This is a genomic window from Pseudorhizobium halotolerans (assembly GCF_902153235.2).
Lineage (GTDB): Bacteria > Pseudomonadota > Alphaproteobacteria > Rhizobiales > Rhizobiaceae > Neorhizobium > Neorhizobium flavum.
In genome coordinates this window covers 367,362-424,244 of the sequence record NZ_CABFWE030000011.1, presented here as the reverse complement: position 1 = coordinate 424,244, position 56,883 = coordinate 367,362, and the positions used below count along the sequence as shown (strand labels likewise).

54 protein-coding genes and 2 pseudogenes (1 of these 56 cut by a window edge) are annotated in these 56,883 nt (G+C 60.4%); 27 read left to right on the top strand and 29 right to left on the bottom strand.

Annotation, left to right across the window (positions count from 1 at the left end; genetic code table 11):
• Positions 1-74: 74 nt before the first annotated feature.
• A pseudogene (locus FN060_RS17405) lies at positions 75-353 on the top strand (helix-turn-helix domain-containing protein); the annotation flags it as partial.
• A gap of 46 nt (positions 354-399) precedes the next feature.
• Here FN060_RS17405 and FN060_RS17400 read toward each other — a convergent pair.
• From FN060_RS17400 to wrbA, 5 genes are all read right to left on the bottom strand, one after another.
• Positions 400-984 carry a DUF4336 domain-containing protein gene (locus FN060_RS17400; RefSeq protein WP_342345188.1) on the bottom strand — a complete coding sequence of 195 codons (585 nt, stop codon included), beginning with the start codon at positions 982-984 and terminating at the stop codon, positions 400-402.
• Between the two features lie 141 nt (positions 985-1,125).
• Positions 1,126-1,380, bottom strand: a complete 255-nt coding sequence (locus FN060_RS17395) for a hypothetical protein (protein WP_210310702.1) — start codon at positions 1,378-1,380, stop codon at positions 1,126-1,128.
• Positions 1,349-1,984 carry a sigma-70 family RNA polymerase sigma factor gene (locus FN060_RS17390; RefSeq protein ID WP_210310701.1) on the bottom strand — a complete coding sequence of 212 codons (636 nt, stop codon included), beginning with the start codon at positions 1,982-1,984 and terminating at the stop codon, positions 1,349-1,351. The genes FN060_RS17395 and FN060_RS17390 overlap by 32 nt, the downstream gene beginning before the upstream one ends.
• Before the next feature lie 173 nt (positions 1,985-2,157).
• Complete coding sequence (locus FN060_RS17385) at positions 2,158-3,321, bottom strand: MFS transporter (RefSeq protein ID WP_142589570.1); 1,164 nt, start codon at positions 3,319-3,321, stop codon at positions 2,158-2,160.
• A 26-nt stretch (positions 3,322-3,347) separates the two neighbouring features.
• Entirely contained in the window at positions 3,348-3,986 is a 639-nt protein-coding gene (gene wrbA, locus FN060_RS17380; protein WP_142589185.1) for an NAD(P)H:quinone oxidoreductase, read from the bottom strand.
• Between the two features lie 149 nt (positions 3,987-4,135).
• Between wrbA and FN060_RS17375 the strand changes: the two genes are divergently transcribed.
• Positions 4,136-5,074 carry a LysR family transcriptional regulator gene (locus FN060_RS17375; protein ID WP_142589184.1) on the top strand — a complete coding sequence of 313 codons (939 nt, stop codon included), beginning with the start codon at positions 4,136-4,138 and terminating at the stop codon, positions 5,072-5,074.
• 246 nt (positions 5,075-5,320) lie between these two features.
• On the opposite strand, the gene FN060_RS17370 is transcribed toward FN060_RS17375, so the two are convergent.
• A complete protein-coding gene (locus FN060_RS17370; RefSeq protein WP_142589183.1) occupies positions 5,321-6,307 on the bottom strand; it encodes a DUF808 domain-containing protein in 987 nt (328 codons plus the stop codon).
• A gap of 514 nt (positions 6,308-6,821) precedes the next feature.
• Here FN060_RS17370 and FN060_RS17365 point away from each other — a divergent pair.
• From FN060_RS17365 to FN060_RS17350, 4 genes are all read left to right on the top strand, one after another.
• Positions 6,822-7,778, top strand: coding sequence for a TAXI family TRAP transporter solute-binding subunit (locus FN060_RS17365; protein WP_210310700.1), 957 nt, complete (start codon positions 6,822-6,824; stop codon positions 7,776-7,778).
• Between the two features lie 62 nt (positions 7,779-7,840).
• The gene (locus FN060_RS17360) at positions 7,841-9,973 is read left to right on the top strand and encodes a TRAP transporter permease (RefSeq protein ID WP_142589182.1); all 2,133 of its coding nucleotides are present in this window, start codon (positions 7,841-7,843) and stop codon (positions 9,971-9,973) included.
• A gap of 207 nt (positions 9,974-10,180) precedes the next feature.
• Positions 10,181-11,983, top strand: a complete 1,803-nt coding sequence (locus FN060_RS17355) for a sensor histidine kinase (protein WP_183949771.1) — start codon at positions 10,181-10,183, stop codon at positions 11,981-11,983.
• Positions 11,980-13,332, top strand: a complete 1,353-nt coding sequence (locus FN060_RS17350; RefSeq protein WP_142589180.1) for a sigma-54-dependent transcriptional regulator — start codon at positions 11,980-11,982, stop codon at positions 13,330-13,332. Before FN060_RS17355 ends, FN060_RS17350 begins: the two co-directional genes overlap by 4 nt.
• Before the next feature lie 379 nt (positions 13,333-13,711).
• Here the strand turns inward: FN060_RS17350 and FN060_RS17345 are convergent, their stop codons facing one another.
• From FN060_RS17345 to FN060_RS17320, 6 genes are read right to left on the bottom strand one after another with little or no spacing between them, the layout of a single operon-like run.
• Positions 13,712-15,004 carry a TRAP transporter large permease gene (locus tag FN060_RS17345; RefSeq protein WP_142589179.1) on the bottom strand — a complete coding sequence of 431 codons (1,293 nt, stop codon included), beginning with the start codon at positions 15,002-15,004 and terminating at the stop codon, positions 13,712-13,714.
• Positions 14,997-15,515, bottom strand: a complete 519-nt coding sequence (locus FN060_RS17340; protein ID WP_142589178.1) for a TRAP transporter small permease — start codon at positions 15,513-15,515, stop codon at positions 14,997-14,999. The genes FN060_RS17345 and FN060_RS17340 overlap by 8 nt, the downstream gene beginning before the upstream one ends.
• A 9-nt stretch (positions 15,516-15,524) precedes the next feature.
• Entirely contained in the window at positions 15,525-16,535 is a 1,011-nt protein-coding gene (locus FN060_RS17335; RefSeq protein WP_142589177.1) for a TRAP transporter substrate-binding protein, read from the bottom strand.
• 46 nt (positions 16,536-16,581) lie between these two features.
• Complete coding sequence (locus FN060_RS17330) at positions 16,582-17,493, bottom strand: SDR family NAD(P)-dependent oxidoreductase (RefSeq protein ID WP_142589176.1); 912 nt, start codon at positions 17,491-17,493, stop codon at positions 16,582-16,584.
• Position 17,494: 1 nt separating this feature from the next.
• Positions 17,495-18,313 carry an enoyl-CoA hydratase-related protein gene (locus FN060_RS17325; RefSeq protein ID WP_142589175.1) on the bottom strand — a complete coding sequence of 273 codons (819 nt, stop codon included), beginning with the start codon at positions 18,311-18,313 and terminating at the stop codon, positions 17,495-17,497.
• A complete protein-coding gene (locus tag FN060_RS17320) occupies positions 18,310-19,968 on the bottom strand; it encodes an AMP-binding protein (protein WP_280514343.1) in 1,659 nt (552 codons plus the stop codon). Before FN060_RS17320 ends, FN060_RS17325 begins: the two co-directional genes overlap by 4 nt.
• Positions 19,969-20,145: 177 nt before the next feature.
• On the opposite strand from FN060_RS17320, the gene FN060_RS17315 reads away from it, so the two are divergent.
• Positions 20,146-20,589, top strand: a complete 444-nt coding sequence (locus tag FN060_RS17315) for a MarR family winged helix-turn-helix transcriptional regulator (protein ID WP_142589173.1) — start codon at positions 20,146-20,148, stop codon at positions 20,587-20,589.
• 269 nt (positions 20,590-20,858) lie between these two features.
• Here the strand turns inward: FN060_RS17315 and FN060_RS17310 are convergent, their stop codons facing one another.
• Together FN060_RS17310 and FN060_RS17305 are read right to left on the bottom strand one after the other, a co-directional pair.
• Positions 20,859-22,124 (bottom strand): FAD-dependent oxidoreductase, encoded by a 1,266-nt coding sequence (locus tag FN060_RS17310; protein ID WP_142589172.1) that lies wholly within the window; start codon positions 22,122-22,124, stop codon positions 20,859-20,861.
• Positions 22,117-22,935, bottom strand: coding sequence for a shikimate dehydrogenase family protein (locus FN060_RS17305; protein WP_142589171.1), 819 nt, complete (start codon positions 22,933-22,935; stop codon positions 22,117-22,119). The genes FN060_RS17310 and FN060_RS17305 overlap by 8 nt, the downstream gene beginning before the upstream one ends.
• 108 nt (positions 22,936-23,043) lie before the next feature.
• On the opposite strand from FN060_RS17305, the gene FN060_RS17300 reads away from it, so the two are divergent.
• The 8 genes from FN060_RS17300 (at position 23,044) to FN060_RS17265 (ending at position 30,473) form a co-directional block, all read left to right on the top strand.
• Entirely contained in the window at positions 23,044-23,988 is a 945-nt protein-coding gene (locus FN060_RS17300) for a LysR family transcriptional regulator (RefSeq protein WP_142589170.1), read from the top strand.
• Positions 23,973-24,887: an alpha/beta fold hydrolase gene (locus FN060_RS17295; RefSeq protein WP_142589169.1), complete on the top strand. Its 915-nt coding sequence runs from the start codon at positions 23,973-23,975 to the stop codon at positions 24,885-24,887. The genes FN060_RS17300 and FN060_RS17295 overlap by 16 nt, the downstream gene beginning before the upstream one ends.
• Positions 24,871-25,827: a LysR family transcriptional regulator gene (locus FN060_RS17290; RefSeq protein ID WP_142589168.1), complete on the top strand. Its 957-nt coding sequence runs from the start codon at positions 24,871-24,873 to the stop codon at positions 25,825-25,827. The genes FN060_RS17295 and FN060_RS17290 overlap by 17 nt, the downstream gene beginning before the upstream one ends.
• 149 nt (positions 25,828-25,976) lie before the next feature.
• Entirely contained in the window at positions 25,977-26,999 is a 1,023-nt protein-coding gene (locus FN060_RS17285) for an ABC transporter substrate-binding protein (RefSeq protein WP_142589167.1), read from the top strand.
• Between the two features lie 52 nt (positions 27,000-27,051).
• On the top strand, positions 27,052-27,819 hold the full coding sequence (locus FN060_RS17280; protein ID WP_142589166.1) for an ABC transporter ATP-binding protein: 768 nt from the start codon (positions 27,052-27,054) through the stop codon (positions 27,817-27,819).
• Positions 27,820-27,946: 127 nt separating this feature from the next.
• Positions 27,947-28,675 (top strand): ABC transporter permease, encoded by a 729-nt coding sequence (locus tag FN060_RS17275; protein WP_342345190.1) that lies wholly within the window; start codon positions 27,947-27,949, stop codon positions 28,673-28,675.
• 35 nt (positions 28,676-28,710) lie between these two features.
• Positions 28,711-29,745 (top strand): zinc-dependent alcohol dehydrogenase, encoded by a 1,035-nt coding sequence (locus FN060_RS17270; RefSeq protein WP_142589164.1) that lies wholly within the window; start codon positions 28,711-28,713, stop codon positions 29,743-29,745.
• A complete protein-coding gene (locus tag FN060_RS17265; RefSeq protein WP_142589163.1) occupies positions 29,742-30,473 on the top strand; it encodes a hypothetical protein in 732 nt (243 codons plus the stop codon). Before FN060_RS17270 ends, FN060_RS17265 begins: the two co-directional genes overlap by 4 nt.
• 199 nt (positions 30,474-30,672) lie before the next feature.
• Here FN060_RS17265 and FN060_RS17260 read toward each other — a convergent pair whose 3' ends face one another.
• From FN060_RS17260 to FN060_RS17250, 3 genes are read right to left on the bottom strand one after another with little or no spacing between them, the layout of a single operon-like run.
• On the bottom strand, positions 30,673-31,998 hold the full coding sequence (locus tag FN060_RS17260) for a TRAP transporter large permease (RefSeq protein WP_142589162.1): 1,326 nt from the start codon (positions 31,996-31,998) through the stop codon (positions 30,673-30,675).
• The gene (locus FN060_RS17255) at positions 31,991-32,476 is read right to left on the bottom strand and encodes a TRAP transporter small permease (protein ID WP_142589161.1); all 486 of its coding nucleotides are present in this window, start codon (positions 32,474-32,476) and stop codon (positions 31,991-31,993) included. The genes FN060_RS17260 and FN060_RS17255 overlap by 8 nt, the downstream gene beginning before the upstream one ends.
• Before the next feature lie 56 nt (positions 32,477-32,532).
• Entirely contained in the window at positions 32,533-33,537 is a 1,005-nt protein-coding gene (locus FN060_RS17250) for a DctP family TRAP transporter solute-binding subunit (protein WP_142589160.1), read from the bottom strand.
• 267 nt (positions 33,538-33,804) lie between these two features.
• Between FN060_RS17250 and FN060_RS17245 the strand changes: the two genes are divergently transcribed.
• The 7 genes from FN060_RS17245 to FN060_RS17215 all read left to right on the top strand — a co-directional run bounded on the left by FN060_RS17245 (position 33,805) and on the right by FN060_RS17215 (position 40,536).
• Positions 33,805-34,587: an IclR family transcriptional regulator gene (locus FN060_RS17245; RefSeq protein ID WP_142589568.1), complete on the top strand. Its 783-nt coding sequence runs from the start codon at positions 33,805-33,807 to the stop codon at positions 34,585-34,587.
• Positions 34,584-34,883, top strand: coding sequence for a hypothetical protein (locus tag FN060_RS17240; RefSeq protein WP_142589159.1), 300 nt, complete (start codon positions 34,584-34,586; stop codon positions 34,881-34,883). The genes FN060_RS17245 and FN060_RS17240 overlap by 4 nt, the downstream gene beginning before the upstream one ends.
• Positions 34,880-36,511, top strand: a complete 1,632-nt coding sequence (locus tag FN060_RS17235) for an acyl-CoA synthetase (RefSeq protein ID WP_142589158.1) — start codon at positions 34,880-34,882, stop codon at positions 36,509-36,511. Before FN060_RS17240 ends, FN060_RS17235 begins: the two co-directional genes overlap by 4 nt.
• Positions 36,512-36,535: 24 nt before the next feature.
• Positions 36,536-37,276, top strand: a complete 741-nt coding sequence (locus FN060_RS17230; protein WP_142589567.1) for an SDR family NAD(P)-dependent oxidoreductase — start codon at positions 36,536-36,538, stop codon at positions 37,274-37,276.
• A complete protein-coding gene (locus FN060_RS17225; protein ID WP_142589157.1) occupies positions 37,273-38,154 on the top strand; it encodes a PPC domain-containing DNA-binding protein in 882 nt (293 codons plus the stop codon). The genes FN060_RS17230 and FN060_RS17225 overlap by 4 nt, the downstream gene beginning before the upstream one ends.
• Before the next feature lie 447 nt (positions 38,155-38,601).
• Positions 38,602-39,177, top strand: coding sequence for a DUF2585 family protein (locus tag FN060_RS17220; protein ID WP_142589156.1), 576 nt, complete (start codon positions 38,602-38,604; stop codon positions 39,175-39,177).
• 117 nt (positions 39,178-39,294) lie between these two features.
• The gene (locus FN060_RS17215) at positions 39,295-40,536 is read left to right on the top strand and encodes a glycosyltransferase (protein ID WP_142589155.1); all 1,242 of its coding nucleotides are present in this window, start codon (positions 39,295-39,297) and stop codon (positions 40,534-40,536) included.
• Positions 40,537-40,572: 36 nt separating this feature from the next.
• On the opposite strand, the gene FN060_RS17210 is transcribed toward FN060_RS17215, so the two are convergent.
• The gene (locus FN060_RS17210) at positions 40,573-41,478 is read right to left on the bottom strand and encodes a polyprenyl synthetase family protein (RefSeq protein ID WP_183949769.1); all 906 of its coding nucleotides are present in this window, start codon (positions 41,476-41,478) and stop codon (positions 40,573-40,575) included.
• A gap of 164 nt (positions 41,479-41,642) precedes the next feature.
• Here FN060_RS17210 and fni point away from each other — a divergent pair, with 164 nt between their 5' ends.
• From fni to FN060_RS17190, 4 genes are all read left to right on the top strand, one after another.
• A complete protein-coding gene (gene fni / locus FN060_RS17205; protein ID WP_142589153.1) occupies positions 41,643-42,674 on the top strand; it encodes a type 2 isopentenyl-diphosphate Delta-isomerase in 1,032 nt (343 codons plus the stop codon).
• A gap of 114 nt (positions 42,675-42,788) precedes the next feature.
• Positions 42,789-43,964: a lycopene beta-cyclase CrtY gene (crtY, locus tag FN060_RS17200; RefSeq protein WP_142589152.1), complete on the top strand. Its 1,176-nt coding sequence runs from the start codon at positions 42,789-42,791 to the stop codon at positions 43,962-43,964.
• Positions 43,961-45,451, top strand: a complete 1,491-nt coding sequence (locus FN060_RS17195; protein WP_142589151.1) for a phytoene desaturase — start codon at positions 43,961-43,963, stop codon at positions 45,449-45,451. The genes crtY and FN060_RS17195 overlap by 4 nt, the downstream gene beginning before the upstream one ends.
• Positions 45,448-46,371, top strand: a complete 924-nt coding sequence (locus FN060_RS17190; protein ID WP_142589150.1) for a phytoene/squalene synthase family protein — start codon at positions 45,448-45,450, stop codon at positions 46,369-46,371. Before FN060_RS17195 ends, FN060_RS17190 begins: the two co-directional genes overlap by 4 nt.
• On the opposite strand, the gene FN060_RS17185 is transcribed toward FN060_RS17190, so the two are convergent.
• From FN060_RS17185 to FN060_RS23170, 5 genes are all read right to left on the bottom strand, one after another.
• Entirely contained in the window at positions 46,372-46,902 is a 531-nt protein-coding gene (locus FN060_RS17185; RefSeq protein ID WP_142589149.1) for a sterol desaturase family protein, read from the bottom strand.
• A gap of 8 nt (positions 46,903-46,910) precedes the next feature.
• A complete protein-coding gene (locus tag FN060_RS17180; protein ID WP_142589148.1) occupies positions 46,911-47,672 on the bottom strand; it encodes a fatty acid desaturase in 762 nt (253 codons plus the stop codon).
• A gap of 12 nt (positions 47,673-47,684) precedes the next feature.
• The gene (locus tag FN060_RS17175; protein WP_142589147.1) at positions 47,685-48,890 is read right to left on the bottom strand and encodes an ABC transporter permease; all 1,206 of its coding nucleotides are present in this window, start codon (positions 48,888-48,890) and stop codon (positions 47,685-47,687) included.
• Complete coding sequence (locus FN060_RS17170; RefSeq protein ID WP_142589146.1) at positions 48,887-49,834, bottom strand: ABC transporter ATP-binding protein; 948 nt, start codon at positions 49,832-49,834, stop codon at positions 48,887-48,889. The genes FN060_RS17175 and FN060_RS17170 overlap by 4 nt, the downstream gene beginning before the upstream one ends.
• Positions 49,835-50,029: 195 nt before the next feature.
• Positions 50,030-50,179, bottom strand: a complete 150-nt coding sequence (locus FN060_RS23170) for a hypothetical protein (RefSeq protein ID WP_244665841.1) — start codon at positions 50,177-50,179, stop codon at positions 50,030-50,032.
• Positions 50,180-50,334: 155 nt separating this feature from the next.
• Here FN060_RS23170 and FN060_RS17160 point away from each other — a divergent pair.
• Positions 50,335-50,946, top strand: a pseudogene (locus FN060_RS17160) (IS30 family transposase); the annotation flags it as partial.
• Positions 50,947-51,031: 85 nt separating this feature from the next.
• Here FN060_RS17160 and FN060_RS17155 read toward each other — a convergent pair.
• The 6 genes from FN060_RS17155 to FN060_RS17130 form a co-directional block, all read right to left on the bottom strand.
• Positions 51,032-51,361: an L-rhamnose mutarotase gene (locus FN060_RS17155; RefSeq protein WP_142589145.1), complete on the bottom strand. Its 330-nt coding sequence runs from the start codon at positions 51,359-51,361 to the stop codon at positions 51,032-51,034.
• 61 nt (positions 51,362-51,422) lie between these two features.
• A complete protein-coding gene (locus FN060_RS17150; RefSeq protein WP_142589144.1) occupies positions 51,423-52,250 on the bottom strand; it encodes an amidohydrolase family protein in 828 nt (275 codons plus the stop codon).
• 6 nt (positions 52,251-52,256) lie between these two features.
• Positions 52,257-53,270, bottom strand: coding sequence for an aldo/keto reductase (locus tag FN060_RS17145; RefSeq protein WP_142589143.1), 1,014 nt, complete (start codon positions 53,268-53,270; stop codon positions 52,257-52,259).
• Between the two features lie 55 nt (positions 53,271-53,325).
• On the bottom strand, positions 53,326-54,267 hold the full coding sequence (locus FN060_RS17140) for an ABC transporter substrate-binding protein (protein WP_142589142.1): 942 nt from the start codon (positions 54,265-54,267) through the stop codon (positions 53,326-53,328).
• Between the two features lie 91 nt (positions 54,268-54,358).
• Positions 54,359-55,378 carry an ABC transporter permease gene (locus FN060_RS17135; RefSeq protein WP_142589141.1) on the bottom strand — a complete coding sequence of 340 codons (1,020 nt, stop codon included), beginning with the start codon at positions 55,376-55,378 and terminating at the stop codon, positions 54,359-54,361.
• Between the two features lie 8 nt (positions 55,379-55,386).
• Positions 55,387-56,883: the 3' portion of a sugar ABC transporter ATP-binding protein gene (locus FN060_RS17130; RefSeq protein ID WP_142589140.1), read on the bottom strand. Its footprint extends 54 nt past the window's final position; only the last 1,497 of its 1,551 coding nucleotides appear in the window; its start codon lies off the right edge, out of view; it ends in the stop codon at positions 55,387-55,389.

Here is a 56,883-nt window from a genome sequence, read left to right as displayed (position 1 = left end):
TTTTGGGGCGCGCCCCGGAAGACCGGCGGCGCTCATCGCCGATACTCCTTCCGATGGTCGGAAGGGGGATGTTGGTGATCAAACTGAGGGAGACGATCATGATCCTGGATCTGCATCAGCAGGGGCTGACGGTGTCGGCTATTTCCAAAGAAACTGGCATCGATCGCAAGACGGTGCGCAAATACATAAAGTGAGGCCTCGAGGCTCCGGCCTATGGTCCAAGAAAGCCTCGGGCGACGGTCATCGACCCGTTCGCTTCTTACCTGCGGGAGCGGATTAAATCCTATCCCCGTCTGACCGGCAGTCGATTGTTTCGAGAACTGCGGGAGCGAGGCTATACCGGCGGCTACACTCAGGAGCCAGCGGAAGGCGCGGCGGAGTTCGCCCGTGCCCGCTCGGTCATACCACCGTCCGTGGGCGACGATCACCCGTTCCGGATTCCACTCGATCATCGTTTCGACGGAGGCGCGCAAGTGGGATCGCTGTCGCCAGAAGGTCAGTCGCATGTCGCGCGGCATTTTGCCCGTCGGGATCCTGCACCTTCCCCAGCCATGTCAGCCATCGGGTAACAAAAGAGTTGAGCTTCCGGAGCTCAAAGTTCTCGATGAGATCGGTGAGGATGAGCGTCCGTGTCCGGTAATGGAAGAACTCGACCTCGGTCATGTAACTCCCGCTGATCGGTAGGCTCGCCAGTTCTTCGTCCCACGGATACCCGGAAGCGCGATCGAGCGGATGACCCTCGAAGGTGATGCGGCCTGCCGCCTGTTCACTGACCCGCGGCGCCAGATAGACTACCGCATCCGGATATGAATCCCTCCAGTCGGGGATCCACCAGTAGTGGATGCGGTTCGGCGCGATGATCCAGCGCGGGCGTCCAATCCGTTCGAGCTCCTTTCTCAAGGACCTGGTAAGAGGGGTTGGCGAATGGATGAACAGGTCCTCTTCAGCAACGCAAACGATGGTCATCCGTGTCGGAAATGACATGTTTGGCGTTCCAAACAGAATCAGAGGTCCGTCAACGATCCACAGGTCCTCTGCGACCAACTTCAGGGTATTGAGGGGTGGGTAAGTCGCTTCACTGCAATTTGTCATGACCATTTCCAAAGGACGGGGCGTGCATCAGGGTCAGTAGATTCTTACCTCCTCGAGACGCTGAATCTTGTCCGAATTGCGAAAGATGAAGATGTCGGCGACGCGATCGTTCCGGTCATACGCGAACGAGACGGCAGCGACCGTCTTCCCATCTTCGTGCAGGATGATGCCCCGTGAGCCGCTCAGTTCGGCAGCGCTCCACTCGTAATTCGCCCACCATTCCGTCAGCTGCCTCGTCACGAATGACAGCACCGCTTCATCGCGCAGGACACCGGCGACAGTCGGCACCTTGCCACTCCCGTCGGCGGTCAGTCGCACGTCCTTCGCGAGCATTACGGCGAGCGAGCCGGGCTGCCCGGTTCGGATCGCTTCCTCGGAATGCCGCCAGAAGCTCTTCCTGCGTTTGTGGCGCAGGCTGATGTCTCACCCGATCGCTGCCGACCCTCGCTTTCGCCCGCGAGACGAGCTTCCGGCAAGCGGGCTCATTCATTTCCAATATGGCAGCGATGTCAGGATAGGCCATCTCGAAAATCTCGTGGAGCAGATAGGCCGCTCTCTCCTTGGGCGTTAGCCGCTCCAGGAGCAGAACAAAGGCTGTCGAAAGTGCGGACGACAGCGCCATCTGCGTCTCTGCCGGTCCTTCAGTCATACCGTGGATCGGCTCGGGCAACCATGCGCCAACATAGTCGACGCGGCTGCGATAGGAGAGCCTGAGCATATCGGTGGCGCGTCTCGTGCAGGCTGTCGTGAGCCAGGCGACGGGCGAGCAGATCTTCTCCGTGTCCGCCGCCTGCCAACGCAGAAACGTATCCTGTACTGCGTCTTCGGCTTCCGCCCTGGTGCCGAGGATCCGATAGGCGGATCCCAAGGAGGCGCGGTCTTGCCTGCTCAAATAGAACAAGCTTTCCGTCACGGCCTGCGGCGTCGGCGCAGCTGCCCCGAGCGTTCGCGTCCGCCTTCGGTGCCATCGCTCCCAGCCTCCAGTGTTGCGTGTCCGATTTGACCTGACGGTTCTGGCGATCGGTTTGTGACATGAAGCTGCGGCACATTTCGCCGAAGCTCAGGTCACGCGACTCCTCGCTCAACTGCGTTGGTGCGCCTGAGCGCGAGGGCAAGCGGGGCTGCGGCAACCGAGATCGCAACGACAGTGACTGAGACCACTCCCCAGCCGAAGCTGGCGACCAAAGCTCCGGCAACGGCCGGTCCGAGCACGAGCCCGACATTGTTTCCCTGCATCGCGAAGCCGATCGTCACGCCGACAAGATCGGCCCCCGGAGCGCGGTGCGGTGCGCTGTCGAAGATCACGACTGGCACAAGCCCGCTTGCAAAGGAAAACAGGACACAAAGCGCGTAAGCGGCTCCGCCGGGTATGAAATCGCTGAAGATCCCGACGCTGCACAAAGCCATCGTTGTGAAACTGACGAAGATCAGGCGCCCAGGGTGGTACCCGTGCGCCAGCAGCTGGCCGCAGACGAGGTTACCGGCCGCGCTTGCCGCGACCGCTATGGCGCTCAGCATGCTCGCTACTTCACTGGCGACGCCGAGACGCGTCGAAAGGTAGGACGGAAGGAGGCCGAACACCGCGAAAAACACTGCAGAAAACGCAGCGAACAACCCAGCCAAGACCCAGGGTCCTGGCGCGACGAACGCTTCAACGATGTCCTGACGAATGCTGCGAGGCGCGTGCGCAAGTCTGGCCGGCGAGGGAAGACGCCAGGCGCTCAGAAACGCATATGCAAGGAGCAGAAGCGCGTTGAGCAGCCAGAAGCCGCGCCAGGTGAGAAGCGTAAGCAGGGGCGCGGCGAGCATGACGATCGTCAGGCCGGCGGGCATGAACGTTGCCCACAATGCCATCGCGCGGCCGCGGATCGGCGCGGGAGCGGTCGACGTGACAAGGGCGGGACCGGCGACGACGAGAGTGAGGAACCCGACCCCCTCGATAACCCGTGTGGCGAGCAGGGTGCTGGCGCTCGAAGCCAGCGCGCCGAGCGCCGAGCCTGCACCCATGAAGAGAAGCCCGAGAAGGGCCATCCGCCTGGCGCCGATACGGTCGACAGCCAGCCCCACCGGCGCGCCGGCGACGGCCCCGATGATCGCGAAGGCGGATATCAGCCACGAGGCCGTGGCAAGACCCAGCCGCAGGTCCTCCTGAACGGCGGGAAGGCCGATCGGAGCCTTGCCGACCTGAAAGGCCGCCACCACGCCCGCGCCGACGATGAGGATGATCATCGGCCAGGCAGAACGGTCCGCCGCGCTCAACGCGCAGGCTCCAGCATACGCTCCTGCCGGCGAGCCGCAAGAGAAGCGGCGACTTCGGCCACATGGCGCCCCTGGAAGCGTCCACCTTCCAACTCATTCTCGCTCGGGAGGCGGCTTCCGTGGTTTTCATCCTCGGCCAGCGTCGAGGCGCCGTAGGGAGAGCAACCAGTGATCTCATCCATACGCATCTGCCCCTTGAAGGTATAGGGAAGGCCCACGATCACCATTCCGAGGTGAAGCATGACGACATGGGTGGAGAGGATGGTTGTCTCCTGCCCGCCATGCTGGCTACCGGTCGAGGTGAACACGCTGCCGACCTTGCCGACAAGCTTGTCCTCGAACCAAAGGCTGCCGGTCTGGTCGAGGAAGTTCTTCATCTGGCTTGCCATGTTGCCAAACCGCGTCGGCGTGCCGATGATGATCGCATCGTAATCTGCAAGCTCCGCCACCGTTGCGATGGGCGCGTCCTGATCAAGCTTGTAACCTGACTTTAGCGCGATCTCTTCCGGCACCAGCTCCGGCACGCGTTTGACGGCGACCCTGGCGCCTGCCTGCCGTGCGCCTTCGGCAACCGCCTTCGCCATTGCTTCGATATGGCCATAGGAGGAGTAGTAGAGAATGAGCACCTTCGTCATCGTCTTCTTCCGCTGTTGGCGCCCCACGTGAACAGGTGGACTGATGCGCTCGTCCTGCGTCTGGAGGGCAGTTTCCGGAGATAGATGACATGTTCTACTGATAGCGGTAATTGAGAAAAGATCGCTCAAATTGATCAATAGGATCGATCATGCTGGACGCACTGACGCTCGATCAGATGAGAGTATTTGTTACGGTCGCGGAGGCTGGCAGCTTTCGGGCCGCCGCAGGCCGAATCGCCCGTGCGCAGTCGGCGGTCAGCCATGCGGTGGCCAACCTCGAGAGCCAGCTCGGTGTCAGCCTTTTCGATCGCTCCGGACACCGCCCCACGTTGACGCCAGAAGGTCGGTCGCTCCTCGCGGACGCCAAGGCCATCCTGCTCAAGGTGGATACCATGCGGGCTCGCGCGCGTGGTCTCGGCGACGGTGTGGAACTGGGTTTTGCGATTGCGCTTGATCCCCAGTTTCCCTTGCGACTGGCAGCCGCCGCGCTGACAGAACTGCGCGAGGCTTATCCGTCTGTCACGGTGCGCGTACTCTCGGCGTCCCTCGGCGAGGCAGTCCAGGCGCTTCTGGAGCGCCGCTGCGCGCTCGCCATCAGCGGGATTGACATTCCTGATCCGCAAATCGAGCGGCGGTCGCTGACCTATGTGTCTCGCGTCGCCGTGGTGGCGGCCGGCCATCCACTCGCCGCACGAGCGATTCTCGCCGAACCGATTTCTGCGGCCGAACTCGCTGATCATGTCCAGATCGTCGGTGAGGACCCGTCCCGTCTCACGGAAGGACGTGACTTCGACGTGCTGTCCCCTGGGACATGGCGCGTGGGGGACAACGCGACCAAGCACGCGCTGATCCTCGCCGGAATCGGCTGGGGCAACCTGCCGCTCTGGCTCGTCCAGCGCGATCTGGAGGAAGGGCGGCTCATTCGCCTATCGGCGGCGGAATACGGAGAACGCGGCGAGTCGAGGCATCGTGCTTGGCTGATGCATCGTACAGACGAGCATCTCGGCCCGGCGGCCCGGGTGTTCTGCGACGCTGTACTGCGCCGCGCGGAGCTATCTTCGGCTCAGTCCCAGTGGACGCGCTCGTGATATAAGAGGCGCCACGGGTAAGGTGCCATTTTACCTTGACTACGCTGGGCGGCAGGCGCGGCTAGCCGCCGACCAGCACCGCCTGGCACCTATCAAACTGGTGATGGCCATAGACCTGCTGGTGCACTGTCATCATTGCAGTCAAGCGGCCCTCCAGACACTTTTGGATCGCTGCTTACGTGGCGGACGGTGAAAGCCGACCTAGAGACGGGGGCAAGGTGCGAAAGTGGAGCCGCTCGGAATTGATCAGTGGGCGCTGGTCCTCGTGTCCCTTCGGCCTTTCATTGCTTGCCAGGTAGGCGAGAAAACGTAGCTGGCAACGGGTATGAGAGCAGCACCGATCGCCAGCCCCACTATGCCGTAGCCGGCGGACTCGACCGCCCATGCAAGTACAGCTGCGGCGGTGGGCACTGCATGCGCTGCTACTTCTGCCCAATGGTGTATGAAGTAGCCAATCTGAGGAAGGCCGAAGCCCTCTAGCCCGTGGACGATGATACCTCCACCGACCCAGATCATTGCGGCGGTGCCCACTACGCTCAGACCGGACATCACCACCGGCATCCCTTTGACCAAGCCACGACCAAAACTCCGAGCAATTCCGTCATTGTTGGCAGCCAGCAACAGCCCGAAGTCGTCGGCCTTTACGAGCAAGGCGACGACGCCATAGACAGCGAGGGTGATACCGAACGCCACAAGAACCAGAATGACAGCCTGAGCGATAAGGCTTTCATTCGGCAGCTCTGCAAGGGCTATGGCCATGATCTCGGCAGAGAGGATAAAGTCTGTCTTGATCGCGCCAGCGACCTTCTCGTCTTCGAGGGATTTTGGATTAACTGCTGCCGACGCCAGGTGCGTTTCGTGCTCATGCGCCTGGTGTGGAGCCAAGAGGTGATAGACCTTCTCTGCTCCCTCGTAGCAGAGGTAAGCGCCGCCGATCATCAGCAGCGGCGTGATGGCCCATGGCAGGAAGTAACCAAGAGCAAGTGCCGCCGGCAGCAGGAACAGGAGCTTGTTCTTGATCGAGCCCTTGGCGATCTTGAATACAATCGGCAGTTCACGATCGGCGGAAAAGCCTTGGACATAGCGAGGAGTGACGGCAGCATCGTCGATGACCGCGCCTGTGGCCTTCATACCGGCCTTCATTGCCATTCCGGTGACGTCGTCGACTGATGCCGCGGCAACTTTTGCAAGACCCGCAACATCGTCCAAAAGACCAAGCAACCCGATGCTCAAGTGTTTTTCTCCTGAGGGTTCATCACGTGAGCCTCAACGGCCTGCTGCTGTTGCTGTTCCGGTTGATTGGCACAACGTACCCTATCGAGGCCAGTCACGCATCGTCGACGATAACCGTTACGACACCGCTGCCGGCGCAGTCAGGGCAAGTCTCGCGGCCGAGCTGGCCTGTGCCGACACAAGCCAGACGCCGCCACGAATCAAGATCCGGCCACTCCTCGCGGACGAGAGAATTCGACCTCGCGCGATGGTCGTTCAGCAGACGACCGACAAGCCCTACACTTGGAGATCGCGACCTAGGTCAGGGTAACATGAGTAGGTTGGTCTTCTCGCGCAGATACCTTGGCAAAAATCCGCCTGATCTTCTTTGGGTGCTGGCGTAAATCCGCCAGCCGGAGACGGTGATCGACTTTATAACTCAGCGGCGTCAATGAGTTGGGGGATGGCCCAGCTCTTGCTCTCGACATGTCACGCGGTGGATCAGCCGCGCAACGTGCATTGGGAGGAAACCCGCATGAGCAACAGCATGAAGAAAATCGCACTGGTGACCGTCGGCCTGTTCGGCCTTGCCGCAACGACGACACCCGCGAATGCCGATCAATTCATCAACATCCTGACCGGCGGTACATCCGGCGTCTACTACCCGCTTGGGGTTGCCCTGTCGAAGATCTACGGCGAGACGATCGAGGACGCGCGCACGCAGGTGCAGGCAACCAAGGCTTCTGTCGAAAACCTCAACCTTCTGCAGCAGGGGCGCGGCGAAATTGCATTTGCCTTGGGCGACTCCGTCAAGATGGCCTGGGAAGGGGATGCAGACGCGGGCTTCAAGGCACCCCTCGACAAGCTGCGCGGCATTGCAGCCATCTATCCCAACTACATCCAGATCATGGCGTCGCGTGAGTCGGGGATCACGACGCTCGCCGAACTGAAGGAGCAGAGCCTGTCGGTCGGCGCGCCGAAGTCGGGGACGGAGCTCAATGCGCGCGCCATCTTGGCCGCCGCCGGCATGAGCTATGATCAGCTGGGAAAGACGGAGTATCTTCCGTTCGCGGAATCCGTCGAGTTGATGAAGAACCGCCAGCTGGACGCCACCCTCCAGTCAGCGGGGTTGGGCGTATCATCCTTCCGCGATCTGGCCACATCGCTTGATGTACAACTAGTGGCTATTCCTGCAGAGATCGCCACGAAACTTGGAGCGCCGTACGTCGCGGCGACGGTGCCTGCTGGGACGTATGAAGGTCAGGATGCTGATGTGAGCACTGTTGCGGTCGGCAATTTCCTGATCACGCATTCCGACGTGTCCGATGACGTCGCCTACCAGATGACCAAGCAGCTGTTCGAAAACCTGCCCGCACTGTCGGCCGCCCACAAGGCGGCTGACGGCGTGAAGCTGGAAGACGCTCTGACGGGGATGCCGGTTCCCCTGCATCCGGGCGCGGAGCGCTACTACAAGGAAAAGGGCCTCCTGTAAGGCGATGAAAACCGGGCGGCGGTGGAGGATCGCCGCCCTCACCCTTTCGACCGGAGGATCCCATGAAACCGCTTTCGACACCAATTGACGGACATGCCGCAGAACTGAGCGCGCATGACGCGCTCGCGGCCGCCTTCCCCCAATCCCGGGAAGGCCGATTCATCTTCGCCATCGCGTTCGTGTTTTCCGCATTCCAGCTTGCCACTGCTGCACATCTTCTCGACCCGCCCAGTCAGGTCTTGCGGGCCATCCATGTCGGCTTCGTCACAGTCCTCATCTTTCCGCTTCTGGCCGCACTCCTCGACAAGAGCGGACCGGTGCGTGTCCTTGCCTGGTGTGCCTCTCTTGTGGCGGCCGCCGTCGCTTTCTACCAGTGCTACGAATATGCTGATCTGATCCTGCGAGCCGGTGATCCATTGCCGCGCGACATTCTGTTCGGCGTCCTGGCGATCGCCATCGTGTTTGCGGCCTCCTGGGTTCTGATGGGACCGGCCCTTCCGATCATCGCCGGCATTTTCTTCCTCTACTGCCTGCTTGGCGAGTATCTGCCTTCGCCGTTGAACCACCGGGGCTACGGGTTTTCCCAGGTCATCGACCACATGGCCTATGGGACCGAGGGCATCTACGGGATCCCGACGCTTGTGTCGGCGACTTACATCTTTTTGTTCATCCTGTTTGGGGCGTTTCTGGAAAAGGCGGGCATGATCGAGCTTTTCAACGATGTCTCGCTGAGTCTAGTCGGCAGCCGCAGGGGCGGTCCGGCCAAGGTGGCGATCATCTCCTCGGGCCTGATGGGGACGATCTCCGGATCCGGCGTCGCCAATGTCGTGACCACCGGTCAGTTCACCATCCCGCTGATGAAGCGGTTCGGCTATCGCCCTGCCTTCGCAGGCGGTGTCGAGGCCACGGCCTCCATGGGCGGCCAGATCATGCCGCCTGTCATGGGTGCGGTTGCCTTCATCATGGCCGAGACGCTGGGTGTCGAGTACCACGACATCGTCAAGGCCGCCCTCGTCCCGGCGATTTTGTATTTTGCCTCGGCTTTCTGGATGGTGCATCTGGAGGCAGGCAAGCACGGGCTGGTCGGGTTGCAGAAGGAGGAACTTCCTTCCGGGATTGCAGCACTGAAGAAGGGCTGGTATCTCGTGCTGCCGCTGGCAGCGCTCGTCTGGCTGCTTTTTTCCGGGTACACTCCGCTTTTCGCCGGCACCGTCGGTCTCGCCTTCATCATGCTGCTGATCCTCGGTACCTCGTTGGCGCTCGGGATTCCGTCGATCGCGATCCGGATCATCTTCTGGCTCGGCCTCGGGCTTGTCGCCGCCTCATTCTTCCAGTTCGGCATGACGATCGTCCTGGCTACCCTCGCGGTCCTCGTCCTTGCCAATGCTCTGCGTCAAGGGGGACGCGAAACTCTGGTTGCCTGCCGTGATGCTCTGGCGGAAGGGGCAAAGACAGCCCTGCCGGTGGCCATCGCCTGTGCGCTGGTGGGCATCATCATCGGAACCATGACACTGACGGGTGCCGCCAACACCTTTGGGCAGTTCATTGTTTCTGTTGGCGACAAGAGCCTGTTTCTGTCGCTCCTTCTGACCATGGTGACCTGCCTCGTGCTCGGAATGGGGATTCCGACCATTCCGAACTACATCATCACGTCCTCGATCGCAGGGCCGGCGCTTTTGGAGCTCGGCGTGCCGCTGATCGTCAGCCACATGTTCGTCTTCTATTTCGGGATCCTGGCCGACCTGACGCCGCCTGTGGCACTCGCCTGTTTCGCCGCAGCGCCGATCGCTCGTGAAAGCGGGCTGAAGATATCACTCCAGGCCATCAAGGTTGCCGCGGCAGGCTTCGTCATACCGTTCATGGCGGTCTACTCGCCGGCCCTCATGCTGCAGGACGGCGGCGCCTTCGCCCTGGCATGGGGCTATTGGACAGCCGTCGCTTATATCGTGATGAAGACAACCCTGGCGATCGGCCTGTGGGGTGCAGCCGTCATCGGGTTCATGGTGATCCGCCTGTCGATCGTCCAGCGGCTGATGGCAACCAGTGCGGCATTCACCCTGCTTGCCGCCCTTCCGTTGACGGACGAGATCGGCTTTGCCCTCACTGTCGTCTTCGGCATCATGGTCTGGCGCGCGTCGCGATTGACACGCGCACGACCCGTCCCGGCCGACGAGCCTGCGGTGTCATCTGCCTGATTACGTCCGCCTGATCCTGCCTGCCGGGCTATCTCCCGTGCAGGCAGGCACGTTCTTCCGCGACAGCGCGCTCAGTCGCCACAGAAACAAACCAGTCGACCCTCGAAGCGGCAGGTGCAACTTGCGACAGGAATGCTAGGGTGGTCCGGTGACGGTCTTGAAGGGGAGGATCATCAGCATGGGTTGTGGGACCGGCGGGGCGATGCGATGCTGACAGCAAGCTTCAACCGGATGGCGGCCGTCATCCTTCTCGTCACCTCCCTTGCGTCATGGTTTTCATATCATGTTGCCCGTAATCTGGTGCTTCATAAGCAGGAGGCGCAGCTCGAGCAGAGTCTGCTCCTCACCAAGCGTTCGATCACCGCCGAGATCGACCGCTTCCGTTCCTTGCCAGCCATCGTTGGCGAAGATGCCCGCGTGCGTGCCTTGGCCAGCGACACGTCGCGGGTGGCGATCGATGCTGCAAACGCCTATCTCGAGAGGATCGTCGAACAAACCGGACCGGCCGATCTCTATGTACTGAACGCTGCAGGGCTGACGCTCGCGGCGAGCAATCATGCGACCCCCCAAAGCTTTGTCGGCCACGATTACAGCTTCAGGCCCTATTTTCGTGACGCTCTTCTAACGGGCAATGGCCGTTTCTACGCGATTGGCGTAACAACCAGAAAGCCCGGCTATTTCCTGTCCTCACGGATCGATATCGCCGGGGCGCAGCCGGTTGTCGTCGTCGTCAAGGCGGATCTGAGCCCGCTTGAGGCGGCATGGTCGGCGGCCGGTGTTCGGATTGCCATCGCAGATAGGGCAGGGGTGGTTTTCCTGTCGGGAGATCCGGCCTGGAAGTACAGGCCCCTGCAACCCCTGGCAGATCAGATGCTTGAGCGGTTGCTGCAGGAGCGGACCTACGATGGTGTCGATCTCGCGCGCGCCGAGCCCATCTCCTCGACGCTCGATGCTTCTCGCCCCGCCGACACCTCCGTCATCATGCCCGGAGCGGACCGACGACTGATGGCCAAGTTTGCTCCACTTCAGCCGGACGATTGGCAAATCGTCGCCGCAGCCGACGTGCGGCAGGTGGACATGATCGGCGCCTTGTGGGCGTTCGCGGTTTTTGCGGTTGGTTTGACGACGGGAGCAATCTTCTATGTCCTGCGGCAGCGTCGCCAGCTTGTCCGGATGCGGCTCAGGCAGGGAGAACTGCTGGAACGGATGGTGGCAGAACGGACCCACGACCTCGCCTGCGAGATCGACATGCGCAAGCGTACCGAAGAGGAACTGCGGCAGGCCCAGCAGGGCCTGATACACTCGGAGAAGATGGCGGCGCTCGGCAGGATGTCGACTGCCATCGTCCATGAGGTGAGCCAGCCGCTGGCAGCCCTCGATGCCACGCTTGCCACCGCAGGTCTGTTGGCGGATCAAGGCCGGCGGGCGGATGCCGGCGAGCGGCTGACGAAGGCGAGAGACCTCGTCAGGCGGATGCAGAGAACGGTCAAGCACCTGAAGACGTTTGCCCGCAAGGATGTGTCGGAGTTCGAGATCCTGGCCGTCGACAGCGTGATCAGGAACGTCCTTGAGCTGGCTTCGCCGCGCAGCAGAGCCATGGGAGTCGATGTTGATGTCGCCGCAGGCAAGGCACTGGCGGTCCGGGCCGTCTCCGTCAAGCTGGAGCAGGCCATGCTCAATCTGCTTTTAAACGCGCTTGATGCGGTGCAAGACCGGCCTGATCCTCGTGTCCGCATTGAAAGCGGGCGGATCGGCGAGCAGGTTGAGATTGCCATCATCGACAACGGCAGTGGAATCGCGCCTGATCTTCGTGAGCGAATCATCGAACCTTTCTTCACCACAAAGCTGACAGGCGAGGGGCTAGGGCTCGGCCTGTCCATCGCGACGACGATCATCAAGGAATGCGGTGGCGCGATACGCTTCGAAGATGCCGAGGAGGGGGGTACACGGACAGTGATCACGGTGCCGGCCGCGAATGACGCCGGTCTGCGGCTGGAGGCAGCGCAGTGAGCAGGGGGCGTATCATTGTCGTCGACGACGATCGCGATCACCTGCGCGCCGTGAGTGACTGGCTAGCGGTCAGCGGCTTCGACGTTGGAAGCTTCGAGCGCGCTGAAGAAGCGTACAAGGCCGCACTCGAAGATGGCGTGGACATTGTGCTCACCGACGTCCGGATGCCCAACATAGACGGCATGACCCTCTTGAACTCGCTGCAGCGGCAAAAGCCGGAACTGCCTGTCGTTTTGCTGACGGCTCATGGCGACGTCTCTTTGGCTGTCGCGGCGATGAAACGCGGTGCGGAAGATTTCATTGAGAAGCCCTATGACGCTGAGCGGCTGATCTCGGTGCTCAACAAGGCGCTAGAGAAAACGAGGATGAAGGAGGAGATCGTCCGGCTTCAGGGGCTCGTCGCCGACGCGAAGCCGTCTGAGACGCTGATCGGCGACAGCCCTTCGATGCAGGCCCTTCGGCAGCGGGTCGCGGCCTTGGCCGCGGTCGATATCGACGTTCTCATCATCGGCGAAACCGGGACCGGAAAGGAACTGGTCGCTCAGGCGCTGCATCGGCAAAGCAGCCGCGCGTCAGCGCCATTCGTCGCGATCAACTGCGGCGCCTTGCCTGAAACATTGTTCGAGAGCGAGATCTTCGGGCATGTGAAAGGCGCCTTTACCGGGGCGCTGGCCGACCGGGTGGGCAAGTTCGAATTCGCGGAGGGCGGAACCATATTTCTCGATGAGATCGAGGCGATGCCGCTATCTCTGCAGGCAAAGATCCTGCGTGTCCTGCAGGAGCGGGTGATCGAGCGGCTAGGTGAAAACCGGGTGCGACCGGTGAACGTGCGTATCCTTGCGGCGGCGAAAAGCGATCTCTCTGCGGAAATTTCCGCGTCCCGCTTTCGAGAAGATCTGTTTTTCCGGCTCGCGACGGTCGACATCCGTATCCCGCCACTGCGGGAGCGCCGCGAGGATATCGAGGTGTTGTTCGTGCATTTCGCATCGTTGGCGGCGCGCCGGTATGGGCGCTCCGAGCGAGAGTTGCCGCCCGCACTCCTTGCCGATCTGACGAGCCAGGACTGGAAGGGAAATGTCAGAGCCCTGAAGGCCCGTGCCGAGCGCTTCGCCCTCGGCTTAGACGACCTCCTCGATCCATCCGAGGGAGGCGGAGATGCACGTGCGATCTCCTTGCCTGACCAACTCGCCGCGTACGAGGCTTCGGTGATTGCGCAGGCCCTGAACAGGCGGAGAGGAAATACTGCCCAGGCGGCAGCGGACCTGAAGGTCCCGCTGCGTACCCTAAACGAAAAGATTGCAAGATACTCGATCAGACGAAGCAAACGTGGCTACGCGACAGAGGAATGAGGCTGGCCGGTTCGAGATCGAGGAGCCGCACGGCACAAATTCTACACCGAGATCGATTTAACTACCCTATAAGCCCACACTCGAGCCTGTGGTTCCGCCGTCGGTCCGTCCGTGATGCCATTCGTTGGCGGTTGTGCCGAGTTGCAGCACGCCCCGACCGGGCAGCATCGGGTCGATCTGCTGTGGGTAAGATTGCAGGGTTCGGATTGGCCAGTGTGCATTGGGCACCGCATCGTATGATCAAGTTGCACACGCGGCGAATTCGCTGTGACGCCGAGTACCAAAGTTCCGCTCCTTTGGCGCAGCACGGCGGCAGCTTTTGCCCCATTAGTATCGCTCCTATACCGGTTCCGAGGCATCTACCGATCTTGCCGCTTCCTCACATCGAGTCTGGCAGTAGCATGACGATTGAAGGGAATGCCACGAACAGAGCCAGGCGTATGATGTCGGTGAACACGAAGGGTGCAACGCCCCGGAAGATGGTGATCAGGCTGACGTCGCGATTGATCGAGTTGATGACGAAGACGTTCATGCCGATCGGCGGGGTGATCAGGCCAAGCTCGACCGTGACGACGACGATGATGCCGAACCAAATCGGGTCGAAACCGAGCTGCATGACAACGGGATAGACGATCGGCACCAGCAGGATGATCATCGCCATCGCGTCCAGGATGCAGCCCATCAGGAAGAATAGCCCGAGGATAAGCCACAGCGTTGGATAGGCGCCAAGGTCCAGATCGACCAGGAAGGCGGCGATCTTCTGCGGCGTCTGCGTGATCACCAGGAAGTAGTTGAAGAGCATGGCGCCGATCAGGATCGTATAGATCGCCACTGACGTAGAGAGTGCCTCGATCAGCGAGTTCAGAATGCTTCTGAAGTTGAGCCGCCGCCGCGCGATGCCAATCACAGCCGTGAGGAAGGCACCGGCCGCCGCCGCTTCCGTCGGCGTGACGACGCCGGCATAAATTCCGCCGATGATAGCGACGAACAGCAGGAGGATGGCCCAGATGCCCTTGAGCGAGGCGAGCCTTTCACCCGCGGCGATGGACATGCCTTGCGGCAGCTCGCGCCAGAACACGATATATACGCAAGCCATATACATCAGGACCGCGACAAGGCCCGGCAGGATGCCGGCGACAAACAGCTTTCCAACATCCTGCTCGGTGATATAGCCATAGATCGCCAAAACCACCGAGGGTGGGATGAGAATGCCGAGCGTGCCGCCAGCGGCGATCACGCCTGTGGCCAGTTTGTCGGAATAGCCGAAGCGCCGCATTTCCGGCAGCGCGACCTTGCTCATGGTCGCGGCCGTTGCGACTGAAGAGCCTGAGATCGCAGCAAACCCGGCGCAGGCGGAAATGCTGGCAAGCGCGAGCCCGCCCCTGAGCTGGCCAAGCCAGGCCTGGCCGGCCCGGAAGAGCTCTTTCGACATGCCGGACCGTGTCGCAAGCACGCCCATCAGGACAAACATCGGGATCAGCGAAAGATTGTAGTCCGTAATCGTGCGGATCGGCGAGATAGCGAGCTGGTTTAGCGCCGGTCGCCAGCCGGCAACGGCGGCGAAGCCCCCAACACCCACGAGGCTCATGGCCACTCCGATCGGCACCCGGACGGCGAGCATGGCAAAAAGCGTCGCAAAACCGAGGACGGCGGTCCAGTCCAGGCTAGTCATGGATCATTTCTTTCCGGTCATGGAGCGCAGGCTCCCGGCCCGTGGCGAGGAGGAAGAGACGGATGGCGGCCATGACAATCGATGCAAGCGCTCCAAGCCAGATCATCGCCAGGAACGGCCAGACCGGCAACCTGAGATCAAACGTCGCCTCATGGCTGGCAAATGCGCTGGCGAGACGGGTGAACATCTTCCAGGTCAACAGGATCGAGAAGCCCAGCAAAACCGCCTGCCCCATGAGGTCGATCATCCGACGCAGCCGCGAGGACACGGCTTCGGCCAGGATATCAACGGTGATGTGGCGCCCGGAAAATCCGAGCGCCGCAAAACCCCACATCACGGTAATGCCGAGAAGCAGGCGTGCAATATCGAAGGAATCCGGGATGGGATAGGCAAACAGATAGCGCCCGATCGCCGAGGCGAAGATGACAACCGTGATGACGGCAAGGCAAAGCCCCGCCGTGATCTCGACGCCGCGCGTAACCCGGCTTAGCAAATCTGTCAGCCTATCCATGACCGTGCGCTATTCAGCCAATGCGTTTTCAGCAGAGAGTGCATCCCGGAACGCCTTCAGCACGGCTTCCGGATCCGCGCCGGCGGCTTTCACCTGGTCCTTCCACTTGGCCATCAGCGGCTCGGCGGAGCTTTTCCAAAGCTGCGCTTCTTCGGCGGTCGGCTTGTAGACGGTGTGATCCTTCTCCGAGAGAGCGCGGTCACGGCCAGACTGTTCCTTGTCCGCCCAGCCTGCGGAGATCTTTTCCGCCCATTCGCTGGTGCAATGGTCGTCTAGCGCCTTGCGCTCATCCGCCGGCATGCCCTCGTAGGTCGCCTTGTTCATCGCCATCACGAAGGTGGTGGTGTAGAGCGGCATGTCGAGGTGGTGCTTGGTCACGGAATCGATGCCGAACAGGTAGACGCTGTCCCAGGGGAAGGTGATCGCATCGGCGGCGCCGCGCGCGATGACCTCACGGGCCTCGGGAGCCGGCACCTGCACGCTCGCGCCACCCAGCAGCGCAACAAAGCTTGCGACCGTTGCCTGGGCCGGCCGGACATTCTTTCCCTTCAGGTCGGCCGGCACCTTGATGGCCTCACGGGAATGCAGAGTGCCGGGGTCCTGCAGGAAGGCCATGCAGACGTGGATGTCGGCCATCTCTTTTTCGGCGTAGGCTTTGTACCAGCTATCGAAAGCCTTCGAGCCGCTCTTGCCGTTGGAGACCATGAACGGCACTTCGCCGAGCGCGATGATCGGGAAGCGCCCTGGCTGGTAGCCCGGATTGACGAAGGTGATGTCGACAATCCCATCCCGGGCCATGTCGTAGTGGTCGGTTGCCGAACCAAGCTGCTGCGCCGGGAAAATGGTCATGGTGACCTTGCCGCCCGATGCCTCGCCGATGGACTGGATCCACGGCTCGAAACCGGTTGTCTGAAGCGTGTGCTGCGGCGGCAGCCAATGCGCGAGACGCAGTTCCGTCGCCGCCGCGTCCGTCGCCAGCACCGCAGCCGTGATGGTCAGTAGTGTCTTTAGGGTTCTCATTTCACTCTCCTCCCAGGTTGCACCGGCTCCTATCCGGCGCGGTTGATCAAATCTCACCCATCTCGATGCCGACGCTTTCCATCGCGCCCTCGAACATGCCGGGCCATGTTTCGGCGATGGCTTCTGCGGTCCACCCGCCGTGATGCAGCGCAAACTGCTTCTCCTGCGGGTGCTGCCACAGCGACAGCCGGTCGCCGCCAAGCCCGATGCATTGTCCTGAAATACCCGCCGCCCTGTCGGAACTGAGGAAAACGGCCAGCGGCGCCACGTCTTCGGCCGTGCCAATGCCGATGTTGCTCCTCAGGTGTTCAGGCAAGGGCTCACCCCGTTCTGCCATCGCCGCATAGGGGGCGAACACCGGGATCGTCTCGGTCATGCGGGTCAGGGCATTCGGCACGATCGCATTGACGGTCACCTTCGCCTTGGCCAATTCCATCGACCAGGTCCGCGCCATTGCCGCAATGCCTGCCTTGGCAGCGCCATAGGCGGTCTGGCCGAAATTGCCGCGCTGGCCAGCGAGTGACGCCATCAGGATCAGGCGCCCACCTTCACCGGCCGTGCGAAAATGCCGGGCCGCCGCACGGGCACAGGTGAAGGTGCCGCGCAGATGGGTCGCGATCACCTGGTCGAAATCCTCGTCACTGGTGTTCCAGAGCACTCGATCGCGAAGGTTGCCGGCATTGGTGATCATGATATCCAGCCGCCCGAAACTCGAAACGGCCGTCTCCACGCACTGGTCGGCAGCAGCACTGTCGCCGATCGCACCGACGGCGCCCGTGGCCTTGCCTCCGCCGCCGCGGATCGATCTCACCACCTCGTCCGTAGTCGCGACGTCGAGATCATTCACGATCACGGCAGCGCCCGCCTTTGCCAACGCCAGCGCCATGGCCCGTCCGATCCCGCGCCCTGCGCCCGTGACCACCGCCACCTTGCCGCCGAGCTCAATGCCCGCTGCCATCTCACATCCCCTCATAGGCCGGCCGACGCTTTTCCATGAAGGCACGCGGGCCTTCGCGGGCGTCGCTGGTGGCCATCACGCGCTGCTTGGCCTGATCTTCGAGCGCGAAGCCCTCTTCCAGGGTGCGCCCGCTGGAGGCGAGCACGGTCTTCTTGATCTCACTGACAGCCACCGGTCCGTTCGCCGCTATCTTGCGTGCAATCTCCCAGGCTCTCGGAAGAACCTCCTCCAGGGGCAAGACATAGTTGACCAGGCCGGCGAGACGGGCGCTGTCAGCGTCGAGACTGTCGCCGACCAGTAGCATTTCCATGGCTACACAGTAAGGCACTTGTCTGGGCAGCCGGACCAGCGACCCCGCAAATGGGATGAGCGCCCGCTTGGCCTCCGGCAGTCCGAAGGTGGCGTGGCTCGCAGCTATGCGAATATCGGTTGCCAGGACGGTTTCCATCCCGCCCGCGAGACAGGCACCATTGATCGCCGCGATGATCGGCTTGTTGAGCTGGAAGTTCCTGAGCGCCGACCGGTTCATGACCTCGGGATCCTCGAGTACGCGATGATCCCATCTGGTCTCCGGCTTGCGGGCTCCAGTCATCAGCGGCAGCGTCAGCGCCAGGTCGCCGCCGGAGCAGAAGGCCCGGTCGCCGGCACCCGTCAGGATGCACACCCGCAGCGCTGAATCCTCCGCGAAGGCCGTAAACGCGTCCGACAGCTTGCAGGCCATTTCCGGACTGATGGCGTTGCGCGCCTGCGGCCGATTGAGCGTTAGCAGCAACACCCCGTCACGCGTCTCGCTGAGCAAGGCCGGTTCTTGATCTGTCATGCGTTATCCGTTTCTTCCGTCACGATCCTGTCGGCCATTTCCCGCAGGGCAAATTTCTGCACCTTGCCATTGGCTGTCATCGGCAGGGCATCGATGGCGCGCACGTAGCGCGGCATCTTCTGTCGGCTGAAATTGGCGCGGCAAAACTGCTTCAACTCGTCCTCGCCGACGCCTGCTCCATCCCGCAGTTTGACGAAGGCGAAGATTTCTTCACCAAGATCGGGATCGGGGACGCCGACGACATAGGCATCGGTCACATCGGGATGCGTCTGGAGGAATTTTTCGATTTCGACGGGAAAGATGTTCTCGCCGCCCCGGATCAGCATGTCCTTGATGCGGCCGACGATCGTCAGATGCCCGTCCTCGTCGAGCACGGCCAGGTCGCCCGACGAAAGCCAACCGTCCGGGCTGATCGCCTTTTCCGTTGCATCCGGCATATCGAAATAGCCTGCAGTGATCTGGTATCCGCGGATCAACAATTCGCCCACCTGGCCGCAGGCGAGGGTGGTGCCCGTCTCCGGTTCGGCGATGCGAAGCTCCGTATGCGGCAGCGGGATGCCTGCCGTCGTGATCTTGCGCTCGAAGTCGTCCGCAGGATTTGTCTGGGTAATGATCGGGCTTGCTTCCGTCATTCCCATGATGATCATCGGCTCGGCCCCAAACCGCATTTTCAGCCGACGCATCAGCTCAGGCGGGATCGACGTGCCACCCGTGAAGGCGATCCTCAAACTTGAGAGAGCCGGTTGTCCGCTCCCCATGGCATCAAGTTCTTCCAGCATCCGTAGGTACATGGTCGGCACCGCATTGATGATTGTCGCGCCTTCCCGCTCGACCAGCGCTATCATGTCTCGGGCATCAAAGGACGGCATCAGGATCAGACAGCCGCCGGCCATCAGCATGCCGAGCACGTTGCACACGCAGCCCGCCGTATGGAATAGCGGCATAGCGCTCAGCAAACGGTCCTCAGGGACAAAGCCCGCCCGCGCGGCCATCAGGCGGGCGTTGTTGACGATGCTGCGATGGCGCAGCATCGCCCCCTTGGGCGAGCCGGTTGTCCCGCTGGTGAACTGGATCTGGGCGATGTCGGAGGGGCAAACCTGATCGGACACCTCGGCCAGAGCATCGTCGGAAATCGACCCGCCCCCATCAAGTAATGCCTTCCAACCCATGGTCGTGGGTGCATCGTCGTCCTCAAGCCCGCAAATCCGAGTCAGCAAGGTCAGGTCAGGCATCAGCGTGGAAATCGCTGCGCCGACGTCATAGCCCCGCTGCCAGCGGGAGAAGAAGAGCGTCGAGACCTGCCCCTGTGACAGGATATAGCCGATCTCATCGCGCTTCAGCGCCGTGTTAACCGTGATGAGCACCGCCCCGATGCGGGCGAGCGCATATTCCAGCAGGACCCATTCTGGAGAATTGCCGGCCATGACCGCCACATGGTCACCCCGGATTACGCCCCAGGCTATAAGCCCGCGCGCCAGCCGATCAACGCCTTCATCGAGCTCTGCATAGGTCCAGGCCATGCGGCCCCGGCCGGCCGGATCATCAAAGACCAGGGCCAACGCATGGGGCATCGTTGCTGCCCGCGTTCGCAAAGCTTGCCCTACTGTAATCTCCTGAAGCTCAACTCCGGCATCGTCTGGATGCCAGTGCGCCACTCGCTCGCGAACGACCAATGCCTGTTTTCCTCCCAGAAAACGCACCTTCCGCCTGACAGGCCTTTTAGGCTACGATAGTCATTATGTTTGCCGTCGAATTGTTCGAGCTCGAACTATATGGCGTGAAACAAACAAGTCAAGACGGAGGAGCAGGTGGAAGATCAGGACAGTCGCTTGTTGACTGCGGGCTCACAGGAGCGGTCGATTGCCTACAAGTTGCGCCTGGCGCAGATCATGGCCTATCAAGCCTTCGAGGAACGGGTGACGGGGTTCGGCGCCGCCCCCCGGTACCTCGGCCTGCTTTGCGTAATCAGGGCCAATCCCGGACAACACCAGACTCGACTTGCCGAGACAATCGCCGTCCAGCGATCCAGCCTCGTCACCATGCTCGATCGCCTGGAGGGCGAAGGCCTAGTTGAACGAATAAATTGCGAGGCAGACCGTCGCGCGAAACTCGTCAACCTGACTGCGAAAGGTGAAGATGTCGTCTCGCGGCTTCTGGAGGAGGCCGAGCGGCATGAGGAGATGTTGTGCGCGAACATGATTGAAGGCGAACGGCAGTCCATTCTTGACGGTCTAGACCGGATCATAGCGAGCCTGCGAGGCAACTTGAAAGCTTGATTAGCGCTGCCGACGGAGGTGCCTTCAACTAAGACAACAAGTGATGCCGGATAGACGTGGCTCACGACACAGGCGCGAGCTCATAGTCCTAATCGAGATCGCGATCTTCGACTCGTCAGAAAGGTTCGGTCAATGCTCTGCCCAGCAACGGCTCCGCTGCCGCCCCGTCAGCAATGGGAGCGATGCCATGGCAATGATCATCCTGCTGGTCGCAATCGTTTCCCGGTAGGGAAAGCTACAGCCGCTCACGTCTCACATGTTGTTCTGCTTCAGATCAGAGCCCCCTGCTTGGCAAGCTCACGCCTTACGGCCGTCACCGACAGTCCCTTTCCGAGGGCGCTGTGAGCAGCCGCCACGCCAGCGGCGTGACCGGTTGCGAAAGCGGTCCCCATGACCCGCAGCGATCCGTAGGCAGCTTCGTCGGCTCCGGCGACCCGGCCGGCCAGGAAGAGGTTGTGCTTCCCGGATACACGGAGGGCGTCAAGGGGGATATCGGCGAAACCGTCGCCGCCTATATCGACAAAGCGGGCGCGACCCGGCGCCTCATGCACCTCGATCGGCCAAGCGGCATGTCCGATCCCATCCGGCCGCCGGGTTCCCCTCGACAACGCTTCACCGGTCAAGTCATGAAGCGAGCGAGGCCTGCGGCTCTCGCGAATGCCGATCTGCGGGCCGGTGGCAGCGATATACGCATTTTCGAAGCCCGGCAGCTTTCGCAACAGGGCGAGGTTGCGCCAGGCCTCTCGGCGAGCCTGCTGCTCTACATGGGTCAGGCTGGCACCGGTTAGGCCGTCGGTCACCAGATCGATATTCATCCACCAATAGTCGCCTGAGGCAGGCAATTGCATCATGACCCCGCCATCGGCGCGAGGGATCATGTCTACGACACCTGAATTGTGCTCGGCGATCACTTGGGTAAGCAGATTGCGATCGAAGACGGCATTGGGAGCCACGCCGCCGATCCGGATTGGCATGGATGCTGGCTGCACGTTATCGTCCCGCGTCGCATCGACGAACATTTCTACGCCGGCAAGATGACAGACCGTCGCTTCACCGGTTGCGTCGACAAAGGCACTGGCGCTGAACTCATGGCTACCAGCGTGATCGGTCAATGTGACTGAAGCAATGCCTTCGCCTGCGGTAGCGATACCTGTCACGCGACTGTGTAGCAGCACAGTCACCGCTGTCTTTGTACAGAAGCGGTCGAAGGCGAACTTCACCGCTTCAGGGTCGAGCATGATGATCCAGTTCCCGCTTCTCGACCTGACGGCGGAAACGTCCTGACCCAACTCAGCGAGATCCCGCAGCACCTCCGCGCCGATACCCTCGACGGCGCTGACAGGTGTTTCACCCTTCTGGAAGAAGCCGCAATAGGCCAGGACCAGGGAATTTGCTGCTGCGCCACCCAAGAACCCGTACCGCTCCACCAGCAATACTCGTGCGCCCATTCGGGCGGCAGCGACGGCAGCGGCAAGGCCGCCGGCTCCACCACCCGCGACGATCACATCGAAGTGCTCGGTCATTGCCTCAGGCATGGGGGCCTTCTTCTTTTATGACGCCCATGAAACGGCCGAGCACCGGAAGTTGGGCAGCAGCCATTTCGGCGCCGGTCTGGATCTTGAGGCCGCGCGCGGCGGCGCGCTTGAGGAACGGCGTGACGGTCGGCGATGTGATCACGTCGGCGGCCAGCCCATCAGCCGGCATGTGATTGATGACATCACCGCTGACCGGGATCGGGTCCTCTTGTCTCATCCCGATAGAGGATGCGTTGATGACGAGATCGAAAGTTTGCCCTTCTCTCGCAGTCGTGCAGAAGTGCACATGCGAAAACGCCACCGCCAGCCGTTCGCTGAGATCTTTGGCGCGGTCCTCGACGATGTCGGCGAGGGTGAGCGAAGTTATACCCGCCTGTGCCAGTGTTTGTGCGATGGCGCTGCCAGCAGCACCGGCACCGATCACGAGCGCTGCCTTTCCCGCCGGCGAGAAACCATGTCGCGCCAACGCATAGATAAAACCGTCGCCATCGACCATGTCGCCGAAAAGCTTGCCGCTTGCATCCCTACGCACGACGTTCACCGCGCGGAGAAATTGCGCGCGCGCTGTCAGCGCGTCTATCCGGGTTGCGACCGCAGCCTTGTGTGGAATGGTGACAACGAAACCATCCATGTTGTGCCACCCGCGCATCAAGGAGATGAAATCCCCGAGATATCCCGGGGAGATATCCATCGGGATCATCGTCCGGTTTTCACCCGTTTGCGCGAAATAGCGATTGAAGTTTTCGGCTGACTTCACCTGGGTGATCGGATGGCCAATGATGGCGACCAGTCGTGTTGTGCTATCCGTCATCGGCTCCTCCGATTGTTGACGAGTCGATCCTAGGTCTTCGGGGTCATTGACGAAAATATTATAATGGATGAAGCTTATAAATGAGATTTATGGACGGGCTCGGAGCTCTTGACGAAGACGAAGCTCAAGGAACGGCAAATCGAGATCTTCCGCGTAGTGATGGCAACCAATTCGCTGTCGGCTGCTGCAGTTCACCTTGGTGTCTCCCAGCCGAATGTCTCGATCGCAATAAAACGCCTTGAGGACCAACTTGGGATTGCTTTGTTCGATCGCATATCCGGCCGGCTTGTGCCGACGGATGAGGCGCGCCTGATCTTTGCCGAGATAGACCGCGTACACACGCAGTCGCAGATGTTGTCGGAGACGATCCATTCCATTGCGCGCGGTGACGCATCAACATTTCGCTTCGGTGCGACGCCCAGCATCAGTATGAGGCTAATCCCGAAGGCATTGCGGCGCCTGCAGGAGCGCCAGGTTGCGGGCACATATTACAGTGACTCGCTCGGCCAACGAGACATTCGCGATTATCTGATGTTCGGTAGAGGAGCGTGCGTCGCCACCATCGCCGAAATCTGCGATCCGATCATCGAGACTGAGAAGATTGCCGAAGCAGGATTGGTATGCGTCGTTCCGTTTGACCATTCGCTTGCAAGCAGAACCGTTATCCATCCCCGAGATATCGAGCACGAGCGACTGATTTCCTTTGCACCGTTGACCACCCATGGAGAATCCATCGATGAGACGTTTCGCCGGGCCGGCATGACTCGCAAAACGGCGGTCTACGTCCATTTCGTCGAGGCGGCCATGTCCTTCGTCGCGGAACGCATCGGCATCACCGTGTTGGACGGTTTTTCCGCACTGGATTGTCAGCAGCAGGGGCTGGTCGCCGTGCCGGTGGCCGACAGCGTTTGTGTCGCGGCTTATGTGCATACCTATCGATTGAGGCCACGCCAGTCCGCCGTCAACCACCTGATCGCCGCCTTGCGCGAAACTGCCGCAGCGGCGGCGACGGACAATCCCAGGAGTGTGATAAGATCATGTCCCGAAACGTGAATTCACTGTTCCCCGGGTTTGAGGAACGGCGGGTCAGACTGGCTTCCGTCAATCTGGCGGTACTGGTTGGCGGCTCTGGCCCACCCATCCTCCTATTGCATGGCTATCCGCAGACGCGGGCGGCCTGGCATCGTCTCGCCCCGGTCCTGGCGCGGTCGCACACGGTCGTCGTGCCGGACCTGCCGGGCTATGGCGGCAGTGCGATCTTCGGGAGGCTAGAAGGCAGCGGTTCGAAACGCTGGATGGGGCAAGAATTACACGCGATGATGCGTCAACTGGGTCACGATAGCTACATCGTCGTCGGCCATGATCGTGGCGCCAGGGCAGGTTATCGCATGGCGCTTGATTTACCGCAGGCCGTTCGCGGATTCGTGCCCATTTCAGTGGTGCCGACGCCGGAAATGTGGGAAGGCGCCAGCAAGGCATTCGGTATCAATGCCTGGCACTGGTTCATGCTTGCGCAGCCAGAGCCACTGCCGGAAATTTTCCTTTCAGCGAACCCAAGAATGGTGCTGGACTTGAGCCTGGACAAGATGGCGCAGGGTCTGGAAAGACTGCATCCACTGGCACTTGAGGATTATCGCATCGCCTTTGACGATCCCACCGTGCGCCATGCCATTTGCGAGGATTATCGCGCCGGAGCAACGGTGGACGAGGCCGATGATCTCGCCGACCGCGCGGCCGGGCGCAAGATCGGCGTGCCCGTACTCGTGCTTTGGGAGGCCGGGCGACGGTATGGGGGTGGCAGGAAGCCTATCGACATCTGGAAAGACTGGGCGATCGAGGTATCCGGTATCGGCATCAGCGGCGGGCACATGCTTCCTGAGACCGCTGCCGATGAGGTTCTGGAAATGCTGGTTCCTTTCCTGGAAAGGGTAACCAATGTCCCAAGATCCTGACGTGGAGCAGGCCTCAGCTGGGCGGCCGGCAGCCGACACATTGCTCAGCCTTCGGCAGATCGAGATCTTTCATACCGTCATGCAGGCTCGCTCGATCACCGGCGCATCCAAGCTATTGAACGTTTCCCAGCCATCGCTAAGCCGCACCATCCGACGAGTTGAGGATTTGCTGGGGATCGCGCTATTTGCGCGTGATCGCAGTGGCCTCGTGCCGACGTCGGAGGCGCGGGAGATCTTTGCCGAGGTCGACCCCCTGATCCGCCAGCTTGCGGGGATTGGCGCACAGATCGGGCGCATCGCACGGGGAGAGACTGCCGTCTTCAGGGTCGGCTCTACCGCAAGCGCTGCACGTGCTCTGGTTCCCCAAGCGTTGCGGCAACTCTCGATAGAGGTCAAAGGCATAGAACTGTTCTTCGACGTTGTCTCCGTCAACCAGATCGAGGATTATCTGCTGAGCGGCCGTGGCGAAGGCCTTGTCACCATCGCGACGCCTGAACACCCGCTCATCGACTCCGAGCAGGTGGGTCGTGTGGATCTCGTTGCCGCCGTGCCGAAGAGTCATCCCCTGGCGGTGAAGACGGTCCTCCTTGCTCGGGATCTGCAAGACGCCGATTTCGTCTCCTTCGAACCGGGTGGTGCGCATCAGCGGGTGGTCGATCGCTTCCTCAACCGAACCGGAATCGACGTCAACATCCGTGCCGTGGCAAGGTTCTCCGACACGGCGCTGGCGCTCGCCAACGAGCAGATGGGAATTCTGCTTGTCGATTATCTCTCCACCCTTGGACCGGTCGGCAGCCATCTTGTCATCAAGCCCATCGCACAGGCACCGCAATTTGAGGTTTCCGTGCTGTGGAACCGGCGACGATCGCACTCGGCGAACCTGCGCAAGCTCATCGAAATTCTGACGCACCGCTTGGCGACCTTGCCGCGGCTTGGCTGATCGGTGCCGTGTCCCTCGGACTCTTTGGCGATGATGGGTATGCCTTTAGGGCATGGGAGACATAATGATTGTTAGTTGTCTTCCTCCATCGCCGGTGTCAATGAAATGGCGTGGCGCCGGTGAGGCGTTCAGTTTCGGAGGAGAGACCAATGCAATTTACCCTCAATCGCCGTCAGGCGCTGATCGGCATGGGCGCCGCCAGCGCAGCCGCAGCCTTCGGCATGCCGGCACGTGCCGCATCCCGCAACCTTGCCGTCCTGCATCTCGCCAGCCACGCGCCGAGCTTCATCGCCTTTGAGCGCGGCTACTACAAGGACGCCGGTCTCGACATCGAGTTGAAGTTCTTTGAAGCAGCTCAGCCAATGGCGGTTGCCATTGCGTCGGGGGATGCAGATTTCGGCGTCACCGCGATGAGCGGCGGTCTTGTCAGCCTGGCGCAGAAGGATGCCGTCAAGGTCATTGGCGGTGCGCTCACCGAAGAAAAGGGCGTGGTCGGTGCCATCATTCTCGCTTCCAACAAGGCTTACGAGTCCGGCTTGACGGATCCGTCCAAGCTATCCGGCAAAACCTTCGGCGTCACGACCGCCGGCTCTTCGTTTCATTTCATGGCGCACAAGATTGCCCAGGGAAACAAGATTCCGATGTCGGAAATCGAGTTGCGGCCGCTGCAGAAGCTCGGTGCAATCGTCGGCGCCATCTCCACCGGCCAGGTCGATGCATGGGCCATCCAGCCCAATGTGGCCAAGAGGCTGATCCGTGAAGGCGCGGCCAAGCAGATCGGTCTGGTGTCGGATTACGCGCCCAACTACCAGGTGACGACCGCCTTCACCTCGACAGGAAATGCAAGGGACGAGCGGACTCTGACAGAATCCTTCGTCGAGGCCTATTCCAGGGCCATTGCCGACTACAATGCCGCCTTTGTCGATAAGACCGCTGACGACGCCGAGCGCGATGCCCTTGCCAAGATCGTTCACAAGTATGTTGAAAGCGACAGCGCCTTCGAACAAGCCAAGCAGAACCTGATCGATGGCGCCATGCGCATCAATAAGGGTCTGGCGCTTTCCGTAGATAGTTGCGTCGAGCAGGTCGAGTGGATGAAGTCAGAAGGCATGGTTAAGGACGCCATCACCAGCGAACAGCTCTTCGATACTTCCTACGTCAAGACGATCTGATCGCCAACAATCGTATCGCAGAGGCCTAAGCGGGCCTCTGCCTGGAGGCTATATGGACCTTAAGCTGGAAAACATCAGCCATTCCTATGGCGCGGTCGAGGTCCTGAAAGACATTTCGCTCGACATTCCGCAGGGCCAGATCATCTGTCTGATCGGGCCTTCCGGCTGCGGGAAATCAACACTTTTGCGGTTCCTCGGCGGGCTCGAAAAGCCAAGCTTCGGACGGGTGCTGCAGATCGGCAATGCCCCAACCGATTCACTCAATCCTTTGACTTATGTCTTCCAGCATTTTGCCCTGCTGCCCTGGCGCACGGTCGAAGGCAACATCAAACTGGTGCTGGAGGATCATGGGCTTGGTGGGCGCGAAATGGACGACATCGTGAGCGACGTCCTGGAGCGCACCCGTCTTTCCGATTTCCGCTTGGCGCTGCCAAAGCAGCTTTCCGGTGGCATGCGTCAGCGCGTTGCAATCAGCCGGGCGCTTGCAGTGCGTCCTGCTGTGATGCTGATGGACGAACCGCTCTCAGCCCTCGACAGCCAGACCCGCGAACTCCTGATGGATGATCTCGTTTCGCTGTGGACCAGACAGCCGTTCACATCGGTCTACGTCACCCACAATCTCAACGAAGCCGTGCGCCTGGGACACCGCGTGGTGGTTCTGTCACGGCGTCCGGGCCGGCTCCGCGAGATCGTCGACATTGAGATCCCGCTCAGCGAGCGGGAACTCGGCGATCCGCTGCTTGAGGAAAAACAGAAGCAATTGTGGTCGCTGATGCGCGAGGAGGCCATGGCCGCCGACAAGGAACTTGTCAATGCCTGAGATCACATCCATCGCCCCGGCAATCACCACCGAACGGGACCCGGGCAAGCATAGCGCCGACAGCAAGGCAACCGTTCGTACGGTTCCGTTTCGCGGCGGCGGCTTTGCGCCGACGCCGGTGCCGGGCATGGCAATTGCCCTGTTCATCGCATTGATCGTCTTGGCAGAAGTCGGCACGCGGACAGGCGTGATCTCCAATCTGACACTGCCCCGGCCTTCGGCGGTCCTTGAGACCTTCGTGCAGCTGTGGAATACGGGGCTTTTGTGGAAGCATCTTCTTCCGTCGCTGCAGCGCCTGTTCGTTGGCGCGGTCATGGGCATTGCCGCCGGAATCGCGCTCGGTGTTATGATCGGGTTGTTCAGCTATGTGCGCGCTGGTCTCGTGCCTCTGGTTGCAGCTCTGTTTCCCATTCCCAAGATCGCGCTGTTGCCGCTTTTCGTGATCTGGTTCGGCATTGACGAGATGTCGAAGTACATGCTGATCGCCTTCGGCACCTTTACGCCCACGGTCGTTGCCACCTACGGCGCGGTCGACAATGTCGATCGCTCTTTGATCCGCATGGGCCAAAGTTTTGGCCTGTCCTGGTGGTCAATCATTCGCAAGATCGTTCTACCGGGCGCTTTTCCGGCAATCCTCTCGGGTCTTCGGGTGTCTATCTCGATCGCCATCATCCTTCTGGTAGCCGCAGAAATGCTCGGCGCGCAGTTCGGGGTGGGATCTTATATTCTTGAGGCCGGTTCTCTTTACGATCTCGAAAAGCTGTTTGCCGGCGTCACCATCTTGTCGGTAATGGGCCTGACCGTCAGCTTTGTGATCGGCGTCATCGAGAAACACTTCCTGAGTTGGCGTGGATAGCACCTTCCTGATCAAGGGCTTTTAGAGAATAACCGATGCTGGCATTGCAAAAGCTACGGCCCGGGCCGGGGGTAGAATTGCTCCAGGTGGCGCCGCCTCGATCTCCGCCGCCCGGCGAGGTGCTGATCAAGGTGCACATGGCCGGCATTTGCGGGACAGATCTGCACATCGCCCAGTGGACGCCGGGCTATGAAAGCATGAAGGAGGCCATGCCGGTGACGCTTGGGCATGAGTTTGCCGGCGTGATAGAAGAGGTAGGGGCCGATGTTCCGGGTGCTCTGGTCGGCAAGCGCGTCACCGTGCGGCCATCCACTACCTGTGGTGTCTGTGAAGCCTGCGGTATCGGCGACGAGGACGGTTGCACCCGTCGCAAGGGCATCGGCATCGGACGCAACGGCGCCTTTGCCGGCTATGTCTGCGCCCCGGCCGGCAATTGCCACATCCTGCCCGATACCCTCCAACTGGATGTGGCCGCGCTCACAGAGCCGATGACGGTTTGCCTGGAGGCGGTGCAGACCGCCGAGGTGCGGGCGGGTCAGAGGGTGCTCGTGCTTGGCCCGGGCTTCATAGGTCAGGGGATTGCCATCCTGGCCCGTGCACGCGGAGCCGGCGTTGTCATCGCCGGCTGGGACGATGCTCCGAGGCTTGATCTGCTGCGGTCGCTTGACTTCGATCACCTGCTCGATGGCAAGGACGGCACGCAGGACGTTGCTTTACGCAAGCTGGGGCCATTCGACGCTATCATCGAGGCCGCCGGCGTGCCGGCCTTGGTGAGTGCCACCCTGCCGTATCTCCGCAAGCGCGGCATATTCACTGTCGTGGGCATACATCCACACCCCGCCGAGATTGATCTGACGCGGTTGGTGCGCATGCATCAGCAGATACGCGGTTCTTATCGTGCCAATCCGTCCGACTGGGCCAAGACAATCGCCTTCCTTGATACGCATCAGGATGTCATGCGCAGGTTGATTTCCCACCGGTTTCCACTGACTGGTGCGCTGGAGGGGCTCGAAGTCTCGCGCAGACGATTGGCGTCGAAAGTTATCTTGCAGATTGGGGAACCGTCATGAGCTCTGCCTTCCTCGCCCTATGGAATGACTTTCCCGCCACGCTCACTGACGAATACGAGGCTTGGCATAGCCATGAACATGTGCCGGAGCGCTTGACGACGCCTGGGATGGGATGGGCGCGTCGTTATGGCACTTTCGTCCGACCGGACAATCGCTACTTTACTTTGTACGGGCTGGAAGACCTTAAGGTGCTGGAGCAGCCGGCCTATCTCGATCTCATTCGCCGACCGACTGACTGGTCGTTTTCGATGCGTCGGCACTTCTTGAACGTATTGCGCATCCCGGCCATCGATTTCGCCAGCCAGGGCAGGGGGCTTGGCGGCGGCCTGATCGCTTTAGCCTATTCCGTGGAGAAGAGTGCTGCACACACACGATCGGCCACTTTGGCCGGGGTACTGCAGCGACTGACATTAAGTGGCCACATCCTCGGCTTTCGCATCGGCCTCGCCGAGCCGAACCAACCCTATGAAGTTTTTCAACAAGCAGACGTCACGAATTCTAACACGTTGAATGTGGTCGTATTGATCGAGGGCACAACACGCGAGATGCTGGAGGATGTCTATGAACACGTCGCCGAAGCTTCTACTCATGCGCTCAGGCCGCAATGCTGCCTTCGCAGCGGGGTCTTCAACCTGCTGGTGAGCTATCAGGGAACGGAATCCGCCAGTGCCCGAGAAGCCGTTGCCGTTTCGCGGACAATGCGATGGCGCTTTGCATCTTCAAACTGACCGCCCCCTAGCAAGCTCAGAATTCTGTCGAAGGCTGACTGGCCGCCTGTTCCATCCCCAACAACGCGCGCAATGGCTTCGCTCTTGCGGTTCCGAGCTCATCGACGATCGAAGGCAGTTACAATGAACTTGGTCGGGCTCAGCTTGTGCGACAGGACCAGCATCACCAGTATGCTCCGATGCCGTCCGAAAATCAGGCTTACCTCAAGAGGTTGATCAGGAAGGATGACATTTCTGGCGCCGATGCCACAGCGGCGAGGCCGAGGATGCTGGTCATGAGAAAAGGCAGCGCTCCGCGTGCAACCTTTTCGAGCGGCAATCGCGTAATGTTGGCCGCAACGTAGAGATTTATCCCAACGGGTGGCGTGAAGAGGCCGATTGCAAGGTTGATCATCACGACGACGCCGAACCAGATTGGATCCCAGCCGAGCTTCTGCGCCACCGGTAGAAAGATTGGCAGGCAGATGAACATGATGGTGATGGCATCCATGAACATGCCTGCGATCAGCAGGATGAGCATGACGATGAAAAGAATGACCCACTCGTTGTCCGAAACAGCCAAAAGCAGCGTCGAATAATGGCCGATCAGATCGTCGACCGTCACCACCCAGCCGAAGAGGCTGGCATAGGCGACGACCATCATCACCACTGCGGAGGATGCCGCCGCGTCGCTCAGGGCCCGGTAAAGGCCGTCTATCGTCAGGGTCCGGTAGATCAACCCGCCGATGAGCAGCGCATAGACGGTGGCGACCAAGGCGGCCTCCGTCGGTGTGAAGGCGCCCGAATATATGCCGCCAAGGATGACGATGGGCGTCATAAGACCCCAAAAGCTCTCCAAGAAGGAACGCCAAAGCCGCTTGCCGTAGGGTAGGTCGTTGTAGGGCCTGGGGCTTAGCCGCTCGAGGCTTGCCGCAGCGCCACCGACAGAACCTGCCTTCTTCGCCAGCGGCAGCGTCGCCAGCATTAAAAGGCCCATGAAGAGGCCGGGAATGATGGCCGCGATGAAGAGGTCTGAAATGGATGTTTCGGCAATGACCCCGTAGATGACCAAGCCGATCGATGGCGGGATAACAATCGACAATGCCGCCCCGGTGCAGACGAGGCCAGCGGCGAAGGCGCGCGAATAGCCATCTTCTTCCATGCCCTTGATGATGAGCGGGCCGATGGCGGCGACCGATGCCGGGCCAGAGCCACTGACCGCACCCCAAAACAGGCACACGGTCGTGCCGACGACGCCCATTCCGCCAGGGAGGTCGCCGATCAAGATCCGGAAGAAGCGGATCATGCGCTCAGCGATGCCAAGGCTACCCATGAGCACGCCGGCGAGGATGAAGAACGGAACAGCAAGCAGCGAATATTTCGCGATACCCGAGGCGATGAGGTCGCCGGCGAGATCCAGGCCGAACCCGAGCGCCCACATGGCATAGATCGCCGAAAGCCCGAGTGCGAAGGCGACCGGCAGCCGCAATGCAAGCAGGATGAAGAACAAAACAACCATTTGGGTGCCGGCGCTCATCTCAAGCATTGCTGCCGGCCTCGCGGTGAAGGTCCCGCCACTCGTCGAGGGCTCGCTGTATATAGCGAACGATGACGAGGGCAAAGGCGAATGGCAGCCCGACGCTGTAGTACCAGGCGGGGATCTGGAGCGCGTAGGAGCGTACTCCGCTGGAAACCTGATTGGACAACAGTTCGAAGGTGAACCAGGCCGAGGCCGCCAGAAGAAGGATGGAAAGCGCGCAAGCAATGACGAGCATCAGCTTGCGTACCGCACGCGGCACGAGTTCATAGATCAAAGTCACGGCGAGATGGTCACCGGTGCGCGCAGCGATCGCGGCGCCGAAGATGGTCAGGAGAAGGAAGCCGTTTGTCAGCAATTCCTCTGAAGCGGCAAGCGAATAGTTGCTCGCATAACGCACGACGACATTGGCAAAGCCGAGCAGGGTCATGGCCAAAAAGATGATCGCGCAGATGATCTTTTCCGCATCCCGCAAGATGAACGCCATGGCAGGTCTCCGATGGGTGTGGGGCCGGACGTGGATCCGACCCCCATCTGCTGCCGCTAGTTGGCGGCGGCAACAGCGTCCTGGAAGGACGTTACGAGGTCCGTGCCGACTTTCGCGGCCCAAGTGTCGAAGGCCGGCTTTGTGGCGTCGCGAAACGCCTGGAGTTCTTCGGCAGAAGGTTCATAGACCTCCATTCCCTTTTCCCGAAGCAGTGCGATCCCCTGTTCCGTGCTCTCGCGGGTGATCTGCTTCTGGTAAGCCATGGCCTCCGAGGCCGCTTTTTGTACCTTTTCCTTGGTCGCGGCGTCAAAGCTGTCCCAGCGCTTCTTGCTGATGCCGAGAAAGACCGGATCATACGAATAGTGCCAGGCGGTCAGGTATTTTTGTACCTCGTAAACGCGCTGCGGAATGATCACGGCGCCGATCGGATTTTCCTGCCCGTCGACCACACCTTGCTGGAGTGCGGTGAAGGTTTCAGTCCACTGCATCTGTTGCGGATTGGCGCCCAGCGCATTCATCACGTCGATATACATCGGGCCCGCGACGCGCATCTTCAGACCCTTCATGTCTTTGGGGGACTTGATCGGGCGGGCATTGTTGGTGACTTCGCGAAAGCCGTTCTCGCCCCAGGCAAGCACGACGATGTCATGGCTATCCATGATCTCCTTCATCTTGTCGCCTGGAGCCCCGTCGGTCGTGGCGTCGACCTGCTCATAGTTCGCATAGAGATAGGGCAGCGAGAAGACGGCCATTTCCGGCACCAGTGGGGTCACGTTGATCGCCGAGGTGATGACAAAGTCAAGGGCGCCGCGGCTGACCATTTCGGCCTGCTTCATCTGATCGCCGCCCGACAAGGTGGCATTCGGGAAGACGCGAACCGTCATCTCGCCACCGGTCTCGGCACTCAAGAGCTCGTTGAACTTCTCCGCGCCCTTATGCCATGTCGTGGCGTCGCCGGTATTGTGGGAAAGGCGGAGGGTTTCCGCCGCTGCCGTGCCGTAAAGGGCAGCGCAAACAATTGCCGATGTGAGCGCAAATGCGCCTAATTTCTTCAGATCCATGGGTTCCTCCTCCACTTGATCCTGCTGCCCCGCAGCAGTCTTGCGACACCTCCATCGCACCAACCATGGTCCACATCATGGATCATGCAGCCCCCGATTGGAAGTGCATCAATGCGTAATTTCAAGTAACATGCAAGCGTCGGCTGGTTTGCTTTACTTTCTGAGGCCCGGATGATATTTTCATGGTCCATATTATAGACCCTCTGAGATGGCATTGACCCATTGAACGGATCACAAAGTGTCGATCGGGCGCTCTCGCTGTTGGCCATGGTGGGGCGTCACGCGGACCGCGGCGTCTCGCTGTCCGCGTTGGTGGATGACAGCGGCCTGAACAAGCCGACGGTGCGTCGGCTCCTTTTGGCGCTGATGCGCGCTAGCCTTATTGAGCAAGACGAGGAAACCCGCCGCTACTATCTCGGCGAAGAGGCCTATGTGCTTGGGACTTTGGCCTCTCAGCGATTTGGTCTGCTGGAGCTTTGCCTCGACAGCCTTAACACCCTTTCGCGCAAGACCGAGGATACCAGCTTCCTTTCCATCCGGCGCGGCATGTCGTCCGTTTGCGTCTATCGCGAGGAGGGAACTTATCCGGTACGCACTCACGCACTGCAGGTCGGTTTTGAACATCCGCTTGGGATCGGTGCCGGGTCGCTCGCATTTCTTGCCGCCTTGCAGGATGAGGAGGTTGACGAAGCGCTGGAATTCAACAGGGCGATCCTGCAGACGCGCTACCCGAACCTTCCGCCTGAACGTATCCGTAGGGAGGTCGCACTGACCCGTGAACGGGGCTATTCACTCAATCCGGGCTTGATCCTTGCCAATTCGTGGGGCGTCGGGGTGGCAATCCGCCATCCGGACGGACGTCCGGCAGGTGCGCTCAGCATAGCTGCGATCGACAGCCGCATGTCGCAAACACGGCAGGTGGAGCTTGCCGCATATCTGAAACAGGAGGCGGCAAAGGTGGAGGGTAAGCTGGCAAGTATGTTTGCCGCCAGAACGGGTGCCGCGCGCCAGACAATGGGTAAGCCGCAAGCGAGGAGACGGGCGAAATGAGCAGGGCGAGAAACGTTGGCTGGGCGCATTCCACCTCGGGTAAATCACTGCTGGACGACGTCGAGCAGTTGATCGCCTCCGTCGCAACGCCGGCAATTGACTACGCCGGCATCTCTGCCGCAGCTATCGACGGGCTTCCCGTTGGCGTTATGACCAACGGCTTTTCCATGCAGGGTTTTCAAGGTGCGCTTGTTGCGATGGGCAATGAGGGGCTGGCCCATGTGCCTGCCGTGCGACTTGAGAAGTGTGGTGCCGCGGTTGCCAAGGACGTATCGATTCTGGAGCGCGTGCGATGAGCCAACCCGTGCCGTTAGGCGGTCTTTCGCCATGTTCGAACCGCGTCATGAACCTGGCAAATTTCCTGACCCAGGCAGCCCGTCGTCATCCCGACGAAGTCGGCTTTGTCTGGGGAGAAAAGACCTGGACTTTCGCGGCGATGGAAGCGCGTGTCAATGCGATGGCGGTTGCGCTTGCGCGCGATTTCGGCGTGAAGAAGGGGGACAGGGTCCTCGTCCAGTCGTCGAATTGCAACCAGATGTTCGAATCCATGTTCGCCTGCTTCCGGCTCGGCGCGGTCTGGGTGCCGACGAACTATCGCCAATCTCCGGAGGAGGTCGCGTATCTGGCACAGGCAAGCGGTGCATGCGGAATGATCTGCGGCGCGGCATTTGCCGGCCATGCCGAGGCTTGCCGGGAGACCGCGCCGGGTGTCGCCTTCGTGATATCGATAGGCCCGTCGGATTTCGGCGAAGACTATGATGCGCTCGTCGAGCGCCATGCCGGAATGACCTTTGCCCATACCCCGGTCGATCGCGACGATCCCTGCTGGTTCTTCTTCACCTCGGGTACGACCGGGAGGCCGAAGGCAGCGGTGCTCACTCACGGCCAGATGGCCTTCGTCATCACCAATCACCTGTGTGACCTGATGCCGGGCACAGGTGTGGGCGACGCGTCGATTGTAGTGGCGCCGCTGTCACATGGCGCTGGGATCCACCAGCTGACGCAGGTGGCCCACGGGGTGAAGACCGTGCTGCCGGCCTTCGAGAAACTCGATGTTGCCGCAGTCTGGCAACTGATCGAGCGCTGGAAGATCACCAATGTCTTCACGGTTCCGACGATCCTGAAAATGCTGGTCGAGGATCCCTCGGTCGACCGGTACGACCATTCGAGCCTGCGCTATGTCATCTATGCCGGCGCGCCAATGTATCGGACCGATCAGAAGCGGGCGCTCGCCAAGCTCGGCGCCGTTCTGGTGCAGTATTTCGGCCTTGGGGAAGTGACGGGCGCGATTACTGTTCTGCCGCCGAGCCGGCATTATCTGGAGGATGGACCTGAGGCACGCATCGGGACCTGCGGCTTCGAGCGTACCGGCATGCAGGTGCAGATCCAGGATGCCGACGGTGTGGAAGTAGATGTCGGCCAGACCGGAGAAATCTGTGTGATCGGGCCTGCGGTTTTTGTCGGCTATTACAACAATCCCGATGCCAACGAGAAAGCCTTCCGCAACGGCTGGTTCAGGACAGGAGACCTGGGCCACATGGACGGGGAGGGCTTTATCTACATTACCGGCCGCTCGTCGGACATGTACATTTCTGGCGGTTCCAACATCTATCCGCGGGAGATCGAAGAGAAGATACTCCTGCATCCCGATATCAGCGAAGTGGCTGTGCTTGGTGTGCCTGATCCCGTGTGGGGCGAGGTTGGGCTTGCGGTCTGCGTGCTCCGCAAGGGCGCAGACGCTGCCGATATCGATCTCAGGTCCTGGCTCGACGGCAAGATGGCGCGCTACAAGCTGCCCAAGACCTTCGTGTTTTGGGATGCCCTGCCGAAATCGGCCTATGGCAAGATCACCAAGAGGCTGATCCGTGAGGAGTTGCAACGGCGCGGCCAGATGCCGACCCTTGAGCAAGCCCCCACGGCTTAGGAGACGATCATGCAAGAACCCGCAATGAAAACAGTTGCGATCACCGGTGGTGCGTCCGGTATCGGACTTGCTACTGCCCATGCGCTTCTTGGCCTTGGCTTCCAGCCCTGGCTGCTAGACCTGAAGCGCGAGGCCCTCGATGCTGCCTGCGACGAACTGGAGATCGATCGGGCACGGGGTATTAAATGCGACGTTTCCGATGAAGGCTCGGTCGAGGCGGCCATCGGCCTATGCGCAGCCGAAGCCGGCCTTTCGGGTGTTGTCAATTCGGCTGGCATTGGCTTCGACAGGCTGGCCGTCGAGACGAGCGTGGAGGATTTTCGCCGCGTTCTTGACGTCAACCTGATCGGAAGTTTCATTGTTTCGCGTGCGGCCGCGCGTTTGTGGATGGAGCGGGGGGAGCCCGGATCGATTGTCAACATTAGCTCGATCTCGGGCCTTTGCGGCAACAAGGGTCGTACCGCCTACGGCGCCTCCAAGGGCGGCCTGAACCTGATGACGCTTGTCATGGCCAACGAATTGGGACCGATGGGCGTGCGGGTCAATGCAGTGGCGCCTGGCCCGATTGACACACCGTTGGCGCGAGCCGTGCACACCCACGATGTGCGACGCCAGTGGCACGAGCGGGTGCCGCTGCGCCGCTACGGGACCCCTCAGGAAGTCGCGGCCGCCATCGCCTTTCTGCTTTCCGACGATGCAAGCTATATCAATGGACAGATTCTCGCGCTCGACGGCGGATTCACCAGCGCCGGTCTGTCGACATGAGCCTGCGCACGATCCGCCATCCCGGGCCGGCAAGCGCGCAGCGCTATTGTGCGGTCTCCTGCCAGGCTACACCGCTTGCGCTGACGCTTCAGGCTCACATGTCCGTTAATGCGGCCGTGGCCCAGGCGTTTGCGGCTGCCGGATATCGTGCCGGCTGGATCGGCCTCTCCGATATCGCCATGGATAGGATGGACTATGTCATTCCGGCGGCCAGTGCCGATGCAGATCATGCCGCCTGGTACAGCGAGACCCTGCGTCCTGATCCGGGCAGCGTGATCCGGTGGGCGGGGCTGCATCTTGGGATCCGTGACGGAGAACCATATGTGCATTGCCACGGCACCTGGGATGTTCCTGGGCTGGGGCGTCGGATGGGGCATCTTTTGCCCTTCGAAGCGGCCTTTTCTCAACCCGTCGAGGTCGCGGCCTATGGCATCGCCAATGCCGCCTTCATCGTAGGTGAAGATGCGGAGACAAATTTCCGGCTGTTCTCGCCCGAAAGACAGGATGTACCGATCGCCACAACGATTGGTTCGCGTCCTGCAATCCTTGCCGCTGTTCGGCCGAATGAGGATATCTGCGAGGCTATCGAGGCGATATGCGACGAGTATGCGATCACAGACGCTCTGGTTCTGGGGATCGGCAGCCTGGTAGGCGCCCGATTCACCGACGGTCGGGAGGTTTCCGATTATGCGACCGAAGTTTTGATCCGCGATGGCACGGTGAAACACGAAGAGGGAGCGGGGCGGCGGCGCTGCACACTCGATGTAGACGTTATCGGCATGACCGGCATCATCGCCTCCGGCCGCCTAGCCCACGGCGCCAATGCGGTCTGTGTGACGTTTGAGCTTCTCGTAATCGCCGAAACTCGCTCTGTCTGATTTGCTTTCTTGTTCCGTCAGCTGAGCCTGTTCAGCAGCCTTTGGACAGCCCCTAGCTTCGCAATAGAGCTTCTTTCCAATTTGAGGCTGTCCGGGTTGTTCTCGCCTGATACCATCTTCGCAGTTAGGTAGATGCTTCTTCAGGGGCTTGAGAAGGGTAGAAACGTTAGCTGGGAGTCCAAGCGCGCAGCCAGAGCCTCCTTTTTCAAGTCACCAATCCCGATTTCCGGCACTTTTTCTGTATCCATCGAGAGCGCCTCCGACACGGTTGTCGACAGCTTCCATGCGAAGGGACCACAACGACAGTAAATTAGAGAAGCCTTTGCGTCTCGACGTGCATCCATAGAGACGGGCTTAATCCAAAGGTTGGCTATAGGACGTTCCGGCCCTACTTCCCGCTTGCGGATCAGCAGCAAGACGGTTTCCCGTCAAGCCGAAGGAGAGAAAATGCTAGAGAAGCGGGGGTATGTCTTTCGAACGCCGCACCATAGCCGGCGTTATCTCTACCTCCCTTTTCTGTTCTTGGCCGGTCAGGTTGGCGTTCTGCTCGTGCTTGATCGCGACTGGTTTTGTAGCTGCGGTTCGATACGTCTGTGGCAAGGGGTGTTGGATCCGCATCAAAATTCGCAGCAACTGACGGATCATTATTCGCTTCTCCATCTTGCGTTCGGTGTGGGGCTCTTCGTGTGGTTGAGTGCGATCAGGCCGCACTGGTCGCTGGCCCGTCTTGCAACCTATGCGGTTGCCAGTAGCGCCTTGTGGGAAATCTTCGAAAACCTGCCCTTCATCATCCAGATCTTCGGCAATGACGGGAGCAGCCTTCATTATTCAGGCGACAGCATCGTCAATTCCCTTTCCGATACTTTCTTCGTGGTCCTTGGCTTCCTGCTCGCCTCGCGCCTGACCACTGGCATGGCGGTCGCCACCATACTCTCCTTGGAGATGGCAACTTATGTGATGATTGGCGATGGTGTGATCGCCGGTCTCCTGCGCATTGCCGGGATGCCGACCTATATGAGCTAAGTGGGTCGTTGAAGGGGGCTGGAAGAAGAAGCCTCGTTCGTCACTCAAATCGTTTGAGGCTTGGAGCTTCCTTTGCACTTCGCGTTGATTTGCCCGCCGTTTAGGAGCCATCTTGCTGTGTTCGCAACGGTTGGTCGAGCGCTGGCTGGTCGCGGTCATCGCGTCACGCTGCTTGTAAACGAGGGGGCGGAGCACGAGTTTGACGCCGGTCTTCCTGTCCAGCCTGTGGAAGGAACGGACAAGCGGCAGCTCGATAACATCATTCATCGAGCATCACGTCCAAGAGGTCCTTTCGGCATTCTCCGCACCGTTCACGATGGCGCGGTGCTCACCAATGCTTTTTGCCAGCATGCTCCCAAGTATCTGAGGTCGTTGGGTGTGGACGCGATCTTGGGCGACCAGATGGAGCCGGCGGCGGGGCTTCTCGCGAGGCATCTTGATCTTCCGCTGCTGTCCATTGCCTGCGCCTTACCCGTGGAGCGGGATGACGGCATCCCGCTTCCGTTTCTGTCATGGCCATACGACCCGAGCCTGGAAGGTGCGCGCCGCAACAAGGGAGGTGAGCGGGTTGCGAGGCTCCTGCTGACCGAGCAACGGCGGATGATCCGGCGGTGGGCACGTCGAATGGGATTGCAGAACCCCGTTGAGGATCTCCAGGCTTGCATGTCCGAAACGGCTACCATAGCGCAGACGACATCGGCGTTCGATTTCCCGAGGCTCCGGAGCAAGGATCGCCTCTATCCGGTTGGACCCTTGCGAAGCGACGATAAAGCCGAAGAGCTTCCCTTCGCTGTGGATCCGGGCAAGCCCTTCATTTTCATGTCGCTCGGCACGCTTCAGGGGCATCGCCATCGGCTGTTTCGAGCCGCGGCGATTGCCTGCCAGCAGCTTGACGTGCAACTGCTCGTTGCTCATTGCGGGGGCTTGAGCAAACAGCAGGAATACGCTTTGGGTGCCACCTGGGTGACGAGCTTTGCGCCGCAGAGGGCAGTCCTCAAGCGCGCGGACGTGTGTATCACGCATGGGGGGCTCAATACCGTGATGGATGCGCTGGAATTTGCCACGCCGCTGCTCGTGCTACCGATTGCCTTCGATCAGCCTGGAGTGTCGGCCCGTGTTCTTTACCACGATGTCGGCCTGCGTCTTTCGCCGATTTACGTGACTGTGGCGAAGATGAAGAAGGCGATCAGGACACTACTTGCCGATAAAGGTTACGTTGATCGAGCAGGGGAGGTCGGCCGGTCTATCGCCGCAGCAGGTGGTCTTCAGAAGGCTCTAGACATCATAGAAGCAAAGGTGGGGCAGGAGGCGAGCCTGGGCAGCGGTGGTGCTCGCAAGCCAGCGTCCGCCGAGAACTGAGTGGGTACAGCTTGACGCGACCGACGCGCGGCACCCTTAAACCGGCACGTCGTTCCTGAACGCCATCTGGTGGATCGATTGGAGCATGAGACAGATGGGCTCCTCCTCGATCCCGCATCGCGCCAGCGCCTCATTGGCCGAATTGAGGTGGGACAGGTAAGTCCGGCGCGTGGCAGCCTCACCCCTGTCGTTGATCATCGTGCTCTTCCCGATATCTTTGCCGACATTCTTGCCCAGATCTTCGGGCGCTGCTGTTGCATCCAGAAGGTCGTCGAGGGCCTGGAACGCTGAACCAATGTGAAAAGCGAGGTCTGAAAGTCCCACGGTTTCCTCTTCACCGCGGTCGCTGAGAATGGATGCCATTTCTGCCATCGCTGAGAAGAACCTGCCGGTTTTCAGCCAGTTCTTCTCCTCCACGTTCATGGAAATCCCTGGCGCTTCGGTCAGATCGACCTCTTGACCGGCTGCCAAGCCAGTATGGCCAACCGCCTGGCTCAAGACCGCTACAAGCCTTGCACGTCTGTCTCCCGGTACGCCCTCAAGTGCAGCGAGGATATTCATGCCGCGCGTTAGCAGGGATATTGCCGCGAGGATCGCCGTCGCCTGCCCAAAAACCTTGTGCGTCGCCGGCTTGTCGCGCCGCAGGTCCGCATCATCCATGCAGGGCAGATCGTCCAGGATCAGCGAAGCGGTGTGGACCATCTCAAGGGCGCAACCGATGTCAAGGGCAGCCTTCCGATCGTCCCCTTGAGGCACCGTCAGGATAAAGAGAAGAGGTCGGAACCTCTTGCCGCCACTGAGCAGAGCATGCCTCATCGCCGCAAGCAGGTTTGGCGGTGCATATCCGCCATCTTCCAGCAGAGCCTCCAACCGTTCCTCAACCTGCGACTTGAGGTTCTGGATTCGCAGACCGTGTGCCTCACGCGAAGTGTTGTTCCTCAACCAGCTGATCTGCAGGGAAGGTTTCAACGTATCTTGGCTAGCGACAGAAAGTTGGGACAGTGTGCAGGACATTCAGCAAGCCTAACCTATATCGTCGTTACAATGCCGGCTTGCCGGTTCGCGAATTTATATCTGTGGCACGCCCCGGCGTATGAAAGGCGCAAATGCTCGCCGAACGAAAAAAACAACATCTCGATATCGTTCTGGGTAGTGGCTCCGTCTCGGGACGTATCGAGACGGGTTTTGAAGCAATTCGCTTCGAGCATGTGGCGCTCCCGGAAATCGACATGGCTGCGATTGATTTGTCTACGGAATTCCTGGGAAGGCGGATCACTGCGCCATTCCTCGTTAGTTCGATGACAGGCGGGGCGGAAAGAGCCCAGGACATCAATCACAATATCGCTATTGCCTGTGACGCGATCGGCATACCCTTCGCCGTGGGGTCTCAAAGGGTTGCGATCGACACGGAAAGCGACTGGGGAATGAACCTCGAGCTTCGGCGTCTTGCTCCGTCCGTTCCCATACTCGCCAATATCGGCGCGGCCCAGTTGAACACCGGATACGGGATAGAGCAGGCGCGGAAGGCAGTCGAAATGATCGATGCGGACGCATTGATCATTCACCTCAATCCGCTGCAGGAGGCGGTTCAGCCGGAAGGTGACCGCAACTGGAGCGGCCTCACGATGAAGATAGCCGCATTGTGCGACGCGCTTCATGTTCCGGTTGTTGTGAAGGAGGTAGGCAGCGGGATATCTCCGGCCACCGCCCAGGCGCTTGCTGCCGCCGGTGTGAGGGTCATCGATGTGGCCGGTGCCGGAGGAACGAGCTGGGCAGCAGTGGAGGCGCTCCGCGCCAGGACGCCGGCGGAGGCCGCTGTCGCCTCCGCATTCGCCGATTGGGGTCAGCCGACGGCCGTGGCAATTGCAGCGCTACGCAAAGCTTGTCCTGAGGCGTTCATCATTGGCTCGGGTGGCATCCGAACGGGTGTTGATGCGGCGAAAGCCATCCGCTTGGGCGCAGATCTGGTTGGCCAGGCCGCGACGGTTCTGAAGTCGGCGACGTCTTCTCCGGAAGAGGTTGTGGAGCATTTCGAGATCATGTCGGCGCAATTGCGCGTGGCCTGCTTCTGCACCGGTTCATCGAGCCTGGCAGAACTGCGCATGGCACGCCTGGAGGCCGTTCCGTCCGAGGGATGACCTATTCAGCCGAACCTATAGCTGCTGCTGCTGCAGACCTGGCCGTGCTTTCATCGGCCCGGCACTGCCGGCTTGCGGTTAACTTCTTCCAGGGTGGCGAGAGGAGTCGACCTATTGGCTGACGCAGAAGCTCCTCTCGTGCTGGTTGGAGCAGGTCTCGCCAGTGCGATCATCGCTCAGCGCTTGTCCCGCCTGCCTGCGCCGGGCCAGATCATTATCCTGGAGTCGACATCTAATCCCTTTGGCGAACACACCTGGTCGTTCCACCATGCGGATGTCGAGCAGGGCGACCTTGCCTGGCTTGACCCCTTGATCGCCAGGCAATGGACCAGCCAGTCGGTTCGCTTCCGGAATCTGGAGCGCAACCTTGCTTCCGGTTACGCCTCGCTCACCTCGGGTTCCGTTGCGGAAGCGATCCGGCAGCTTGGCATGGTGGCAGTTCGTCCGAACACATCGGTAGGCTCGCTCGCGCCAGATCACGTCACTCTGGCTGATGGAACGGTGCTGCACGCCTCCTGCGTCATTGATTGCCGTGGTTACAGGGCGACTGAAGCCATGGTGCTGGGATACCAGAAGTTCCTCGGGCTTGAAGTGGAACTTGGCCAGACTCACGGACTGGCCTCTCCCGTGATCATGGACGCAACGGTCGATCAGCATGATGGCTATCGCTTCGTGTATCTGCTCCCGCTCTCGGAGACGCGGGTACTGATAGAAGACACCCGCTATTCAGATGGTCCAGATCTGGATGATGTGGCATTGGAGCGGGACATCCTTGCTTACGCGTCCGCGCAAGGCTGGTCGGTTCGAAGGATAATCCGCACTGAGCACGGTGTGCTGCCAATCGCATTGGCCCATGACTTCGAGCGCTTCTGGTCGGAACTGCCTTCCGACATTCCGCAGGCGGGAATGCGCGCCGGGCTTTTCCATCCGACGACGGGTTACAGCCTGCCGGACGCAGTCCGCCTTGCCAATGTCATCGCCGATCGGTGGCCAAGCAACAGTAGTGATCTCGCGAGAGCGATCCGCCAACATGCCGCTGCACAACATCGCAACCAAAGGTTCTACCGGCTGCTCAATCGGATGTTGTTCCTGGCGGCAGAACCGGATCGCCGTCATCTGGTGCTTGAACGCTTCTACAAGCTACCGACGCCACTGATCGAGCGCTTCTATGCGGGGCGAACCAGCGCATCCGATATCTTCCGTATCCTGATCGGGAAGCCCCCGGTCCCAATCCATCGCGCCCTGGCCTGCTTTCGGGAAACACCAACAGCGAGAAACGGACTCCCATGACGAACAAACCCACGGCAGCAGTGATTGGTGCCGGATTCGGTGGACTTGCCCTGGCGATCCGCCTGCAGAGTGCCGGCATACAAACCACTGTCTTCGAAAAACGCGACAAGGCCGGAGGACGCGCCTACGTCTACACCGACGATGGCTTCACCTTCGATGCAGGTCCTACCGTTATCACGGATCCGGATTGTCTTGAGCAGCTTTGGGCGCTATCGGGTCGTCGCCTCGCCGACTACGTGACGCTGCTGCCGGTGACACCCTTCTACCAACTGTGTTGGGAGGATGGGTATCGCTTCGACTACGCTAATGATCAGGAGGTGATAGACCGGCAGATCGCTAAAAAATCGCCAGATGACGTTGAAGGCTACCGCCGCTTCCTCAGCTATTCGGAAGATCTTTACCGGGAAGGCTACGAGAAGCTCGGTACCGTTCCGTTCCTGGATTTCCGGTCGATGATCAAGGTGGCGCCGCAACTGATGCGGCTGGAGAGCTACCGGAGCGTTTACTCGAAGGTCAGCCAGTTCATCAAGGACGATCAACTGCGGCAGGCCTTCAGCTTTCACTCACTGCTTGTCGGCGGCAATCCCTTTCGTACCTCTTCCATCTACGGCTTGATCCATGCCCTGGAACGCAAGGGCGGCGTCTGGTTTGCCAAGGGCGGGACAGGCGCCCTTATCGCTGGAATGGTAAAGCTGTTCGAGGATCTGGGGGGCAAGGTGCATCTAAGTGCCGAGATCGACAGGATCGAAGCAAGCAATGATCGCGTCACAGGTCTTGTTCTGAATGATGGCAGCCGTCACGTCTTTGACCAGATCGCCTCCAATGCCGATGTCGTTCACACCTACAAGCACATGCTGAGAGGCACCTCCCGCGGCCAATCCAACGGTCGTGCGTTGGAGAAGAAGAGCTTCTCCATGTCGCTCTTCGTGGTCTATTTCGGGTTGAAGGCGAGGCATCCCGAGCTGAAGCACCATATGGTACTGTTTGGCGCCCGTTACCGGGAACTGATTACCGAGATCTTCGGCACGAACGGCTTGGCCCCGGACTTTTCGCTCTACCTGCACGCCCCGTCTGTGACCGATGACAGCCTGGCTCCTCCCGGTTGCAGCGCCTATTATGTGCTTTCACCCGTGCCGCATCTGGGAACCGCAGATATCGACTGGGACATCGAAGGCCCGAGATACCGAGACAGGATCCTGAAATATCTCCACGACCGCTACATCCCTGGTCTGCTGGACGATCTGGTGACGGTACGGCATTTCACTCCTTTCGATTTTCGCGATGAACTGAATGCCCACCTCGGCTCGGCCTTTTCGGTCGAACCGATCCTCACCCAGAGTGCCTGGTTCAGGCCTCACAATCGCGACGATCAGATCCCCAATCTCTACATCGTGGGCGCTGGGACCCATCCCGGCGCAGGTATTCCCGGTGTGGTCGGATCGGCGAAAGCCACCGCAGGCCTCATGATCGAGGACGCGCGGGTATGAATGATGCCGTGATCGCCAATAGCGAGACCGCCATCGCTGAAGGATCCCAGAGTTTTGCGGCGGCAGCGCGGTTGTTCGATCAGCGGACCCGTCAGGACGCCGTCATGCTCTATGCCTGGTGCCGCCACTGCGACGATGTCATCGACGGACAGGTCCTTGGTCATGCCCAGAAGGATGACTTCCGTTCCGGGCAGCAGCAGCGTCTTGATCTCTTGCGGCTGCAAACGGCAGCGGCGCTGCGTGGCGATCGGGTGGACGATCCCGTGTTTGAAGCTCTTCGCAGAGTTGTGGAACGCCATAGGATTCCGTCACGCCACCCGGAGGAGCTGCTCGACGGTCTTGAAATGGACGTGAGGAGCCGGAGCTACGCGTCTATCTCCGACACGCTCGATTACTGCTACCACGTCGCCGGCGTGGTAGGCGTCATGATGGCCATGATCATGGGCGTGCGGGACGCAGAGACCCTTGATCGCGCCTGTGATCTGGGGCTCGCCTTCCAGCTTACGAATATCGCTCGTGATGTCGTGGACGATCTTCGCGCCGGAAGGCTATACCTGCCAGCCGATGTGTTGGCGCGTCATGGGGTGGTCAATCCGGATCCCGAGGACATGGCGCAGCGGCCAGCGCTTCATTCTGCAGCGCTTGAGCTTCTGGAACTGGCTGAGGCCTATTACGCCTCAGCCTATGCCGGTCTGGCATTCCTCCCGCCAAGGTCGGCCTGGGCCATTGCAGCCGCGCGCCGTGTATATCGGGCGATCGGCGCCAAGGTAAGGTCTGGTGGGCCCGCAGCCTGGAACCGCCGCGTATCCACCTCCAAGGCAGAAAAGTCGGGCCTGCTCGCGCTGGCGCTTGGCGATGTTGCACGGACGCGGTTGGTCAAGCCCGCGGTGCAGCGAACAGGCTTGTGGCAGCGCCCCTGATCATTCGGCGGCCGTGGGTTGATTTTCGTCCTTCAAGACGTCCAGATCGACCTTCCGCTTGTTCTCCTGAAGCTTCTTCACCAGCTTGTCGATCGGCTCCGCATAGACGAAGCCGAAGGAAACGCAGCCATCGCGTCCTTCAACGGCATGATGAAGGCGATGAGCCTGATACACCCGCTTAAGGTAGCCTTTGCGCGGGATGTACTTGAACGGCCAGCGCTGATGGACCAATCCGTCATGCATGAAGAAATAAAGCATGCCGTAGATCGAGATCCCGACGGCGATCCACCACAATGGCCAAAACCAGCTCGAGCCGATCCAGAACAGCCCGACGGCGAAAATAGCAAAGATGACGGCGTAGAGGTCGTTCTTCTCGAGCGTCTCGTCATGGGGCTCGTGATGCGACTTGTGCCAGCGCCATCCCCAGCCATGCATGATGTGCTCGTGCGACCAGGCGGCGAACCACTCCATGAAGACGACCGTGCCGACCACCAGCAATGTCGGGATCAGGTAGGGTATCAGGCTTTCCATGCGTGACCTCAGCTTGCTTTGGCGCGGAGAGCCGCTTCGCGCTGCGCTGGCAGCCTCCACCACGGCACCCCGGGCCTATCGTGATGTTCATGATGATAGCCGAAGTGGAAGCATGTCAGCAAAGACATGATGGGCGAAAAGTCATTGCTGCGCGCGCGGTGGCGGTCGGTGAACGGCTCCTCTTCGACACGGTGCGGCAGAAAGGTACCGAAATAGAAGAGCTGGACAGACGAGAGGATCGCCGGGAGCGCCCAGAAGACCAGCATCGTGGGGAAGCGCTCGCGCAAAATGAGCAGGTAGGCAAGCACTGCGATGGTCAGTATCCCGAACTCGCGCCAGCCAAAATATCGACGGAAGAAGGTCAGGTACCAAGGCCAGAACCGGGCCGGATGATCGGCATCGAAATCGGGGTCGTCGACCGTTCCCGCGTGTCGATGATGCGCGTGGTGACTTTCAAAGAGCTTGCCGTACGAGAAGCCAGCGTAGATGAAGACGCAGAACCGGCCGATTGCCCGGTTGAGCCGCGGGTGCTCCGGGGCAAGCGAGCCATGCATCGTGTCGTGCGCGACAATGAACAGGCCAACGCTCAGCCAGCACTGGAGGGCGATGACGACAGGCGCCAGCACAAAACGTCCCGCTACGCTCCAGTCGACGAAGAAGATGCTGGTGATGTGGACACAAAGCCAGGAAAGCACGATGAGCGCGGCAAGAACCAGGCTAACCGTCGTATCGCGACTTGATCGTAGAGTATCCTGCGCGAAAACCGCCATGCTGACTTCCCTTTAGAGCCGCAGCCTGCGCTTGGAGATAGCGACCGCATAGATGGTCCCGATCGCCGCGAGGGCGAAAAGACTAAGTAGTTCCGGCATGATTTCAGGCAAGGCTTGGCCTCGCCACAACGCATCCTGGTAGGCTTCGATGACCCAGGAGTTCGGCGTCAACCATCCCAGATCCTGCAGCCACAAAGGCATCATGAAACGCGGCACCATGGAGCCCCCCACAGCGGAGCAGATAAGCACGATGAATGTGGAGATTGTTTGAGCCTGTTGCTTGGTCGTACAGGTCGCCGCAACCGCCAAGGCAAGCCCCGAAGCCGCCATCGCCGCCGCGATCGTAATCAGCAACCACAACCCGACCTTGGTGATCACGTTGACGTCATAGAAGACGGCTGCTGCTGCGAAGATCAGACCTGCCTGGATGACACCTTGGGCCACGAGGAACAGGAACTTGCCGTACACCAGAACCTCTGGTCCGGCCGGCATGACCGCTATGCGGTCGAGAATGCCTGAATTCCGTTCGTCGATGAGTATGGCGGCACTTTGCATGGCCGAAAACAGGAGAAAGAGGATCGCTACAGCACCAGTGTAATACTTCACCGCGGTATTGGCGCCCTGCGGCGCTCCGACGGTGACGGTTTCAACCAAACCCGGCCCTTCGTGGGAAGCCGTGCTTGTTGTTTTGGCAGCGAGTTCCGCTATTCCTTTTGTCAGCCGTTCGCCCTGCTCCGGTGTCAGGCCACCGAGCAGGGGCTCGATCGTGCTTATCGTACGAGAAAGTGCCAGATCCGGCAGATCACGAGCGACGAGCCGTTGGACCTGTCCAGCCAGGACCGCACCCGCCAGCGGTTTGCTGGGCTCCACGACAATCAGGACCGGCGCCGCCTCGGTGATATCCGGATCGTCTCTCAGGAAAAGCCCCACATCCGCAGTTCCCCGCTCCACCTGCCGTCTCACCTCTACCTCACGACTAGCGGCCGAGGTGAGGTGCAGGGAAGGGTCGTCGCGCAGGACCTTCTCGAAACGATGCCAGGCCTCATGGTTGGCGGCTTTGCCGAAAGCAACCTTGAGAGGGAGCTTATCGGTCGCAGTTGCCGCAAAGATTGCGGCGAAAATCACGAAGATAACGGGCGGGAGTATGAAGGCTAGAACCAGCGCCCCGCGATCGCGGATAAGGCTGAGGGCCATGACGCGAAGTATGGAGGCTATCATGCCGCACCTTCTACTACGCTCGTCGTCTGCTTGAGCAACAAGCGTAAGAAGAGACTGTCGAGATTCGGTCGCCGGAAGTGCATCTCACGAGGCTTGAGACCCGCCCGTTCGAGATCCTCGGCAACGTGCCCTGGCGGTCGGTTGCCGATCAGATGCCAGCTCGATCCGCCAGTGGTCGTTACGAACCCCATTTCCTGCAACATCTTCGCCTCATTCACCGACAGTATTTCCGAAAAATCCGCGATGAACTCGCCTTGATCGGCGAAGGCAGCAGCGAGCAGGGCCTGTGGCGGACCCTGCAGGTCAAGGGCCCCATCGAGCAAGAATCCCACGTTGTCGCACAGGTGCTCTGCCTGGTGGAGATCGTGCGTTATCAGCAAGACACCCATCCCGTGGCCACTCAATGTCTGGATGATGTGATTCAAGGCGTTGCGTGCATCGATGTCTACGCCAACGGTCGGCTCATCCAGTATCAGCAGAGCAGGCCGATGCAGGATTGCTGCGACAATATTGACGCGCCGCTTCCAGCCTCCCGATAGATGCTCGACGCGCTCGTGGAGCCTTTCGGCCAGATGAGCGGCCGCGCAAGCTTCTTCAATCGCGAGCCGTGTTGCCGTCCTCGTGAGGCCCGAGAGACGACCAAAGACTTCAAGGTTTTCTCGAATGGTCAGGCTCGGGTAGAGGGCGATTTCCTGAGGCACGAGACCTATCGGCCTCGACGCGCTTCTGCGGTCGTCGTCAGCCGCGATGACAATACTTCCTGCCGTTGGTTTCAAACGCCCGCATATCGCCCGAACCAGGCTGGTTTTACCTGCGCCATTTGGTCCAAGAAGCCCGAAGATCTCACCCTGCCGAATGCAAAGATCCACGCCACGCAAGATCTCCCTGGCGCCATATCGGGCATACAGACCTTTCACCTCCAGCGCAGAAGAGCGCGGCATCATGAACCTCCAGTCTCTCGTTTGCAGATCTCATGAAACCCGCCAGTCGCTGCTCAGGCAACCTCGGTAAAGTGGTCGACCCGCTCTAATAAGCGGATAATCGCGTTTTGGATCAGTGTTTCCGGCGCAATTTCGTTCTCGTCGAGCGGGCTCGACTGGCGTGGTAGGTGCTCGGCGTTGTTAACTGCCGCATTTTTGTCAAGTCTTCATCAGACCGATGTGGTGGACTGGCGCCGTCTGTAGCGGCACGTCCGCAGCATGGCTGATCACGCCAGCCAGAAAAATCAGTTCGCCGCGTCCGATGTCGAACGAAAGCAGTGCCTGGACGTCGGCGCGAATATCACCCAAATGGTCCCGAGACCTGCCGTGCCAAGGGCAATCAGGACTTCCGATCCAGTCCGTTGGCCGATGAACAACATTTCGCGAACCCTGCGCTGATCAGCGGCATGAGGGTGAAGACTGCTCCTGTCTGGACCGGGCTGGTGAACTCCAGCGCTCGTAGCCGTGGCAAATCCTTCCTAACAGATGCGTTGATGATTAGCGATCGTCCGTCTGAGATCGGCGAAAGAGCGGTACCCGGCCATTGGGAAGGTGATCTTATTCTTGGGCTTGGCAGCTCAGCAATCGGTACGCGGGTGGAACGGACGACACGGTTCACAATGCTCCTGCACCTCCCACGCATGGAACGTCATGGGATGGACAAATCTGTCAAAAACGGTCCAGCGCTTGCCGGTCATGGGGCCGAAGCCGCCCGCGACGCGATCGCAGGCACCATCATGGATCTACAAGCACACCTTCGCAGATCACTGACTTGGGACCAGGGCGCGGAGATGGCTCAGCATGCTCGACTGCGCATCGACACTGAGCTCGATATCTATTTCTGCGACCCTCAAAGCCCCTGGCAGCGCGGGAGCAACGAGAACACCAACGGCCTGCTGCGTCAGTACTTTCCAAAAGGGACGGATCTCAGCCAGCATGGTGCCGGTGAACTCAGTGCCGTAGCCCATGCGCTCAATAGTAGGCCACGCAAGACCCTGGGCTGGCGTACACCTGCAGAGGCGCTCGACGGTTTGCTCAAATCAGATATGACCGAGGGTGTTGCGACGACCGGTTGAATCTGCCGGCGACGTAAACGAGGAGGGTCCGAAACAGGTCGTCGGTAGACGGCATTTAGACGGTTTTTCCTGTTAATTTAGCGGCTCAGTCGTGATGAAAGACCTCTTCCATCATTGCCCACCATTCCCCTTCCTGACAGGTGTCTAGAGATGTTTGGCAGGGGATGGTGAAGGACCACCATTCTTGGTTCTTCGGGTCTGCTGCCATTTTTGCCATATCGGCCCTAAAGTCGTTGCCATGGTACTCCCAGGTGCCGAACAGCAGGTTCTCCGGTTCGCGCAGAAAGATGGTGTAGTTACGGATATTGCAGAGCGAGATCAGGTCGAGGATCTCCGGCCAGACCTTGGCGTGCAGCTGCTTGTATTCTGCGATCATCTCCGGCTTGACGCCGATAACCATCCCCATGCGCTGCATTTTCGTCTCCTCAGTAGCGTCAATGGCCGTCGGCACCCAAAGACACAGGCTTAGATAAGTCTTAGAACCGCACCACGTCGAGATTGTAGAAGCGGACGGCATTGCCACCAAAGACGGCGCCGTGGTGCTCGGGCGGCACAATGTCGAGGCACTGGGTCAGCCAGGCCTGATACTCTCCAGCAAGCCGTAGAACCGGCCAGTCGCTTCCCCAGATCACGCGCTCCGGCCCAAAGAGATCCAGGACGGTTTCCGCATATGGTCGCACCGCGGCAGGTTTCTGGTCGCCGGCCTCGGTCAGCAGGCCCGACAGCTTGCAATGCACATTGGGGAGTTCGGCGAGTGCCTTCATCCGCGCGTACCAGTCGACGAACCTGCCCTCGGCTATCAGCGGCTTTGCACAGTGATCGATGACGATCGGCAGCCGCGTCGATCGTCGAGCGAAATCGAGGAGCGGTTCGAGGTGCCTGGGCAGCACCAGTGCATCGAAGACGAGTCCTTGCTCAATCATCGCGGCAACGGCAGGCTTCAGCGCAGGATCATTGATCCAGCGATCATCTGCGATGTCCTGCAGCATTGGCCTGAAGCCCTTGAGCTTCGGCGTCTGCGCCAGCCGCGCGATGGCAGCGGGTGCATCCGGCGATTTCAGGTCCGTCCAGCCGACGACGCCAAGGATGAAAAGACTCTTGTCGGCCAACTCCAGCATGAACCGAGTGTCAGCGTCCGTCTCCATGGTCTGCACCAGCACAGTCCCATCAATCTTCGCGTCAGCCATGAGCGGCTGCAAATCCTCTGGCATGAAATCGCGGTAGATCGCTGCCAGTTGTGCCGGAGGCCATTGTCCTGCCCGGTCAACGAGGCGCCAGAAGTGCTGGTGGGCGTCGATCCACATCTTGGCTTATGCTCCATCCCGCGGCAGCGGGACGCCTTCAGCAACTAGTCCGCGATCGCGCAGCCGCTGCCAGAAAGTGTTGGGGATGTGTTCTGAGAACCAGGCAAGGTTGGACTGGATCTGCTCGGCCGTGCGGGCGCCGGACACGATTGTGACGGCTGCGGGGTGGAGGAGCGGGAACTGCAATGCTGCAGCCTGCAGGCTCACGCCTTCTTCCTCACAGGCTGTGCGGAGCGCATCGACCCGCGCCAGAACGGCGGCCGGTGCATCGGCGTAGTTGAACTTCCTGTTGCCGGCAAGGATGCCCGAGTTGAACGGCCCGGCGACCACAATGCCGACGCCCCGACGGGCGCACTCGTCCATCAGCGGCAGGCTTTCCTGTTCCAGGAGCGTGTAGCGGCCGGCGAGCATCGAGACGTCGATGTCGAAGACCTCCACCGTATCGCGGATGACTTCCCACTCATTCACGCCCAGTCCGACGGCTTTGGTCGAGCCTTCGTCCCGGAGCTTTGAGAGCGCCCGGAACCCGCCGCCATCGGTCAACTGGCTCCAGTAGTGTTCGTGCTGGTCTCCATGGGTCATGCGGCCGATGTCGTGCACGTAAAGGATGTCAGGCTTGAGGATCCCGAGGCGCTGCTGGCTTGCCTCGAAGGATCGCATGATGCCGTCATAGCTGTAGTCGTAGACCGGCCGGAAGGGGAGCGGCCGGACGTAACCATCCTCCTCCTCGCCCACGGTCTCATCCGGCGTCATGACACGGCCAACCTTGGTGCTGATGACGTAAGCGTCGCGCGGAAGGTCCGTCAGCATCGTTCCGAGCCGGCGTTCCGAGCGGGTGTAACCGTAGAAGGGGGCCGTATCGAAATAACGGATCCCGGCATCCCAAGCAGCCTTGAACGCACCGGCCGATTCCTCGTAGCTGGTCACGCGGTAGAGGTTACCCATCTGGGCGCAACCGAGGCCGACGAGGGTGACTTCCACATCTGAGTGAGGAAGTTTGCGAGTTTCGGCAGCGTTCATCAAAGTATTCCTTGGGATGGGCGCGCATCATTCGCGATGCGCGCCAGGGAGGAACTCAATAAAGGACGTTCTGAGCTTCCGGCTTGTCGATATTGTCCTTGGTGACAAGCACGACACCGGTGTCGACGAATTTCTCGACCTTCTCCTTGTTGATGATGCTGGTCACCGTCTGAATGCCGAGTTCACCCATCTGGAAGGACCCTTGAACGGCGATCGCAGCCAGTGTGCCGTCCTTGACGAACTCCTGGAGGTCCTGGTTGCCGTCGAAGCCGACCGCCACAACCTGGCCAGCCTTACCAGACTGCTTCAGCGCGCGGCCCATTCCGATGGCGGTCGGCTCATTGGCGCCGAACATGCCTTTGAGGTCAGAGTTTGCGGCCAGAACGTCCGTCGTCTGGTTCAGCGCCGTCGCCATCTGCGACTGAGAGTAGAAGGGGCCGACGATCTCAAGTTTCGAATTCGCCTTGATGTAGTCGGTGAAACCGCCGACACGGCCGATTTCGGAGCCAGCACCTGCAACGTAAGACATGACCGCGATCTTGCCTTCGGTGCCGACGCGCTCGATCAAGGCCTGGGCGGCCAGTTCGCCGGCCTTCTTGTTGTCGGTCGAGAGGAAGGACTGATAGTACTGCTCAGCACCCTCGGCCAGCATGGAATCGATGATCACGACAGGGATACGGGCTTCCCAAGCCTTCTTCACGGCGGGAACCAGCGCGTCCGGATCGGACGGGGCAAGCACGATGCCGGCAACGCCGCGATTGACGGCATTCTCGACCATGTTGACCTGGTCGGCGATTGCCGATTCCGCAGCCGGACCCTGAAAGGTCATCGTATGCTCCGAAACGTCCTTCATGGCAGCGTCGGCGCCCTTCTGGACGTTCTGCCAGAAGGTCGAGTTGACCGTCTTGACGATCACGGCGATTTCACCCGCCTGAGCGGCAGAGAGCGTGCCAAAGGCCATGGCGGATGCGAGTAGTGCTGTAGCGAGTTTCATCATGTCTTCCTCCAACTGAGTGGCCGTCCGGCCGGTTATCCGGGAGCTCCTCACTCCCTCATGCATGCTGCGGATAAGGGTCCGCACCCGTTCTTCATCGGCGGTTGCGCAGCTGGTCGATCCAGACAGTGCCGAGAATGACGAGGCCGATGATGATCTGCTGTGTGAAGGCGGAGACGCCGTTCATGTTGAGCCCGTTGCGCAGGATGCCGATCACGAAGGCCCCGATACCGGTACCGGAGATCGTGCCCACCCCACCCATCAGCGACGTGCCGCCGATAACGGCGCTGGCGATTGCGTCCAGCTCGTACATCACGCCTTCGTTTGGCTGTGCGGTAACGAGGCGGGACATCAGCACACAGCCGGTGAGGCCTGCCAGTGTTCCGGAGAGGACGTAAGTGAAGCTGACGACGCGAGCAACGTTGACGCCGGAAAGGCGGGCTGCATCTGCGTTGGAGCCGACTGCATAGATATGGCGGCCGAGCACGGACCGGTTCAGCATCAAAGAGACGGCGACCGCGATCACCACCATCAGGATCACCGGGTAGGGAATGCCCGGAAAAACGACGGTCGGAAAGCCGTCATCACCAATGTTGACAATGCGAAACAGCGAACCATTCCCAAGCACGCCAAAGGCTTCGCCCAGTCCCGATACCGCACGCGCTCCCGTGATCTGAAGGGCGAAACCGCGAGCAATCAGCATCATGCCGAGCGTCGCGATGAAGGGGGGAAGCTTCATCCTGGTGACGAGGGTGCCGTTGATAAGGCCACAGATCGACCCGGTCAGGATACCGATCAACATGGCGAAGGGCACGGGAATACCCCAATCCTTGACAGCCAGTGCCGCCACCACGCCGGCCAGTGCCAGCACGGATCCGACGGAAAGGTCAATGCCGCCGGTGATGATGACGCAGGTTGCACCAATTCCCAAAAGGGCAATGGAGGTGACCTGCAACGCAATGGTCATTGCATTATTGATGGTGAAAAACGCGCTGCTCGTTGCCGAGAATACGGCGATCAGCACGAAGAGGCTGCCAAGTGCGGCAAACTTCTGGATAATGTCCTTCTGGCGGTCGCTTAGCCGCCGGGTCTTCTGTTCGCTTACGTCGGCCATGGTTACCCTCAGTGCGCCTTCGGGCCATAGCCCGAGGCATATCGCATGATTTCTTCCTGGTCAGTGTTCCGCGTCTCCAGGACACCGGTAATGCGCCCGCCGTGAAACACGGCGACGCGGTCGGTCATTCCAAGGACTTCCGGCAGTTCGGAGCTGATCAGAACAACGCCGATCCCTTCCGCCGCCAGTTCATCCATGATCTTGTAGATCGCGAACTTCGCGCCGACGTCGATGCCGCGGGTAGGTTCGTCGAAGAACATCACCTTCGGCTTACGGAACAGCCATTTGCCAATGATGATCTTCTGCTGGTTGCCACCCGACAGAAGGCGGACCGGCTGCTTGATGGAAGGTGTGCGGATGTCGAGAAGCTCCACATACTCCTTCGCCACCTTGTCGTGCCTGGCGAAGTCGATGAGGCCGAACCCGTTCGACACGTCCTCCATGTTGGCGAGCGTCATGTTGGCGTCCACCGGCATCTTGACTGCCAACCCCTGCGCCTTGCGGTCTTCCGAAAGATACGCAAGTCCCGCCGAGATGGCGTCGCGTGGCGATTGAATCTTCAGCGTCTCGCCATGGAGCGTAATGGTGCCTGTATCGAGCGGGTCAGCTCCGAAAATGGCGCGCGCGACTTCCGTGCGTCCCGCGCCCATCAACCCTGCAAAGCCGAGAATTTCTCCGCGCCGTAGCGAGAAGCTGACATCGGAGAACACGCCGGTGCGGGCAAGGCCGGAGACGCTGAAGATCACCTCCTGGGATGGAGCAGACGTGCGCTCGGGAAATTTCTCTTCCAGCGAGCGACCCACCATCTTGGCGACGATGTCGTTGACTGTCGTGGTCTCGAAATCGTCGGTCGCGATGTAGCGGCCGTCGCGCAGGACGGTAACGCGATCGACGATCTCCGCCATTTCGTCCAGGCGGTGGGAGATGTAGATGATCCCGACGCCGGCGGACTTGAGATCGCGGATCACCTTGAAAAGCAGTCGCGTCTCCTGCTCCGTAAGAGAGGAGGTCGGCTCGTCCATGATCAGCACTTCGGCGTTGAGCGACAGTGCCTTTGCGATCTCCACCATCTGGCATTGCGCCACCGAAAGGTTGCGCACCGGCGTCTCTGTGTCGATCGACACGCCGAGCCGGTCAAGACAACGCTTCGCGTCGGCTCTAAGCTTCCTGCGATCGACAAAGGGGCCGCGGCGGGGCTCGCGCGCCAGATAGATGTTCTCCGCGACCGAGAGGTGCGGGACGAGATTGAGTTCCTGGTGAATGATGGCGATGCCGGCGGCCTCGGACTCCATGGGCGCCGCGAACTGGTGGATCTGTCCCTTGTAGACCATGGTGCCGCGGGTCGGCTGGTAGACGCCGCTGATGATCTTCATCAAGGTCGACTTGCCCGCGCCGTTTTCGCCGCAGACCGCGTGAACTTCCCCTCTTCGCAGGTCAAAGCTGACGTCTGACAGCGCGAGAACGCCAGGAAATTCCTTGGTGATGCCTTCGAGACGCAAAAGCGG

What these genes read in the sequence shown, in the direction of transcription:
- FN060_RS17140 (WP_142589142.1), bottom strand. Translation starts at nt 54,267, where the DNA reads ATGATGAAACTCGCTACAGCACTACTCGCATCCGCCATGGCCTTTGGC.
- FN060_RS17245 (WP_142589568.1), top strand. Translation starts at nt 33,805, where the DNA reads ATGGTGGGGCGTCACGCGGACCGCGGCGTCTCGCTGTCCGCGTTGGTG.
- FN060_RS17375 (WP_142589184.1), top strand. Translation starts at nt 4,136, where the DNA reads ATGCTGGACGCACTGACGCTCGATCAGATGAGAGTATTTGTTACGGTC.
- FN060_RS17295 (WP_142589169.1), top strand. Translation starts at nt 23,973, where the DNA reads ATGTCCCGAAACGTGAATTCACTGTTCCCCGGGTTTGAGGAACGGCGG.
- FN060_RS17345 (WP_142589179.1), bottom strand. Translation starts at nt 15,004, where the DNA reads ATGACTAGCCTGGACTGGACCGCCGTCCTCGGTTTTGCGACGCTTTTT.
- FN060_RS17255 (WP_142589161.1), bottom strand. Translation starts at nt 32,476, where the DNA reads ATGGCGTTCATCTTGCGGGATGCGGAAAAGATCATCTGCGCGATCATC.
- FN060_RS17330 (WP_142589176.1), bottom strand. Translation starts at nt 17,493, where the DNA reads ATGGCAGCGGGCATTGAGCTCGGCGGCAAGGTGGCGGTGGTCACGGGC.
- FN060_RS17220 (WP_142589156.1), top strand. Translation starts at nt 38,602, where the DNA reads ATGCTAGAGAAGCGGGGGTATGTCTTTCGAACGCCGCACCATAGCCGG.
- wrbA (WP_142589185.1), bottom strand. Translation starts at nt 3,986, where the DNA reads ATGACGAAGGTGCTCATTCTCTACTACTCCTCCTATGGCCATATCGAA.
- fni (WP_142589153.1), top strand. Translation starts at nt 41,643, where the DNA reads ATGCTCGCCGAACGAAAAAAACAACATCTCGATATCGTTCTGGGTAGT.
- FN060_RS17335 (WP_142589177.1), bottom strand. Translation starts at nt 16,535, where the DNA reads ATGAGAACCCTAAAGACACTACTGACCATCACGGCTGCGGTGCTGGCG.
- FN060_RS17275 (WP_342345190.1), top strand. Translation starts at nt 27,947, where the DNA reads ATGGCAATTGCCCTGTTCATCGCATTGATCGTCTTGGCAGAAGTCGGC.
- FN060_RS17260 (WP_142589162.1), bottom strand. Translation starts at nt 31,998, where the DNA reads ATGCTTGAGATGAGCGCCGGCACCCAAATGGTTGTTTTGTTCTTCATC.
- FN060_RS17150 (WP_142589144.1), bottom strand. Translation starts at nt 52,250, where the DNA reads ATGTGGATCGACGCCCACCAGCACTTCTGGCGCCTCGTTGACCGGGCA.
- FN060_RS17400 (WP_342345188.1), bottom strand. Translation starts at nt 984, where the DNA reads ATGTCATTTCCGACACGGATGACCATCGTTTGCGTTGCTGAAGAGGAC.
- FN060_RS17365 (WP_210310700.1), top strand. Translation starts at nt 6,822, where the DNA reads ATGAGCAACAGCATGAAGAAAATCGCACTGGTGACCGTCGGCCTGTTC.
- FN060_RS17340 (WP_142589178.1), bottom strand. Translation starts at nt 15,515, where the DNA reads ATGGATAGGCTGACAGATTTGCTAAGCCGGGTTACGCGCGGCGTCGAG.
- FN060_RS17230 (WP_142589567.1), top strand. Translation starts at nt 36,536, where the DNA reads ATGAAAACAGTTGCGATCACCGGTGGTGCGTCCGGTATCGGACTTGCT.
- FN060_RS17280 (WP_142589166.1), top strand. Translation starts at nt 27,052, where the DNA reads ATGGACCTTAAGCTGGAAAACATCAGCCATTCCTATGGCGCGGTCGAG.
- FN060_RS17185 (WP_142589149.1), bottom strand. Translation starts at nt 46,902, where the DNA reads ATGGAAAGCCTGATACCCTACCTGATCCCGACATTGCTGGTGGTCGGC.
- FN060_RS17265 (WP_142589163.1), top strand. Translation starts at nt 29,742, where the DNA reads ATGAGCTCTGCCTTCCTCGCCCTATGGAATGACTTTCCCGCCACGCTC.
- FN060_RS17155 (WP_142589145.1), bottom strand. Translation starts at nt 51,361, where the DNA reads ATGCAGCGCATGGGGATGGTTATCGGCGTCAAGCCGGAGATGATCGCA.
- FN060_RS17360 (WP_142589182.1), top strand. Translation starts at nt 7,841, where the DNA reads ATGAAACCGCTTTCGACACCAATTGACGGACATGCCGCAGAACTGAGC.
- FN060_RS17250 (WP_142589160.1), bottom strand. Translation starts at nt 33,537, where the DNA reads ATGGATCTGAAGAAATTAGGCGCATTTGCGCTCACATCGGCAATTGTT.
- FN060_RS17325 (WP_142589175.1), bottom strand. Translation starts at nt 18,313, where the DNA reads ATGACAGATCAAGAACCGGCCTTGCTCAGCGAGACGCGTGACGGGGTG.
- FN060_RS17305 (WP_142589171.1), bottom strand. Translation starts at nt 22,935, where the DNA reads ATGACGGATAGCACAACACGACTGGTCGCCATCATTGGCCATCCGATC.
- FN060_RS17270 (WP_142589164.1), top strand. Translation starts at nt 28,711, where the DNA reads ATGCTGGCATTGCAAAAGCTACGGCCCGGGCCGGGGGTAGAATTGCTC.
- FN060_RS17175 (WP_142589147.1), bottom strand. Translation starts at nt 48,890, where the DNA reads ATGATAGCCTCCATACTTCGCGTCATGGCCCTCAGCCTTATCCGCGAT.
- FN060_RS17195 (WP_142589151.1), top strand. Translation starts at nt 43,961, where the DNA reads ATGACGAACAAACCCACGGCAGCAGTGATTGGTGCCGGATTCGGTGGA.
- FN060_RS17145 (WP_142589143.1), bottom strand. Translation starts at nt 53,270, where the DNA reads ATGAACGCTGCCGAAACTCGCAAACTTCCTCACTCAGATGTGGAAGTC.
- FN060_RS17290 (WP_142589168.1), top strand. Translation starts at nt 24,871, where the DNA reads ATGTCCCAAGATCCTGACGTGGAGCAGGCCTCAGCTGGGCGGCCGGCA.
- FN060_RS17240 (WP_142589159.1), top strand. Translation starts at nt 34,584, where the DNA reads ATGAGCAGGGCGAGAAACGTTGGCTGGGCGCATTCCACCTCGGGTAAA.
- FN060_RS17310 (WP_142589172.1), bottom strand. Translation starts at nt 22,124, where the DNA reads ATGCCTGAGGCAATGACCGAGCACTTCGATGTGATCGTCGCGGGTGGT.
- FN060_RS17180 (WP_142589148.1), bottom strand. Translation starts at nt 47,672, where the DNA reads ATGGCGGTTTTCGCGCAGGATACTCTACGATCAAGTCGCGATACGACG.
- FN060_RS17355 (WP_183949771.1), top strand. Translation starts at nt 10,181, where the DNA reads ATGCTGACAGCAAGCTTCAACCGGATGGCGGCCGTCATCCTTCTCGTC.
- FN060_RS17285 (WP_142589167.1), top strand. Translation starts at nt 25,977, where the DNA reads ATGCAATTTACCCTCAATCGCCGTCAGGCGCTGATCGGCATGGGCGCC.
- FN060_RS17225 (WP_142589157.1), top strand. Translation starts at nt 37,273, where the DNA reads ATGAGCCTGCGCACGATCCGCCATCCCGGGCCGGCAAGCGCGCAGCGC.
- FN060_RS17385 (WP_142589570.1), bottom strand. Translation starts at nt 3,321, where the DNA reads ATGATCATCCTCATCGTCGGCGCGGGCGTGGTGGCGGCCTTTCAGGTC.
- FN060_RS17235 (WP_142589158.1), top strand. Translation starts at nt 34,880, where the DNA reads ATGAGCCAACCCGTGCCGTTAGGCGGTCTTTCGCCATGTTCGAACCGC.
- FN060_RS17170 (WP_142589146.1), bottom strand. Translation starts at nt 49,834, where the DNA reads ATGATGCCGCGCTCTTCTGCGCTGGAGGTGAAAGGTCTGTATGCCCGA.
- FN060_RS17190 (WP_142589150.1), top strand. Translation starts at nt 45,448, where the DNA reads ATGAATGATGCCGTGATCGCCAATAGCGAGACCGCCATCGCTGAAGGA.
- FN060_RS17135 (WP_142589141.1), bottom strand. Translation starts at nt 55,378, where the DNA reads ATGGCCGACGTAAGCGAACAGAAGACCCGGCGGCTAAGCGACCGCCAG.